This window comes from Clostridium sp. AF17-21AC, assembly GCF_003461365.1.
Classification (GTDB): Bacteria; Bacillota; Clostridia; order Lachnospirales; family Lachnospiraceae; genus Coprococcus; species Coprococcus ammoniilyticus.
Genome location: NZ_QTWY01000002.1, coordinates 57,672 through 115,342, shown reverse-complemented (window position 1 = coordinate 115,342; position 57,671 = coordinate 57,672). Strand labels below are relative to the sequence as shown.

Sequence of the window (57,671 nt, the reverse complement as noted above, 5' to 3'; positions counted from 1 at the left end):
CAGAATATGAACAAAATCGGCATCCTCATTAATATTATACCTATCAACAAGGCTCTGACAATAGTTTAATTGTAAAAATTTGATCAATTCATACGCAAGGTCGGTAATACTTAAAATCTCATCATTGATCGAACCGATAAAAGCAAGTCGTAATCCAACCTCTTTATCATCAAATTTGGGCCACAATATTCCTGGGGTATCCAATAATTCAATATCTTTTCCAAGACGTATCCATTGCTTTCCCTTTGTAACGCCCGGCTTATTTCCAACCTTTGTACATGCTTTTCTGGCATAAGAATTGATAAATGTAGATTTACCGACATTTGGAATACCAACAATCATCGCACGAAGCGGCCGGTTAATGATCCCACGCTTTCTGTCTCGCTCGATCTTTTCTTTACAAGCTTCCTTTACCACATTACTGATATTCTTCATGCCATCACCGGATCTTGCATTGATCTTTGCTACAAAAAATCCTTTTTCTTTATAATAATTTTCCCATTCTGCTGTTGCTGATGCATCTGCCAGATCTGTCTTATTCAACAGGATCAGGCGGTATTTGTGCGCTGCAAGTGCATCAATATCCGGATTCTTGCTGCTGTATGGCACTCTGGCATCGATCAGCTCGATCACAACATCGATCAGCTTGATGTCTTCCTGCATCATACGTTTTGCTTTTGTCATATGTCCGGGATACCATTGTATATTCATCGTGTCTTTATCCTTCCTAATATCTCTGCTTTTTTCACATTTCCCACTTTCAGGAATCTGGAATCTTCACTGTTATTGACATTATCACCAAGCAGGAAATACTCATCATCCCCCAGCTTTACTTCATTCTCTGCCAGTCCTGCTGTAAATATATAATCATCAAATGGCAGATCCGTCCGTTCACCGCCATCAATATATAATTTTCCATCTCTGATCTGAACGGTCTCTCCCGGCAATCCGATCACACGTTTAATATCATAATAAGCATCCGGCGTATCAACACTTCGGTATGCAACAATGTCATATCGATCCGGAGAGCTAAGAAGGTAACATAACTTATTTACTGTAACCTTCTCCTGATTAGTACACACCGGATTCATGGAATCACCAACGACATACACAGACTGAAAACAATAAGAAACCATTCCATATCCCAGCACAACTGCGATCAGAACGGACAACAGCCAGCCAAATATCGTTCTGACCGTACGCCTAAAGCTTCTTTCTTTTCTTCTCTGCCGACGTTTCTCCCGCCGTATTCTTTTTCTGCGTTCACTTTTATCGCTCATATCTCTACTCCGATAGATTCATATTACAAAAATGGCTGGAGCTATCAACCCCAGCCACTTTTTCATGTAACCTGTAAAAATTATTTAACAAGCTCTTTAACCTTTGCAGCTTTACCAACTCTTGAACGTAAGTAGTAAATCTTAGCTCGTCTTACTTTACCATGTCTAACTACTTCAATCTTCTCAACAAATGGTGAATGTACTGGCCATGTCTTTTCTACGCCAACACCGTTTGAAAACTTTCTAACTGTGAAAGTCTCTCTGTTGCTTCCACCCTGTCTCTTAATAACAGTTCCTTCGAAAATCTGGATTCTCTCTCTGTTACCTTCTTTGATCTTGTTGTGTACCTTAACAGTATCACCTACTGCAAAGTCAGCAACTTCTGCCTTCATCTGAGAAGCTTCAAGATTCTTAATGTAATCGCTATTCATTTGTGTGACCTCCTTGATATTTAGATGTTCTTACTACCACACCGGTACAGAGGACCATCGATTTTTTTCACAACTCGTTCAGTTTACCATACAAATAAAAAGAATGCAAGAAAAATCTACACCTTTTTTGGTGTACGACCTTGCATTCTTTTGCCATAGTTCATGCTATGGAGCTGGTGGGATTCGAACCCACGTCCAAAAGCTCATTCATCACGGCATCTCCCATCACATTCCGTATTTTAACATTTCCTCAATACCACGCCTACGGACAGGCTGGATACATCGGTAGCTTCATGAATTTTCCGATACCGCAAAGCTTAAGCACCGGAGTTTCCCGTTGGATGATACCAGGTCTAAAAGGTACGGGGGACCTTAAAGCTGGCAGTTGCCTTTAATTAGGCAGCGTAAGCTAAATTATCGTTAGCGTTTATATTTAGTCTAAGTTTTAACGTGGTCCTAGTCCACGGATGGCTTCCATGACTGCAAAACCCCTGTCGAAACCAGTCAACCCCTGGTTTATAATGGAAAGCTCTGTTGTCAGGTGCTTTCTTATATATTACTCAGCAGCTTCTGTAGTGTCAGTCTCTGCTGTAGTTGTCGTTTCAGATGAAGCATCTGCTTCAGAAGCTGTATCTTCAGAAGTATCACTGTCAGTATTCTCTGCATCGGATGCTGTAGCTGTACTGCTGTTCTCAAAATAGCTTCCATATCCCTGTTCTGCCCATGTCTGGCTGACATATGCGCCAAGCTTCTCAGCTTCTACATACTTTGGAATCGCTTTGTATATCTTTACACCCAGTGTAGCTGCAAGAATACATCCAACTAACACGCCAAATATGCACCATCCAAGGATTTTCTTTCTCTTTTCATGCTTCATGATCGCTGCGCGGTTCTTCTTCTCATATTTTCTTTTATCTACTTTACTCTGGCTCACTTACCTGACCTCCCAGTAAAAATCTTATTGGAGTATATCACATCTGTATGAAATATTCCAGTATTTCACAAAATCTTTAAAACTTCATATGAAATATCGGGAATTATCCAGTCCATCAGCCTCGGATATTCTGGAAATCCTGTATCAAATCTTACAAATTACGGATCTTGAACTCACGCTCATTCTCACGCTTGACATCCTTCTTCGCAATGTCCTGACGTTTGTCGTATAATTTCTTACCTTTTGCCAGTCCGATCTCCATCTTAACCAGACCGTCACGGATATAAACCTTTAAAGGAACGATCGTGTATCCCTTCACCTGCTGGGCTCCCATCAGCTTATTGATCTCGTATTTGTGAAGTAGCAGCTTTCTGGTACGAAGCGGGTCTTTATTAAATATATTACCCTTTTCATATGGGCTGATATTCATACGGTAAATGTAGATTTCTCCTTTATCGATACTGATAAAGGATTCTTTGATGCTACAATGTCCTTGTCTGACTGATTTTACTTCTGTTCCGGCCAGTGCGATCCCTGCCTCGTACTTTTCTTCTATGAAATAATCAAAATATGCCTTTTTGTTATTTGCGATGAGTTTGTTTCCTCTTTCCTTTGCCATGTCCTGCTTCATCTCCTTCTTTGGCATCTGACCGGATCACGAATTCGATCCGTCTGCTCTGTTTGTCTGCCAGCTTTACTTTTACCTTAACGGTATCACCGATCGAATATTTCTTTCCGGTTGATTCTCCGATCATAGCATATTCATCCTGCGAATACACATAAAAATCGTCATAAAGTGTCGACACATCTACAAATCCCTCAATAGTATTTGGAAGCTCTACAAAAATACCACGGTTGATGACTCCTGATATGATACCTTCAAATTCTTCTCCGATATGATGCTCCATGTATTCCACTTTCTTTAAACGCTCGACCTGACGTTCTGCTTCTTCTGCGCGGCGTTCTTTTCTGGAATTATCATCGCTAACCTTTGGAAGGATCGCATCATAATGCGAAAGTCTCCTGTCATCCAATCTTCCATGAATATTATCCTTGATGATCCTGTGGATCTGAAGATCCGGATATCTTCGGATCGGCGATGTAAAATGGCAGTAATATTTACAAGACAATCCAAAATGTCCTTCACATTCCGTCGAATATCTCGCCTGCCGCATCGTACGAAGTGTCATACGGCTGATCAGATTCTCACATGGCTCACCCTCGATCTTTGATAACAGCTTCTGGAACTCCTTCGGATGAATATTCTCTTTGGATGCCTTAAAGTAATATCCAAACTTGCTGATCAGAATGGATAACTGTTTTACACGCTCCGTATCCGGTGCTTCATGGATACGATATTCAAATGGAATCTGTTGCCAGAAATAGTCCTCAGCGATTGTCTCATTTGCAGCCAACATAAAGTCTTCAATGATCTGATTCGAACGTCTTCTCTCATACACTCCGATATAAGATACCTGACCGTCTTCATCAACTGTGATCTTAGACTCATCAAAATCAAAATCAATCGAACCTCGCTCATGTCGGATCGTTCTTAACAACTCTGACACATGAAGCATTAATTCAAACATCGGAACCAGTTCTTTATATTTTTCTGTTTCTGTCGGATCATGATCCTCTACGATCGCAGATACACTTGTATATGACATTCTGCGGTCAACATTGATCACCGATTCACAGATCTTATGATTGATGATCTTGCCGTTTGCATCTATATCCATCAGGCAGCTAAGCGTCAGACGGTCTTTTCCCTCATTCAGTGAACAGATACCGTTTGACAGCTTATGCGGCAGCATCGGTATGACCTTATCGATCAGATAACAGCTTGTTCCACGCTTCAACGCTTCTTTATCAAGTGGAGAATTCTCCCTTACATAATGTGTAACATCTGCAATATGAACGCCAAGCTTATATAACCCGTTTTCCTCATAGAGTGTGATCGCATCATCCAGATCCTTTGCATCCTCTCCATCGATTGTAACGGTCTGCAACTGTCTGAGATCGGTTCTTCCTGCCATCTCTTTCGTTGTTACCTCATCCGGTATATTCTTCACCTCTGCCATAACAACATCCGGAAAATCAACCGGAATATCAAGATCTCTTACAACCGATAATACATCCGTCTCCGGATCATTAATATGCCCAAGTATCTCAACGACACGTCCCTCTGCAGATTTAGACTTTTCTCCATAATTTGTGATCTCCACAACAACCTTATGTCCGGTTACTGCTCCCATGGATTTCTTCTCCGGTATAAAGATGTCACTGTCTAATTTACCGTTATCCGGAATCACAAAACCAAAGTTCCGGTTCTTCTGATAGGTTCCGACCAACTGTTTTAAACCTCGTTCCAGAATCCGTTCTACATGCACTTCTGTTGATCTGCCCCGGTTGCCGGATGCAACACGGATCAGCACTTTATCATTATGGAATGCTCCCATCGTATACTTCTGTGGGACAAAGAAATCTTCCTTATATCCTTCCACACGGACAAATCCAAATCCTCTCTGATTGCTGATGAATGTACCGACAAGGACACCCTTTCCAAGCTTCTGATACTTACCTTTGGAGGTTTTCTCGATTCTGCCCTCATCGACAAGCTCATTTAAGATTTCTAACAGATCATCCTTATCACGTCCTCCGATCTGAAGCAGATAACAAAGCTCTTTAAATTTCAACGGTCTGTAATCATCGTCATTGATCAGGGTATATATATTCTCTTTTCTTTCATTCTTTAATTCTTCTGTCATAAATACCTCTCCGTATATCTAAAAAGTGCTTACATATAGGATATATGTAAGCACTGATAAATTCTGTATATGAACTAGAACAGCTTAGAATCAAGAAGCAATGCAATTACTATAAAAAGAATACCAAGCACTGTTGTGATCTTTCTGAGAACCGCATCTTTTGAACTTCCTTTATTCTTGCCCCAGTATGAATTATCATAATTACCGCCGGTAATTGAACTTGTCAGACTGGCTGATTTACCTTCCTGTGACAGGACAATAATTGTTAATGCTATACATATAATTACATATACGACCATGATAATTGTCTTTACCATATTGCCACCTCCATTCCAAGTGTTCTGGTGTCAAATGCACTTATACACCAACTTTGTCCATAATAACATAGTCATTTGAGATTCGCAACCACTTTTTTCATGATTCTGCAAATCTGCTTTTCAGATCAAAGCCATGATTCATAGGTCCGCTTCCATGTCCCAGATCCATGCCATCCGCAAGCGCACCGGATATATAATCTTTTGCGTTTCTTATCGCCTCATCGATCTTATACCCTTTTGCAAGATTTGATGCGATTGCACTTGATAGTGTGCATCCGGTTCCATGAGTATTCGGATTATCGATTCGTTTTCCATAATACCAGTTGACTTTTCCGTCCGAATATAAGACATCATTTGCATCGTTGATACTGTGTCCTCCCTTGCAGAGAACCGCACAGCCATAGACTTTTGATATTTTTTCAGCTGCACGAACCATATCCTGTTCATCACGGATCGTCATTTCGGCCAATACCTCTGCTTCTGGAATATTCGGAGTAATGACCTCTGCGATCGGAAGCAGACATTCTTTTAAAGCACCGATCGCATCTTCGTCGATCAGCCGGTGTCCACTGGTTGATACCATAACAGTATCCACTACCACATGTTCTGCCTGATATTCCTTTATTTTATCTGCGATCACACGGATCAGTTTCTCAGAAGCGACCATGCCGATCTTAATCGCATCCGGCCGGATATCCGTAAATACAGCATCAAGCTGTAAGGCGAGCATCTCGGATGATGTTTCCTGAATTCCTGTTACACCCATCGTATTCTGGGCAGTTAATGCCGTGATCGCGCTCATGGCATAACAACCATTTGCCATAATGGTCTTTATATCTGCCTGGATTCCCGCACCGCCGCTGGAATCACTTCCGGCTATTGTAAGAACTGTCTTCAACCCTTTTGTCTCCTTTACTTTTACAAATACTTTCGTTACCGGTCTGTTCCTGTCTGCTGTACATTTTTATCAATTCTGTATCATACCGGTTTCTTTAAAGGAAGAAAATATTATATAATTCCTTTGTATTGTCAACATACAGCGTACTATATTTTTTCAACTCATTTATATGCTCCGCACTCGCAGCATCATAGATACCACATACTTTGAAGCCTGCGTCAAATGCTGTCCTTGCGCCATGATAAGCATCTTCAAACACCCATGTATCAGCAATGTTCGTCTGCATATACTTTGCTGCCTGAATATAGATGTCCGGATGTTCTTTTCCAATTCCTACCTCCGAGCAGGTAAGGATCTTTTTGAAAAAATGATCCATATGATTATGCTTCAGTACGGCTTCGATATGAACCCTGTCTGTCGCAGTCGCTACTGTCATTGGGATCTTCCGCTCCTGTAAGGCAGATAAGAACTCTATGATCCCCGGCTTTGGTTCTGCTTCATTTCTGTAAAATGCACCAATCGTTTCATTGATCCCATCTATGATCTCAAGAATCGTTTTTGATAAACTGTAATTCTTCTTAAGATATTCTGCCGATTCTGTAATCGTAAAGGTATACAGTTTTTTCTGGAGATGGGGTTCTGCTTCGATACCCATTCCTGCCAGATACCGTTCTGCCGCATGTTCCCACATTTCCATAGAATCGATCAGTGTTCCGTCTATATCAAAGATCGCACCTTTTATCATCCTTATTCTCCTAACATCTTCTTTGTCTGTTTTTTTAGATCTGCCGTGGCAGCCTCAATATCTGTCTGACCAAAGATCGCACTGATAACTGCGATACCACAAATTCCACTTTGATTTAATTTCACAACATTATCTCTGGTTATGCCGCCGATTGCAATAACCGGGATATGCACATGCTCACAGATTTCCTTTAACGTCTCAAAACTGACTTCTGTTGCATCATCCTTGGATCCGGTTGGAAATACCGCACCAACGCCCAGATAATCCGCTCCATGCTCTTCAGCCAGTTCTGCCTGTTCCACTGTCTGTGCGGATACTCCGATGATCTTATCGTCTCCCAGCACCTTTCTGACATCTAAGGCCTCCATATCAGACTGTCCGACATGAACACCATCCGCTCCGATCTTCTTTGCAAGCTCTACATTGTCATTGATCACAAAAGGAACCTTATAGTTTCTACATAATTTCTGGATCTCAAGCGCTTCTTTATAAAATGCTTCATCATCCAGATTTTTCTCACGAAGCTGGATAAAGGTCGCTCCGCCTTTTAATGCTGCCTCTACCTGACTGATCAGAGTTGCACCGTTCAACCAGTGTCTGTCTGTTACTGCATATAGCAGAAGCTCCTCCGGTTTTGTATTTGTCTGCTTACTCATAGCCTCATTCACTCCTTATCTGATCTCACACTTTGCCATACTGCAAAGCTTATCTGCATCCATATTATAGATTGCGTCAATAATGCGGTTTCTATAAGTTGAATTGCCATCTGTAGACTCCATATTCGCAAATCCGACTTCTCCGGCAACTCCCATCAGTATAACGGCAGTTGCAGCAGCTTCCAGTTTGTTATCCGGATTTGCTGTCAGATAAGCTGTCATAAGACCGGACAACTGGCATCCGGTTCCTGTGATCTTACCCATCTCCGGTCTTCCGTTCCGGATCACATAACAGGTATCTGCATCTGCTACCAGATCGATTGCACCTGTAACAGCGATGATACAGCCAAGTTTTCCCGCAAGTTTCTTCACAAAAGTAACTGCCGGATCGAGAGTATCTTCTGTGACTGCATCTGCCACATCTGCATCTACGCCTTTTGTACTGCCGGAACCAAATGCAAGTGTCTTGATCTCGGATATATTTCCACGAATCACATCAAATTTTATTTCATTTAAAAGCTTTATCGCTGTCTCCGTACGAAGTCTGCTGGCACCTGCGCCCACCGGATCAAGCAGCACGGCATGTCCCAGCTCATTTGCCTTTTTGCCGGCGGCAAGCATAGATGGGATCGTATTCTTATTTAAGGTTCCAATATTAATATTTAAGCCACCACAGATACTGGTGATATCTTCTACATCGTCAATATCATCTGCCATGATCGGACTTCCTCCACATGCCAGAAGCACATTTGCAACATCGTTTACTGTTACATAATTCGTGATATTATGCACCAGTGGAGTTTTCATCTTTACATTTTCAAAACATGTTTTTATCATTTTATCTACCTCCTGTAATAGCAGCTTAACTATACTCAGTTTTCTTCTCTTTTTCAACTATTTTTATTTGAAAAGATATTCTCTTATTTAAAATTCCTGCCACCAGCCTGCCCGGCTGATTTATATTAATTAATGTCTACTTCTTTCAATTTATAATTCATAGTAATCACGCTTTTTTCATAAAATACTGATGAACACATGAACTGGAGTTTTCCTTATGAAGCATCCTTCTGTCTTATCGGTCCGCTCATTCTTCTTATATCCGGCTTTCATCCTGCTTATTATCGTCCTTTGCCTGAATTCTTCCTTTGTTTCCAAAAGTTTCGCAGAGGGTCTTGTGTTGTGGTATAACAATCTGGTGCCCCTTCTGCTCCCATTTCTTCTAATCTCCGGCTTCTTTCTCTCGATGATCGACTGGAACCATCCAAACCGGGCAGGCTGTCTGATTCTGTTATTCTTATGCGGTCTGTTCTGCGGCTACCCGGTCGGCGCGATTGCTATAGGCAGGCTCTACAAAAATCAAGTCATATCAAAAAATTTCGCCCATGCCATTATGCCCCTCTGCAACAACATCAGTCCTATGTTTCTGATGGGATATGTCTGTAACCAATATCTGAACGGACAGATAAATACTATCACCGTACTGGCAATCATCTACCTGCCACAGATCTGCTATGCTGTTCTATATTATCTGATATCTAAAACTGCTTTGCACATTTCACCTTTTACTCTGTCCGAATACGCCGCAACACGGAATGAAAGCAATGCACCATCTGTTATCGAAAACAGTATAACAACCATCACCGTTATAGGAATCTATGTCGCTGTTTTCTCCGTTTTGTATAACCTTGCGATTGCATGTGGAGGAAATATACCAACTTTCCATATTCTGGCATGCTACCTGGAGATAACAAAAGGTCTGTCCGAATTATCCGTTTTTCCACTTTCTTCCATACAAAAAACAGCTCTGATCCTTTCTGTTACATCGTTCGGAGGAGTCTCATCCCTCTTCCAGTCCATGCACATTTTAAAAGATACAAAGCTGTCTTTTGTACGCTATACATTCGGTAAATGTATCTGCGCTGTATTCAGTTATCTAATGACGCTTTTATTCTTAAATTACAGGATATAAATTCCTAATCATCTAAAAAATCATCGTCAAAATCATCATCCTCGTCATCTTCGTCATCATTGGAGTATTCTGTCTTACCATATACGTTATAATCCTGCTCATTTTCTACAGTTGTATTATTCTCCTCTGATGCTGTCTGTGTAGCTTCTTCAGGAGCTACAGCCTGCTGTGCTGCTCCGGTCATATTTGCAATATCTCCATTAATCTCATTTGTATTATTCAATACAATATCCAGATTTGACTGTAAGGACTGAATCAGGTTATCGTAATTTGTCTTTTCAGCCTCTAATGTTGCATTAATATAATTGCTGACCTCTGTAAGCTTATCCTTCGTGTAATACATAGAACCCAGACGAATCTCGTTTGCATCTGCATTTGCTTCGTTTACAATCTGATCAGCCTGACTTCTTGCCATATCTAAAATCTCATTCGCACGGATATTTGCAAGTTCTACGATCTGACTCTGATCAACCAGCTTATTTGCCTCTGCAACAGATTCTGTAATAATGGAATCTGCCCTTGTTCTGGCATCTGCAAGTATGGCTTCCTTGTTACGCATGATCTTCTTGCAACGCTCAATTTCATTTGGAAGCTTTAATTTTAATTCATTCAGCATCTGTTCCAGATCATCCTTTGGAACAATAATCATACTGGATGACAATGGTTTATACTTACAATTATCTATAAAAATCTCAATCTCGGAAATCATTTCCTCAATGCCTTTTTTTGCCATGACTTATTTCCTCCTAATACTATCTGCTATATTTTTCTTTTATCCGATCGACAACTCCTGCTGGTACAAACTGTTCCACATCTACACCAAAGCTGGCATACTCTTTTACGATACTGGAACTCAGATATGCATAATCAATACTGGTTGTCAAAAATACGGTGTCTATCTCAGGAGCAACCTTGCGATTACTCTGCGCGATCTGTAATTCATATTCAAAATCGGTTACAGCCCTTAAGCCTCTGATGATCGTCTTCACCCCATTCTGTCTGGCAAAATCAATCAGCAGACCTCCAAAACTCTCAACACGAACATTCGGTATGTCTGACACCACTTCAGACAACATATTAACACGTTCTTCTACAGAAAACAATGGAGTTTTTGAAGTATTATTCAAAACACCGATTATAACTTCGTCAAACATCTCCGCAGAGCGTCTGATAATATCAAGATGTCCTAATGTTACGGGATCAAAGCTTCCCGGATATATTGCACTGCTCATTTTTATAGAATCTCCTGTATAAATGTATGCTTATTTGTCTTGTATTTCTTCACACGATCGATCTCATATCCTATATCGGTCAGATAATCGTATTCCGTATCCAGATCTGATTCTACAATGATCCAGGTATTCTTATCAACAATGCCGGATGATGCAAGACGGTTCAGCACCTGTTTTTCCAATAATTTTCCATATGGCGGATCCATAAATATAATATCAAACACAAGTCCTGACCGTTCCAGACTGTCGATCGCTGCAACACAGTCTCCTGTGATGACTCTTGCCTTATCTTTCAATTTCGTAAATTCCAGATTCCGGTTAATGCAGTCAACCGCTTTCCGGTTCTGTTCTACAAGGACTGCCTGTTTTGCTCCACGACTCAATGCTTCGATCGCAATCGCACCGCTTCCGCTGAACAGATCCAGGAATGTACAATCCGGCAATTCTCTCGATATGATATTAAATAAGGTCTCTTTGATCCGATCGGTTGTCGGTCTGGTATCCATCGTGTCGATCGTTTCCAGCCGAAGACTTCTGGCAGTTCCCGCTATTACTCTCATAAATCATGATCTCCCATAGGTTGTTAAAATCTTTTTTTATTGTATATATTTCATCCCTTTTGTCAATAGAAACTCTCAATTTTTTCCTTAATATACCTTCCGCTGTCTGACAGATCATCATCTGTAAAACCGCTTGTCTTTGTACAGGAGGAATCAAATAATGATGACGTTTCAGCTTTGTTTGAGATATTCCATGCCGCATAGCTTAAGTTCTTATCATTGATCAGATCAAACCATGCATCAGACTGATCATAATCAATCGAACCGTTTCCTGATGCATCACACAAGCCAAACTCTGATACAAAAATCGGGAGTCCGGAATCAAGTGCCGACTGAACCTTATTTCTCAGATCATCCTTATGGGTTGCGGCATAGAAATGAACCGCATACATCAGATTGGTCTGATCTGTGATCGGATCTGCAGCTGCCACATCCACATCCTGACTCCAGGTTGGTGTTCCGACAATGATAATGGCATCCGGTGCATTTTTTCGTATGATCGGGATGATCGTTTCCGCATAGCTCTTTACAGAATCCCAGGTTGTACCACCATTTGGTTCATTTGCGATCTCATAGATCACATTTCCGTAAGAAGCATATTTCTTTGATATCCGGTCAAAGAAATCCTTTGCATCATCTATATGCATATTTGGATCATTGTCATTTAAAATATGCCAGTCAATTATCACATACAATCCAAGATCCGTTGCTGCATCAACACCTTTTCCCAGAAGCTCCTCGATCTCTGATTTATTTCCGCCTGAACAATATCCATAGGAATCTCCTGTATCTGTATACATAGCAAAACGTACCAGATTGATACCAAAGGAATCTTTGAAATACTGATAAGTGTCCTTGCTTACAAAATCAGCAAACCAGGTAAGTCCGTGTGTACTGACACCTTTTAACTGGAATTTACTGCCTGATGCATCCACCAGATCCGTTCCTGATACCGCAAGCTTTCCATGTGCCTTATACGGATTATCTTCTTTTTTACCGTTTTTAGTATCTGTGACCTTATTACTTCCGGACTGATCTTTTTTATCACTGTCAACAGACTGCCCATCTGTCTGAGCTGCCTTCTCACCGGTATTTGTTTTCACTTCTGCGTTCTCATCATTTTTCTGCTGATCATCACCGGTGACAGTTGTTACTTCTTTTCCTGCGATCATCAATGTACAACGAACAGGCTTCACATCCGATGCTGATAAATTATATCCAAAATCAATGCTGCCACCAGCCGGTATCTCCTCATTATAACTTTCTGCGGTTACATGAACCACCGATTCATCTGCCGTATACTTTCCATTCCAGAGCTGGTCGATCGTTACTTTCCCGGAAAATTCCAGATCAACGCTCCAATCCGTTGCAGCTTTATCGGTCTTATTATAGATCGTGACCGTCTCTGTAGCGGCTGTCATTCCATTATTCTCCCATGTACTTCCAACCGTTACTTCTGCATATAAGGTCTTCTTGTCATCTGTCGACTTCTGAGTATCGGATGCACCCTTTTCCTTCTTTTGATCAGCGCCATCCTCAGCCTTTTGCTCCGCATCCTGCCCGGATCCCTCTATCACAGCTTCTGTTCCGGCATTCTTCTGTCCGTCCGGATCATTATTTTTCCGACTTTTTGTCACCAGTATAACTGACAGTGCCACAACAGCCGCTGCAAGTACTATGATGACTCCCCATAATACGATCGTCTTTTTCTTCTGGTTCATTTTTGCACTACTCCCTTTTTATTTTCTTTTTTATTCACCCTTTTATTCTGGACTGATGCTGCTTTCATTTCTCGTATAACATAGTTGTCCACTTCTCCTGCTCCATATCGGATCTGTTCATATATGGCAGAAATACCCTCTACATTTCCAACCTCCGTCTCTGTTATCTCCTGCCTGATATCTTCACAGGTCATCCGTTTGTTAAGTGTAATCACATCCTTATATCGCAGGATCGACTTCTTATAAATTTTTCTTGCCTGTTCTTCAGCTGTCAACCTGTGCATTATGCGTCTGTTTGTTATACGTTCTTTATATTGATTCGGTTCTTCGGCGATAAGCTCGATCACATCATCTGCATAACTTCTCGGTTTCAAAAGGAAACGGATCACCTGCAACAATATCCGTACCAGAAAGAATATCAGAAGAAGAACTACAAATACCTTTAATATCAAGGTAAATACATCATATCCCTTTACACTGTTCTGATAATATTCATTTAAGGTATCCTGATAATCGAGACTGGTTGCTGCCGGTCCTCCCTTCGTAAGCAGCGTCAGCACAAATACCCATATGACCATGATCGCACCAAATACTGTCTGAACTACCTTTGCAAATGCACGCGCAAGTACATTTACAAACCCGGACAGATCAAGGAAACGACAGGCTCCCATTAATAACAACACAAGCACTGCAAGGAATAATACAACCCTGCCATTTATAAATGCGATATCCCGAATGGATTGCTCCGATACTTCTGTTGTCTGTGAGATATAGCGTTTCAACCCCTGTATATACCGGATCATCATATATATAGCCATAAGTAATGCAACTGCAATATAAGACAGGTTCGACAAAACAGGAAGTTCCATGCCGATACTTGCAAAATAAACAAAAATCCCTGCTAAGATCGATGGCCATGGTTCGCTCATATCTGTAAGTCCGGAACCTCTCTTTGCATAAGCTACCGCACATGGCAGCAGATACCCGATATCATAAATCCCTGTAACCGTTCGGATCCATACTGTGCCCGGCAAGATAACTAAAAGTCCCGCAAGCACCAGATGTCCAACGGTAAGTAATATATGATTCGGTGCAAAATCTCTGATCAGATAGGACAACAGAAATATTCCTGCGATCCAAATGGCATCCACAAACCGCGGATCTTGTCTCATAAATATCATGCAGAATGTATACATGAACAATTCCGCCGTTACCACCTCATAAAGATAACGCAATCCTCGCTCTGCCCAATATATCTTATGTGTCATTTAACTCTACCTCCATTCCATGAAGATAAGGTCTGATATCATCGCACCTCTGTATATCCAGATATGGAACTATCATATAAATGTTTTTTCCTTTTTCAGCCATATGATCAAGCTCATCCAGCAAATCCTTTTTATGGTATGCAGATACGATGAGATATGTTGTATTGCTGTCTACATCTGTCACTTCCTGCTTCAAGACTTCAACAAATCTATCGATCCCGGCATTTTCCGTTATTCGTGCCAGATATTTATCAACCGTAAATCGATGTTCTCCGGAAGAACCAAAATCCACCCATTCCATCTCACCGGATAACAGATCATATCCATTTGCCCGTATCATGACAGGAATCCGGTTATCCAGAAAGTAAGATGCTGCCGTGGATGCTATACTGATACACATTTCCTGTATATAATGAACTCTTATCATGGTGTTCGGCTCCAGACAGACAAGTATCTTCACCCTCTGTTCTGCCGTGTGCTCATATACATTTACCATCAGGTCGTCGCATCTGGCTGTTGCTTTCCAGTTAATGCTCTTTCTCGGGTCTCCCACGCTGTAAGTCCGCAGGCCGGAAAAAGCAAACGGATCCGGAAAAAGACTTCTCCTTGATGTCAGATCACCCAACATACCATCCAAGACAGTATCAAGCTGTATATTAGAAAGTTTTTCAGGGAAAACATACAGAAATGCCTGATTTTCTACAGACAGCGCAAATGTCTTCGACATCAGAAAATCCTTTGCCATCAGCTTTACAGCACTGATAAAAAACAATCCTCGTTCTTTCGCCGTAAATGAAAGCTTTCTGACTACCTTCCGGTTTCCCATAATCGAAAACGGATCATTTCTATGATAAAAATCCGTAACAACCGCATTCTCATTTTCCTGAAACTGCAAGGATCTCGCTGTGGAAAACTTCACATGTAAAGTTGTAAGAGGCAGCATCTTTCGATTTGTAATTGTCTCTGTTATCCCTGATTTGTCGCCAATCTCCAGATACCTGTCATCAAAATCCAGATCAAGAGAAAGCCCCTGATCCCAGTATTTGCGGTAAACAACAGTCTGTCCGAGATAGATCACCAAAAAGCACAATACTGCTATCAGTATCTCCATATTAATTCTCCCAATCTTCAACCGGAACAGCGATCTGATCGACCAGTTCCCTGATCACTGTCTTTTCCTTTTTCTCATCCATGTGTCCTGCCATGATCACACGATGTGCAAGGACATATGGTGCCATATAACGGACATCATCCGGACGGACAAAGGTTCTGCCCTCCATAGCAGCATATGCCTGCGACAGACGAAGAAGTCCTATCGTGCCTCTGGAGCTTGCACCAACCTGTATCCGGCTGTTATTCCTGGTTGCAAGGATTATGTCTGCAATATATTCCTTTACGCAAGAATGAACAAAAACTTCTCTGACCGCTTCCTGCATCGTCTTTATATGATCTGTATCACAGACCGTCTGAAGTGTATCAAACGGATTCTCAGACATAAAACGATCCATGATCGAAACCTCTGTAGCCTTTGAATTATCTCCCATGGAGATCTTTATAAGAAAACGGTCAAGCTGGGCTTCCGGAAGCGGATATGTACCAGTCGTCTCGATTGGGTTCTCTGTCGCAATAACAAAAAACGGTGTATCAAGTGCATGACTTTCTCCATCAATCGTTACCTGTTGCTCTTCCATTGCCTCAAGCAAACTGGATTGTGTTCTCGGTGTTGCACGGTTGATCTCATCTGCAAGCAGGATATTTGTAAATACAGGTCCCTTCACCAATACAAAATCTTCTGATTTACGATTATAAATACTTAAGCCTGTAATGTCGGATGGCATAAGATCAGGTGTGAACTGAACTCTCTTAAACTGCCCTCCGATGCTTTTGGCAAATGTCTTTGCTAAAAGTGTCTTGCCGGTTCCCGGTCTGTCCTCCACCAGCACATGTCCTCCTGCATAAAGTGCCGCCAGTATCACCCGTATCTCTTTCTCTCTGCCGATCAACACCTTTGATATATTCTCACAGATCTTATCTGTCTGTTCTTTTACCTCTGTTATCTCCATCGTTCTAATCTCCTTATAATATCGGTTTTCCATACATCTCATTTCTTGCTGCGACACTTCGGTCAAATTCCGTCCGTATACGACTACCATATTTCTCATAGACATCCGATGCTGCCTTTAACATGTCGGCATGTTTATAGATATCTCCCATCTTAAACAGCACATCTCCGCTCTGTCTGATGCCAAAGAAATCTCCCGGTCCTCTTCGTTTCAGATCTTCTCCCGCAATATAAAAGCCATCGTTTGAATCTGCAAGAACATTTAACCGTTCCATCACTTCTTTATTTTTCTTTCCGCTGATAAAGATACAATAAGACTGCAGATTTCCACGTCCCACACGCCCACGGAGCTGATGCAGGGCTGCCAGTCCAAACCGTTCTGCATTTTCTACCATCATAACCGTGGCATTCGGATTATTGATCCCTACCTCGATAACCGTTGTAGATACCAGTACATCAACCTTTTTTTCATAAAAATCCGTCAGGATCCGGTTCTTCTCATCCCCTGTCATCTTGCCATGCAGATAGGCCACATGTATGCTGCTGTCAAGCTTCTGTGACAGTTCTTCCGAATACTCAACTACATTTGCCACATCATCTAAGGCTTCGCTTTCCTCCACCATCGGGCATACCACATAGACCTGATGTCCTTTCTTAACCTCTGCCCGGATAAACGCCTGTGCTTTCGGGCGGTAGCTCTCATCCACTACACAGTTTTTGATCGGAATCCGTCCTGCTGGCAGTTCATTAATTACCGAAATATCAAGATCTCCGTACATAATGATCGCAAGGGTTCTCGGAATCGGTGTCGCACTCATAACAAGAACATGTGGCGTTCCCCCTTTTAACGATAATTTCTCTCTCTGTCTTACGCCAAACCGATGCTGCTCATCCGTTACAACAAGCGCCAGATTATCATATTCCACCTTGTCCTGTATCAACGCATGCGTTCCGACGATCACATCCGCACGATGCTCTGCAATCTCCTGATACGCTTCCCGTTTCTCCTTTGCCGTCATCGAACCGGTCAACAGCGCAACATGGATTCCATATGGCTCAAATAAGCCGGTCAGTTCTTTAAAGTGCTGATTTGCAAGTACCTCGGTCGGTGCCATGATCACACCTTGATAACCCTGCGTCGCACAGGCAAATAACGCGATTGCGGCAACGATCGTTTTACCGGAACCAACATCCCCCTGCACAAGACGATTCATCACATGCTCTGAATCCATATCTGCCATGATATCCCGAACCGCATCCATCTGTGCCCCTGTCAGACGATACGGAAGACTCTCGATAAACCCTGTCACCTGCTCCGTAAATGGTATCTTCGCCTGATTGTATTTCACCGTATCATGTTCTTTCAGACTATGCATATTCTCTATAAATTCATAAAATTCATCAAAAGCAACCCGCTTGATCGCAGCTCTTAAGTGATCCTCCGTATCCGGGAAATGGATATGGGTTACAGCTTCATTTGCCCGCATCAGATCATATTCATCCCGAATGTCCTCTGGTATATAATCTGAAAGCGTCTGAATCAGAGGAAGCGTTCCCTTTACCGCTTTCTGGATTGTCTTGCTTGTAATACCCGCCGTACAACCATATACCGGCTGCCATTCTTTTAAAATTTCCTGATATTTGGGCACTGTATAGTACTCCGGCTGGCTCATCGTATACATGCCATTCTTATATTTCACTTCTCCGACAAAGATATAACGATCTCCAATATGAAAATAATTACGCAGAAAAGGACAATTAAACCATGTCAGTTTAATTGTCCCGGTATAATCTTTGGCATAGGCAGTCGCAATCGAGAATCCGCGAAGCTTCTTCACTTCCACCCGACTGTTGAGCATCACACTTACTGCCTGACGCTCATCTGCCTGTATATCCTGAATGTCAACAGGATCCATATATGTAATATAAGTTCTTGGATAATAATGGATAAGGTCACTCACTGTAGAGATACCAAGCTTTGCCAGATTACCGGCTGTTTTTTCTCCTATCCCTTTAATGCAAGTTACCTTATCCTTTAATTCCATGTAGTTTTTCTCCCTTTATTCTACAGAAACAATGTAATAATAGATTGGCTGACCACCATAGTAGTTCTGTACATCGCAGTCCGGGAAGCTTTCTTCCACTCTTGCCGCAAATGCCTCTGCATCCTCCTTCTTTACATCTGCTCCGTAATAAATACTGATCAGTTCGCTGTCTTCATCTACTGCATCTTTGATCAGATCAAATGTAACATCCGAAATGTCATTACCAACGGATACCAGTCCCTTATCACCGATACCCATGATATCACCCTCATGGATGGCCTTTCCATCGATGGAGGTATCTCTGACTGCATATGTTACCTGTCCGCTCTTTACATTTGATACAGCTTCTAACATATTGTTTTTGTTATCCTCTAATGTCATCGTACTGTCAAACGCTATCATTGCACTGATACCCTGTGGCGCATTTGCCGTTGCAAGGACGATGATATTCTTATCTTCACATAAGCCGGCTGCCTGATTGGCTGCAAGAACAACATTTTTATTATTTGGGAATATAAATATATTCTCGGCATGAACCTTCTCGATCGCATTCAGCATATCCTCAGTGCTTGGATTCATCGTCTGACCACCTTCGATCACATAATCAACTCCAAGCTCCGTAAAGAACTCCTTTAATCCATCACCCATGGATACTGCGATGAAACCATATTGTTTCTTTGGCTGCTGTTTTTCTTTCTCTGCCTGTCTTGCAGCTTCCTGTCTGGCTGCTTCTTCCCGTTCTGCCTGCTTGATGACCTTCTCATGATGCTCCAGTCTCATATTATCGACCTTCATATTTGACAGATAACCAAGGGTAAGACCTTTTTCAAATGCCTGGCCCGGATGGTTTGTGTGAACATGGATCTTAACGATCTCATCATCTGATACGCAGACAATGGAATCACCGATCGACTCTAAGAACTGTTTCAGATCGTCTTCTTCTTTTATGCCGTATGGTTTTTCCAGATTAATAATAAATTCTGTACAATATCCGAACTTGATATCGGCTGACAGATCTTCAGAATACTTTGAATTGTCAACACCTGATACTCCTGCTCCGGAAGGCTTTGTATCTGCAATTACGACACGTCCGAGAATACAGTCAACTGCACCTTTTAATACTTCCATCAGACCCTGTCCGCCGGAATCCACAACACCGGCTTCTTTTAATACCGGAAGCAACTCCGGTGTGGAAGCAAGCACTTCATCTCCATGCTTAATGATGGTTTCGCAGAATTCCTCCAATGTAATATCTGTACCTGCACATTCTCTGGCCTTAGTAGCAATACCTCTGGCAACTGTAAGGATCGTTCCTTCCTTTGGCTTCATAACAGCCTTATAAGCTGTCTCAACCGCCTTCTGGAATGCATCAGCAATCTCGATTACTCCGATCTCTGTTTTATCCCCGATCTTCTTGCTGAAACCACGAAGAAGCTGAGAAAGGATTACACCTGAATTACCTCTGGCTCCACGAAGGGAACCGGTTGACATTGCCTTTGCGATATCACTCATTGTCTCCTTACAGGATTCAACTTCCCTTTTTGCTGACATAATCGTCATTGTCATATTTGTACCGGTATCTCCATCCGGTACAGGGAACACATTCAGCTCATTAATATAATCTTTTTTATTATCAAGGTTATTCGCACCGGCTATAAATGCTTTCTTCAGTGCAAGTGCATCAATCGTATTTTTCACTTCTACAGTTCCTCCGTCTAATCCAGAATCTTTACATCTTCAACAAATACATTTACCTGACTGACCTTAAGAGATGTAAAATCTTCTACTTTATATTTTACAGACTGCATCAGATTATCTGTTACAGCCTTGATACTGACACCATATGCCACAACGATATGAAGTTCTACCACAATATCTCCATTCTCATCAAACGTAACATGAATTCCCTGCGTGATATTGTTTCCTTTTAACTGTTTTACGATTCCGTCTTTTACACTGACAATACCCATACCAACAATGCCAAAGCAATCGAGTGCTGTCATACCTGCTACCTGTGCAACCACATTCTCATCCAGACTGACGGTTCCATTATCATTATTTATATATTCGTTCATAGAAAACCTCCCATGCTTTTGTCCTGTTATATGATGTGCAGGAATCCCATCTCCTTGTCATTCTGAAAAGTGTATTTTAAAATAGGCAAACCTGTCTCACCATAATTATAAACATATAGTTCTATTATAACAGAGAATATGCAAATTTCAAGACAACCGTTTATTGTCTATTCTTTTTAAAAAAATTAAAAATATGCTTGCATATAACAAAATTATCTGATATAGTAACATTTGTTGTGAACTTATGAGAGGATAAGTTTAATAAAAATAAGGAGGTGCTATCATGGCAAAATGTTCAGTTTGTAATAAAGGTGCTCATTTCGGTATCAAAGTGAGCCATTCACATAGAAGAGCAAATAAGATGTGGAAATCAAATGTTAAGTCTGTTAAGGCTATCGTAGATGGTTCTCCAAAGAAGATTTATGTTTGTACTTCATGTTTAAAATCTGGAAAGGTTGAGCGTGCATAGTTCACCTCGTATTCTTTCTAAAAAAGACTGCCATAAAACAATGGCAGTCTTTTTTGTTTTCTTTTTTCAGACTGCCGGCCAAGCTTCTATCATTAATTCTCAAAATCTCTCCTGCCGTAACCCGGTCAGGTCATTGACTTTTAGCATCTGCAAAATAATATATATGCCATTAAAAAAAAGATTACAATAATCAAAAATTCCAGAAACCCTTCTACCAGATAGCTGAATATCATTCCGATTGCAACGAAAAAGAGGGCAAATCCAACTACACGCTTCAAACAACATCACCGCCAAAAAAAGACTTCACATACCACTATAAGATATGCAAAGTCTTTTTCTTTTATGTCTGTTTTATTCCTCTGCCGGTTTCGATGCTTCTTCTACCGCCTGTTCAATCTGCTCTTCTTCCTCTGTCTTTTCCTTCTTAAAGAAGCCGGTGATCCGGTCAACGATCTCAGGTGCCATATCAATGATCTTGCTGATGGCATCCTGATTCTTAATATTAACAAGTCTTGTCTTACCGTTTGAGATAACCAGAACCGCAGCCGGACTGAGCTTTGCTCCGATACCACCGGCCGCATTATTGCCGGTCTGTTTATTGAACGCACCGGCCGCCATACCGAAATTCACATCAAGCAGTGGAATAATGATCGTATCTCCTACCTTGATAGGATCTCCCACTACAGATTTGGATGAAACAAATCCATCCATTCCATGAAACAAAGTGCTGATCGTTCCGTCAATATTTGTATTTGCCATTACTTATTTCCTCCCGAAATCTTTTTTAAATATGCCATAGATCTTTTCACGTATTTATTAAAGTATACCTTGCAGCAATAATATAATATATTATAAACCCTGATTCTTCCTTTTATGAAAATATCCCCTTCCAATATCTTCTTGGAAAAATCCGGAGTTATATCTATTTTATTATAATATAACGGTAAAATCAAACTCAGATATCCAAGCTGTTTTCCGGTAGATGCCGGATCTCCTGAACCATATGTTACCTGCCCTTTGATCTTTGTCGGATTCAGATGCTTTAATAACAGGATCACGTTTCGCTTTAACACCTGAAATGCCTGCTTCGTTGTACCCGCCCGGACGAATTTCTTATACTGCTCCGCCTTATCTTTCATATGGCGCAGTTTTCTTACAACTGCTTCGATCTTATCCTTTACCGCAATAACAAATCGGTCGAACTTCTTACCGATATGGGTAAATATCGTCTCCGGACTTTTTTGAAATTCCGAATGATCTTCTGCAAATTCCCGGTTAGCATCTCTATCTTCTCTGTCGGGAGCTGCATCCTGCATCATCTGATCTGACAAACCATCCGGCTGATCGGATTCAGCATCTTCTGCTTCCTGCTTTTCCGTTTTTTTCGCTTTTTCGGCTTCTGCCTGTTCGCGTTTTTCCTGTTTCTTTGCTTTTCGAGTCTCTGCCTTTTCCTGTTTTTTCAGTTTTTTTGCTTCTCTGACTTCAGCTTTTTCCCGCATACGAATTTCTTTTTCACTTTCTGCGGCTTCTGTCTCCGTATCTGTTTCTTCCTGGCTTTCTTCCGAAAATCCATCTTCATTGGATACCAGCGTTCCGCCGAATGACCGCAGCCAATATACAAAGCCGTTTTCATCATAATTTGCTTTGAAGCAGAATACAAAACCCAACCATGAGGCTTTTAATTTGCATATAAAATTGTCATGTTTTTCTGCATAAAACCGATACCGGACAGGAACGAATAATAATAAAAGCAACAGTACAAGTACAAGCCCTATCAGGATCAATACTGTAATCAACAGAATCTTTAATATCAATAAGAAAATATGTAACATATGCTCCCCTTATATCAGCACACTGTCATGTCATATAGAAAATAGTCCTTACAATCAAACTTTCCGGTCGTACCATATACATCCCGGATAATATCCCGTATAAGAAAAAACGCTCCGGCCTTTGTCATCGACATTCCAACGATAACGATATCATCCGTTCGTTTCTTATAGTACGGCTGCAGGAATTCATTTGCCTCATAAACCTCTAACAGCCCGTCCTCAAACAATGGAAGTGTTATGACATAAACATCCGCACAGGGCTTCCGCTTTTTTATTCTTTTTATCAGTCGGGATGCCGTCTTATCCGGCATAACTCCGGTATAAAGCCGCTTTACTATTGTCATTTTTTCACTCCCCTGCTCTGTCAGACCTCTCTCTAATCTTCCATAATTCCCTGAATGATCACATAACATGCAAGAACCTCGCTGCGATTTGAACAGCGCACCAGTGCATTATCAATATAATCTTTGATCTCCTGCTGTGTATTAAAGAACACAGGAATTGTAGAAAGTATCTTCGCCATGACCGCACGATTAACTACCTGTGAGTTTCCGGTAAATACCTCTCCGAATTCTTCTATGAGTTTATCCTTTTTTGAAATAATATATTCAGAATCCGCAAGTGCGCCTGTCTCAATCTTCACATGATCGATATCTACAAACATACTGCCGGATAACAGTTTTTCCAGTGTATCAATACGATGATAAGCATCCTCCAGACCAAGGCGGATAATATCCGGCTGATTGGAAGATATGATATCATAGATCGGAGCTTCAAGCACCATCCGGTGTTCTCCCGCTTCCTCCTGTGCGCCTTCATTTGCAACCAGCATATCATATGCATCCGTTGGAAATTCATCTTCATTTTCCATGGATTCATAGATACGTCTGATAATAGATAATGCCCGCATACAGGATTCCGATACTCCTGACTTGCATTCAGCCGCAAGCATCATGCTGTACAGATCATTTACCAGCTCGATCAGCATCATATAATCAGATACAACATCATTGATAAAGCCTGCACTTTTATCCAGAACCGTTGACAGATTCCTGTATCCGTCAAAATCAAGATGTGCATAATCTCCCTCTTTAATAATCTCGTACGCTTCATGCAGAGAAGAATATTCTGTCTCGAATTTCTCCGGAAGCTGTAATAAGGCAGTTTCTTCTACTGTCTCTATAAAATCATCCAATGAACTGATCTCACAACCATTATAAATTGATAAAGTCTGTCCGATAATATCGTAAAATCTTGCCTTTGTCATACGAAGCGGAAGCTGACCTACGATCTGCTGGATCTTCGCATTTACCGCTACCTTATCCTTATCTGCAAAGATGAAGTTAAAGACCTCCGCGCTGAACTGCTCTGCATCAAATTCCTCAAACATCTTCTCAAGTTCTTCGTCCACATTTTCCTCGAATCCATATTCTTTTCGGTTCAGGATATATTCGTACAACTCAAACGCATCAGTATATGCAGTAAGTACCTTCATCTTCTCCGTGATCTTATTTCTCATTTCGGAGATAAGCGCCAGATCCTTGTCATCCAATTGATCCGCATCTCCTGCCAGATATGTTCCGACCAGCTTATTGATTCCCATAACACATTCATAAATATATGGATCCTCTGCAAAATCTTTGTCTGCCATCAGTTCACGGATCACGACATAGTTTAATGCAAATTTCTGACAGGCATATTCGAAATCAGCCGTCATGACTGCATCTGCAAATTTTGCAAGATTCTCATCCATATTGTTCTTACGGGTTATCTCTGTGATCAGTTTTTTATCTTCATTATACATAACTATCTATTATCCTCTCATCCTTAATTAAATCCATCTCTTATTTATGCTCATGCGTGAACAAGTGATCCTGGCAATATTCCTTGTTGCCTGTACATCTGGAACAATAACGGAACTGCATGTCCGGTGCTTCCTTATCTGTGATGCCGCATACATAACATTTATGTGTCACATTCTCTGAATTGTTGACACGCACCTGCTTCGCATAATTTCTCCTTCTCTTGATCTGCTTTGGAGAAAGCCGTCTGAAATCTTTTGTGCTGAAATAGAAAATTACAAAGTTTAAAAGCGACATTACGATATTTACACGTCCCATCAGGTTTGCGTTCATAAAATAATATCCTATAAACACCAGATACAAAACAGATAACCATTTCATCTTAACCGGAATGATCATTGCATACAGTACCTGCATATCCGGATAACAAGCTGCAACTGCCAAAAATAAAGACAGACAGATATAATAACTGGATACGATATAGATATGAGAATCCCATGACATCGGAATATGAAATACATACTGACAAAGTATATATGCGATCATCGTTCCTGCCATTGTTAGAAACATACCACCAAATATATACAGGTTGTACAAAAACGTACCGATTGAACGTTCTAACAGATTACCGATACTGTAATAAAAGAACAACATAATGATAGTAAAGATACTGACACTTAATTCCGGAGGAGTGATTACCCATGTAAGTAATCTCCAGACTTCACCCTGCATAACAAATGCAGGAACAAGAATCAGTTTTGATAAAACCTGTGGTGCAAACATCAGAAGCAGATAGCCAATGACATATCCAAGGATCAGATACAGGGACAGATTCTTGATCGCATACCGACCGAACTTCCTTTCAAGCTTGTTTATCATCTTCATGAATGGATCTCCTTTTAATTTCATTCATACTATTTGTTTTCGGTATATAAACAGATTTGCCAACATCTGTTATATCCACAAATCAGGAAACTGCCATATTCCCATCCAATGAGAATATGGCTGATAGTATCCCGACATTATCAAATTATATAATAGAACGAAAAACTTTACAACAGCACAATCATGAAGAATTTCTAACTTTTATATATCTTAATCCACAACCAGCTCCAATCCTTCCGGCAAAACGACCTGATACAAGTTCTTATTGTTCTCAAATAATTCCTGTGGACCGACACCAAAATACATGAATACAGATTCAAAGGTATCTCCTTTTTTCACTGTATAATGCATCTTTCCATCTCCGGAGCCTTCCTGTTCTATCGGAATACAGATTTCTTCCCCTTCCTGCATATTATAGACATTTACATACGGATTTGCAGTTATGATGTCACAGAGATTACATTTGTAGTGTTTTGAAAGCTTATATAATGTATCCCCTTTTTCTACTACATGGATCACTCCATTGCAATGATCATAATTTTCCATTTCATACCATCCGGCTTTTTTTATTATTATATTCGGAATCTGAAAAATGTTCCCTTTTCTTCTTATTAAAATATAAATCTTTCTCTACCTTTTTCTAAAATAAAAATTAAATAATAAAAAATCAAGGAAAATCAATCCTAAAATAAATATTAAGTTCGTCAGAAAAGGGAAAAAATCATTGTTTTTTGTAAAACGTTCCACTATAATAGATTCGGTTCAATAAAGAGAAAATTTTGCGAAAAGATTAGGATGGTTTTTATGTACAAGTTAGGAATTGACATCGGCTCAACAACCGTAAAAGTTGTTGTTCTTGATGATTCACACAAGATTTTATTTTCTGATTACAGAAGACACTACGCAAACATAAAGGAGACATTACAGGCTCTTATAAATGATGCAAAAGCCAGGCTTGGTGATGTAGAAGTTACTCCTGCAATCACCGGCTCCGGCGGTCTTGCACTTGCCGAAGTCATCGGTGTACCATTTACCCAGGAGGTAGTCTGCGTTTCTGAGGCATTGCAGGATTATGCACCTCAAACAGATGTTGCGATCGAGCTTGGCGGCGAAGATGCCAAGATCATATATTTTACAAATGGAATCGAACAGCGTATGAATGGTGTCTGTGCCGGTGGTACAGGGTCCTTCATCGACCAGATGGCTACTCTTCTCCAAACCGATGCCAGTGGTCTGAACGAATATGCAAAGGACTATGATACGATCTATCCGATTGCTGCCCGCTGTGGTGTATTTGCCAAGACAGATATCCAGCCTCTGATCAATGAAGGTGCAACTAAGCCAAATCTGGCTGCGTCTATCTTTCAGGCTGTTGTCAACCAGACAATTTCCGGTCTTGCATGTGGTAAGCCGATCAAAGGAAATGTTGCGTTCTTAGGCGGCCCGCTTCATTTCCTCCCAGAACTGAAAAATGCATTTATCCGTACTCTGAATCTGACCGGGGATGCGATCATCGATCCGGGTCATTCTCATCTTTTTGCTGCAACAGGTGCTGCCCTGAATTCCAAGCCGGAGGTATCCAGAACGCTCGGCGAACTCAGCCATTCCTTAGACGGCGAGTTACATATGGCTGAAAATGTACTCCGTCTCCCTCCATTATTCGAAGACGAAGCAGCCTATGAAACATTCAAGGAGGAGCACAATAAATATAAAGTAAAACGCGGTGACCTTGCTACATATAAAGGAAACTGCTTCATCGGTGTTGATGCCGGTTCTACAACCACCAAGGTAGCTCTTGTCGGTTCAAATGGTGAATTATTATACGACTTCTATAGCAGCAACAACGGAAGTCCGTTAAATACAACGATCAAAGCGATCAAAGATATCTATTCCAAGCTGCCGGAGGGTGCTGTCATCGCCGGTTCATGCTCTACCGGTTACGGCGAAGCCCTGATCAAGCAGGCACTTTCTCTTGATTTTGGCGAAGTAGAAACGATTGCCCACTATACAGCAGCAGCATTCTTTGATCCTGAGGTTGACTGTATCCTCGATATCGGTGGTCAGGATATGAAATGTATCAAGATCAAGAACAAAGTCGTAGATAATGTCATGTTAAATGAAGCATGTTCCTCCGGCTGTGGTTCTTTCATTGAAACATTTGCCAAATCCTTAAATTATGATATTGCTGATTTCGCAAAGATCGCTACAACCGCCAAGACTCCTATCGACTTAGGTTCCAGATGTACGGTATTCATGAATTCAAAAGTAAAACAGGCACAGAAGGAAGGTGCATCCGTAGCTGATATCTCAGCCGGTCTGGCATATTCCGTTATTAAGAATGCACTTTTAAAGGTTATCAAGCTGACGGATCCAAAGGATCTCGGTAAGAACATCGTCGTACAGGGTGGTACCTTCTACAACGATGCTGTCTTAAAGAGCTTCGAGGTGATCTCCGGCAGAACCGCTATCCGACCGGATATCTCCGGTATCATGGGTGCTTTCGGTGCTGCCCTTATTGCCATGAATAAATATAAAGAGGGCTTTAAGACTTCTATGCTGTCGATCGATGAGATCAGCCAGCTGACTTATACCACAAATATGACCAGATGTAAGGGCTGTACCAACAACTGTCTGCTGACGATCAACCGTTTCTCAAACGGTAAGAACTTCATTACCGGAAATCGTTGTGAAAAGGGTGTCGGTCTTAAGAAGAATGCTGATAACATCCCGAATCTGTTCGAATATAAATTAAACAGAATCTTCGACTATACCCCGCTTACACCTGATATGGCAAAACGTGGTGTGATCGGTATCCCTCGTGTCCTGAATATGTATGAAAATTATCCATTCTGGTTCACTTTCCTGACAAAGCTCGGATTCTCGGTAGTACTTTCTCCAAAGTCATCCAGAGATATCTACAGTCTTGGTATCGAATCGATTCCAAGTGAATCCGAATGTTATCCGGCTAAGATCTCACACGGACATGTTATGTGGCTGTTAAAGAATGGTATCACATCCATTTTCTATCCTTGTGTTCCATATGAAATGAACGAAACACCGGAAGCAAATAACCACTACAACTGCCCGATCGTTACATCCTATGCCGAAAATATCAAAAACAACATGGAAGAATTAAAGGATGACAAGATCACCTTTATCCGTCCGTTCGTCGCACTGGATAATGAACAGGCACTTGTCGAGCGTCTGCATCGTGAAATGAAAAAATACTACGATGTTACAACCGATGAGATCGCATCTGCTGTCCGTGCTGCATATGAAGAAGCAGAAAAAGTAAAGACCGATATCCGTGAAAAAGGCGAAGAAACTCTTCGATATATCGATGAACACGACATCCTTGGAATCGTCCTTGCCGGTCGTCCATACCATATCGATCCTGAGATCAACCACGGTCTTCCGGAACTGATCAACTCATATAAGATCGCTGTTCTGACAGAGGATTCCGTTGCTCATCTGGGACAGGTAGATCGTCCGCTTATCGTATCTGACCAGTGGATGTACCACTCCAGATTATATAAGGCAGCAAACTATGTTAAGACCTGTGACAATCTGGAACTGATCCAGTTGAACTCCTTCGGCTGTGGTCTGGATGCCGTAACAACCGACTGTGTAAATGATATCCTGACAAAATCAGGAAAGATCTATACCGTTTTGAAGATTGATGAAGTAAGTAACCTTGGTGCTGCCAGAATCCGTATCCGTTCACTGATCAGTGCAGTTAATTCCAGAAAGGAACAGAACTACAAGACCTGCCCATCAAGCAGTGCGATCAACCGAATCGAATTTACCAAGGATATGATGAAGGACTACACCGTTCTTGCTCCACAGATGTCACCAATCCATTTCAATCTGCTGGAATCTGCATTCAAGGTTATGGGCCTCAATATCGAGATCCTGCCGGATGCAACCAAGGAAACGATCGATGTCGGATTAAAATATGTAAATAACGATGCCTGTTATCCATCTCTGATCGTCGTTGGTCAGTTGATGAGTGCCATCACATCCGGTAAATATGATGTAAATAAACTTGCAGTTATCATGAGCCAGACCGGTGGTGGCTGCCGTGCAACCAACTATGTCGGATTTATCAGACGTGCGCTTGCAAAAGCAGGTTACGGCCAGATCCCTGTAATTGCATTATCGGCTCAGGGATTTGAGAAGAACTCCGGTTTCCCTATCACCTTAAAGCTTGCAAAGCGGGCAATTCAGGCACTTGTCTATGGTGATGTCTTCATGCGTTGTCTTTACCATACAAGACCATACGAGAAAGAACCGGGATCTGCAAATGCGATCCATGAGAAATGGGAAAAGATCTGTAAGAAGACACTGGAAGAAACAGGAAGCACAGCAAGATTTAAAAAGAATATCAGTGGAATCGTACATGACTTCGATACTCTCCCACTTCTTGACATCAAAAAGCCAAGAGTTGGTATCGTTGGAGAGATCCTTGTAAAGTTCCTTCCTTCTGCCAACAACCATCTGGTTGATCTGCTGGAATCAGAAGGTGCTGAAGCTGTTATGCCGGATCTGCTTGATTTCTTCATGTACTGCTTCTACAACAGTAATTATAAATATGAATATCTGGGCAAGACACACAAAGGCGCAATCATCGGAAATGCAGCCATCTCGCTCCTTGAGCATATGAGAAAGCCTGCAACTGATGCTTTAAAGGCAAGCAAACGTTTTGATCCACCTACGCCGATCACGCATCTTGCAGAATATGCCAGACCTTTTGTATCCATCGGTAACCAGACCGGTGAAGGCTGGTTCTTAACAGGTGAAATGATCGAGCTGATCAACAGCGGTGCTGCAAATATTGTCTGTGCACAGCCATTTGCCTGTCTGCCAAACCACATTGTCGGCAAGGGTGTTATCAAGCATCTTCGTGAGGCTTATCCGGATGCTAACATTGTGGCAGTCGACTACGATCCTGGGGCATCCGAGGTTAACCAGATCAACCGTATTAAGCTGATGCTGGCAGCGGCCAACAAGAAGCTCCGGTAACAAAATACATGCAGTTATAGCTTGTGATATAAAAAACAGCTACATATATCTTCTATTCCGCAGATCACTTGCGTTCTGTTTTTCACGTAACGGTACTAAATTCACCGCTCTTGCGGTTCATTAAGGACCGACGTGAAAAAAGGTCTGCTTCATAGAGATATTTGTAGCTGTTTTTATTTACCCTTTTTTCTGCATGTATTTTGTTCTTATAGTAAGATAATATCTTACATCATCCGCATAGGGATGCCACGTTCACTTAAATACTTCTTCAAATCTGATATTTCAAGCTCTTTGTAATGGAATAATGATGCCGCGAGTGCAGCTTCTGCTTTTCCTTCTGTCAGTGCGTCGTAGAAGTGTTCTTTGGTTCCTGCTCCACCGGAAGCAATAACCGGTACATTTACATTCTCTGCAATCGTTCTGGTAAGGTCGATATCGTATCCGGCTTTCGTACCATCACAGTCCATACTGGTAAGAAGAATTTCCCCTGCACCGAGTTCAACTGCTTTCATTGCCCATTCCACTGCATCGATACCGCAGTCGATCCTTCCGCCATGCTTGAAGATATTCCAACCGCCATCCGGTCGTTTCTTTGCATCAATGGCAAGAACTACGCATTGACTTCCGAACTTATCAGCTGCTTCTGCGATCAGATTCGGATTGTCGATCGCTGCTGAATTAACCGATACCTTATCTGCACCTTCGCGGAGAATGGCTTTGAAATCATCAACGGTACGGATACCACCGCCAACCGTAAATGGAATAAAGATCGTCTCAGCCACACGTCTGACCATATCTACTACGATATTTCTCTGATCGGAGGATGCAGTGATATCTAAGAATACAAGCTCGTCCGCACCGGCTTTATCATAAGCTGAAGCAACCTGAACCGGATCTCCGGCATCTACCAGATTTACAAAATTAATACCCTTTACAACACGTCCGTTTTTGACATCCAGACATGGAATAATTCTCTTTGTATGCATGATTACGCCTCCAATTCTATAAAATTCTTCAGGATCTGAAGTCCAACGGTTGAACTTTTCTCCGGATGGAACTGGCAGGCAAATACATTGCCATGTTCGATCGAAGCATGGATATTCGTTGAGTAAAATGTGGATGCAGCTACATCTTCCTCATGATCTGCCTTCAGATAATACGAATGAACGAAATATACATATGGATGTTCCGGAAGTCCTTTAAATAACCTTGCTTTCGGATTGATATCAAGTGAGTTCCATCCGATCTGTGGAATCTTAAGTCCCGGCGCATCCGGAATCCGGAGGATCTGTCCATCTACGATTCCCAATCCTGTTACTCCCGGTGTCTCCTCGCTTGTCTTAAATAATAACTGAAGTCCAAGACAGATACCCAGAAATGGTTTTCCCGAATCAACGACATCATAAATAACATTTTTCAATCCATATTCATTGATTTTTCCCATTGCATCGCCAAAACTTCCAACACCCGGAAGAATAACTCCAGAGCTGTCCATAATGACATCCCTGTCTCTTGTAATTATGGCTTCTTCGCCAAGAAATTGTACGGCTTTTTCGACGCTTTTGATGTTACCTGCATCGTAATCAATAATCGCTATCATTTGTTTTTCCGTTTTAACCTTTCTCTATGTTTTCTTCCCTACAACCGCAGCTTTGTTCCTTTACTGCCACGTTTACATGCTTTGATTCGTGTAAACAGGATCTCTGTGTTATCTACAAAGAAGCTGTCCTTTGTGCTGCCAACTGCTACTTCTTCGATCTCATCATCATCGGTGATATTCACCAGACGGATACAGCCGGCACCTTTTCCTTTGACTGGAATCTCGCTGATCTGGATTCTCGCGTAGTAGCCCAGCATACTCTTTACAACGATAAAATCCTCCATCTCTGCATCGTGGATAAAGATAATGTCTTCTTCCTGCTTGGATGCTGCGATCATCTTACGAAGTACATCGTAGTTATTTCCCGGAACCAGCTTTGCCTGACCATGCTTAGTCACAAATAACAGGTTCTTATCTATGATCTGCTCGATGCAGCACATATATAATATGTTTTCATTTCCATTCATATTGCAGAATTCAAAGATCTGAATACCCTTATCCGACAATCTGCCGATCAGACCGGAACCATTTCCCTTTTTACCGGTATTCTTCTTTGCCTGAAGCTTGATGATATCAGCAACCTTGATCATATACATCTGATTATTATCTGCAAATACACCGACACGTCCTGTGTTCTTACATTTGAATGAGAAACGGTAGTCTTTGTCGATCTGCGCTTTGTTTTTATCATAAAGATTGGCATCAACGACCTTGATATAGTAGAAACGATCGAGAAGTACAGCAACCTCTGTCTCGACTGCCTGTGCTTTCTTAACGACAACTTCGCCACAGTCTGCGATCACAGTCTTTCTTGGGATCGCATATTTCTCCTTGATCTCTAACATATCTGCGATCATCTGCTTCTTCATATTGCTCTTGCTTTCAAGCAGCTTTGAATACTTCTTGATCAGCTTCTCTGCATCTTCCAGTTCTTTCTTAAGGGCATTTACTTCCAGACCGATGAGCTTCTGTAAACGCATGGCAAGGATCGCATCTGCCTGTTTCTCGGTAAAGCATAAGAACTTTGCATCTGCCTCTGAACCTTTGAACCGGAATGTAATATTGGAGGTATCTCCATGCATCAGACATGCCTTTGCATCCGCTACCTTCTTACTTCCACGCAGGATCTCTATGATCAGGTCGATACAGTCAACCGCTGTAAGAAGACCGGTCTTGATCTCCCGTACTTCCATCTGATTTTCTAACAACTTCGTGTATTTGGTATTATATAGTCCGTATTTGAAATCTGTATAGATTGACAGGATCCGCTTCAGTCCCATGACCTCCGGCTTGCCGTCATAAATACAGTTGATATTTACACCAAAGGTATCCTCAAGTCCTGCCTTTTTATATAAAATATTAATGATATTCCGGATCTCTTCATCTGTTGTACCCTTCTTTACATCGATACACAAACATTCTCCGTTCTTATCTCCACGGTCAGCGATATCTACAACGGCCGGTAATTCACGGTTTCTGGTAAGCTCTGCAACCGTATCCAAGAACTTCGCTGTTCCACCGATCATCGTAAACGGGATCTCGGTTACACAGATACTTTTTCTTCCATGACCGATATCACGGATCTCCACCTTACCTCTGACCTTGATCCTGCCAAGTCCTGTTTCATAGACCTGCATCAGATCTTCCTTGGATGCATTGATGATGCCGCCGGTTGCGAAATCCGGTCCTTTCATGACCTCCAACAGATCCTCAAGCGGTACTTCCGGATCATTCAGATACATCACGGTTGCATCGATCACTTCTCCAAGATTGTGTGTCGGAATATTGGTTGCCATACCAACTGCAATTCCTGTCGAACCACTGACTAAGATATTCGGAACCTGAAACGGAAGAAATGTAGGCTCTGTCTCTGTTCCGTCGAAGTTTGGAATAAACTGATCCTTAAAGAAAGACAGATCCTTCATGCAGACATCCTCGGTATATTTGGATATTCTTGCCTCGGTATATCGCATTGCCGCTGCACCGGAGCCATCTACCGAACCAAAGTTACCATGCGGATCTACAAGCGGGATCGGAAGCTTCCAGTTCTGCGCCATATTTACAAGACCTTCATAGATTGAACTGTCTCCATGCGGGTGATATTTACCCATCGTATCACCGACAATTCTCGCACATTTACGATGTGGCTTATCTGAACCTGCCAGACCATTTAATGAATACAGGATACGACGCTGTACCGGCTTTAAACCGTCCCTGACATCAGGGAGCGCACGTTCTGTTATAACGCTCATGGAATAATCTACATAGGATTGTCCCATTTCACTTTCATAATCAACATTTAAGATTTTTTCAGACATAGATTTCCTCTTTCCTCTTAGATATCAAGCACTGCATCTGTACTGTGTGTCTCAATATATTCTCGTCTCGGTGCTACTTCTGTTCCCATCAACGTCTGTGTCAGCTTATTCGCTTCCACGATACTGTTGATCGATACCTGCTTTAACACACGGCTCTCCGGATTCATCGTTGTCTCATAGAGCTGGTCTGCATCCATTTCTCCAAGACCTTTGTAACGCTGGATCGTGAATTTACCGGTATGCTTCTTTCGATAACGGTTCAGTTCTTCATCTGAATACAGATACTGCATATGCTTGCCCTCGCCCACTCTGTAAAGCGGCGGGATCGCGATATAGATGTGCCCCTCATTGATCAGATCCGGATAAAACCGATAGAAAAATGTCAGAAGCAATGTAGCGATATGCGCGCCATCGACATCGGCATCAGTCATAATGATGATCTTGTCGTAATTTAATTTATTAATATCAAAATCGTTGCCATAGCCCTGCATAAAACCGCATCCAAATGCATTAATAAGTGCTTTGATCTCGGCATTCTCAAGAACCTTGGCTACTGTTTTCTTCTCTACGTTTAAGATCTTACCACGAAGTGGCAGGATCGCCTGATATTTACGGTTTCTGGCTGTTTTAGCAGAGCCGCCGGCAGAATCACCCTCGACTATGAAAATCTCGCATTTGGACGAATCATTGGATTCCTGCTTGGCAAGCTTTCCATTTCCTTCAAAGGAGAATTTATTCAGATTGATCTTGGATTTTTCCAGAGCCTTCTTCTTAGACAGGCTGACTGCCCGATCACAGATATCCTTTAAGACATCGTAATTACGGTCAAAATAAACGGTCAGCTGTTCTTTTACGATATCATCGACAGCCTTTGTTACATCGGTATTTGACAACTTTGTCTTCGTCTGGCCCTCAAACTGTGGATCTGGATGCTTTACAGAGATGATCGCCTGCATACCGGAACGGATGTCTGCGCCACTTAAGTTCGCATCCTTTTCCTTCAATAATCCAAGCTCATTTCTTGCATATGAGTTAATCAGCTTTGCAAATCCTGACTTAAAGCCTGTTACATGCGTTCCGCCTTCCGGATTCGTGATATTATTTGTAAAACCGATGATGTTTTCTTCCCCGTCCTCTGTCATGACAAATACGATATCAGCAGTTATATTCTCTTTCTCTCCACTGATCGCAATGATCGGTGAAGTATGTGTAAGTCCTTCCGATATATCCTCTACAAATGCGGACAGACCGCCCGGCTGATGGAATACGACCGGTTCCTTGCCGTCTCTCTTATTATGAAATGTGATCGTAAGCTCCGGATTCAGATATGCCGTTTCCTTGATTCTCTGCATGATCGCATCGGCTTTAAATTTTACTGTTTCAAAGATCGTATCATCCGGATATAGGGTTACCTTTGTTCCGGTTCGTTTCTCTTTTAACCGGGTACGCGGCAGATTCCCTTCCGGAGTCAGCTCCGTTACCGGAACGCCATACTCATAGCTGTCCGTGTAGAGATATCCGTCTCTTGCGACCTCAACCAGCAGCTTCTTTGATAATGCATTTACAACAGCAGAACCTACACCATGAAGACCACCACTGATCTTATATGTGGAGCTGTTGAACTTACCACCGGCATGCAGTACGGTATATACGACACGTTCCGCAGGTATTCCCTCTGTCTCATGTATATCAACAGGAACACCCCGTCCATCATCTGACACGGTCGCTGAACCGTCTTCATTGATACTGACATATATATTTTTACAATAACCTGCAAGGTGCTCGTCCACGGAGTTATCGATCAGCTCCTGAATCAGATGGTTCAGACCGCTTCTTCCGGTGTTACCGATATACATACCCGGTCTGAGTCTTACAGGCTCTAGTCCCTTCAGCACCTCTATATTTTTTGCACTATACGACATAACATTTCCTCTCTATCCACATAATCATTGATTAGTATATTCTGTATTCCATTTTTTTGCAAAGAAATTATTCTGTTTCTTTCTTTTCAATACCGATTTTTTCTTCGATATCGTCTGTCTCCCCGATAATATCCAGATCAAAATAGAATACAACTCCATCTTTTACATTATACACACCATAACACTTCTTATGTGCCTGCATGGTAGCCGCGACAATGGACAGACCGATGCCGCTTCCGCCATATTCTCTGGTTCTTGCCTTATCTACCTTGTAGAACTTGATGAACAGCTTCTCCAGTTCGCCCTCCGGTACATTTGGTCCCTGGTCATATACATAAACACGGAGATTTCCAAGGATCGATCCTTCTTCATATGTGGCTCCCGATTTTTCATACATATATTTTTCTGTCCAGACACGGACTTCTTTCTCTTTATAGCAGTAATGGATCGCATTTGTCAGATAATTACGGAAGACTTCTTCGATCATGAATTCGTCCGCATAGACATTGATCGGATCTACATCATCATAAACGATCGTAACCTGACTCTGCTCTGCAAGGATTGCAGACGAATCGATGGAATTATGGATCAGATCAACGATATTGAACATTTCCTTATTCACTCGGTTCTGCCCGAATTCTATCTCATTCAGATCAAGTAACTGCTTTACCAGCTTATTCATCTTGTTTGCTTCATCAACAATGACATCACAGTAAAAATTCTTACTTTCTTCATCATCATTGATATTATCCCGCAAGCCTTCTGCATAACCCTGTACCAGTGCGATTGGTGTCTTTAATTCATGTGATACATGTGACAGGAATTCCTTACGCATCTCGTCAATCTTGATCTTCTCATTAATTTCCACCTGAAGCTTCTGGTTTGTCTCCTTAAGCTCCGTCAGCGTCTTATTCAGCTTATACGACAGATCATTCATATAACAGGACAGCTCACCGATCTCATCATTGGACGGATGCTCGATCCTTGCATCAAAATCAAGAGTTGCCATTCGTTTTGCAACCCTGGTAAGCCGTTTGATCGGTCCGGCAAATATCTCACTGACAAAATACATCAGAATACAACTGATGATTGCTGTTGTAATCAGTACAGCCATAAAATATTTGATCGTTGTCTGGATCGTGGAATCCACTCTGGCAATTGTGGTACGCACGATAATAACAAATCCATTATCCAGAAATCCGAGCAGATCAAAATAACTCTGAGCTGTATCCTTATCCTTTGTGATCTGTATCTTATAATCCTTATGCTTCTCGACCTCTTCCCGTTCGATCTGGGAATTATTCGCATCTATACTGTCTGAGAACATCAGGAACTCACCGATACTTTTCAGATTGTTAAATACAGCCGTATCCTCATTTACCGTTGTATAGATCTTCATATGAACATCATCCACAATATAGATCATCGCATCGGATTTATTCTCGAGCAGGCTCTCCATGCTGTCAAGGTCATAGCTGCCATCTCTGTTCTTATTTGATGAATCTTTGAAAAAAGCATCGCATTCCTGATAGGTCTGGATCAGATTATTTTTCAGTTCATTGTAGTAATATTTTTTTATGAAGATAACGGACAAAATGCCTGACAGCAGGATCATTACAGTAATGATCGCCATCAGACAAAGTGTTATCTTACTCCTTATCGACCTTTTTCTCATCATCCACCTCGAACTTATATCCCATGCCCCAGATCGTCTTGATATAGTCACCTTTATCCTTCAACTTGCTTCTGAGCTTCTTTACATGGGTATCAATCGTTCTGGCATCTCCAAAATAATCATAATTCCATACATTATTCAGTATCTTCTCTCTGGATAATGCAACTCCTTTATTCACCATAAAATAATTCAACAGCTCAAATTCTTTATAACTGAGCTCGATCGGTTCTCCATCGATCGTTACGATATGGGCTGCAAGATCCATCGTGATACCGCCTGCTGAGATCACACTGTCAGCCGGTACATCACTGGTTCTTCTTAAGATTGCTTCTACTCTGGCAACCAGGATCTTCGGACTGAACGGCTTCGTGATATATTCATCAATACCAAGTTCAAATCCCAGAAGTTCATCTCTTTCATCTGACTTTGCAGTCAGCATGATGATCGGAACCTGTGAGAACTTCCGTATCTCCTTACAGGTCTCCCAGCCATCCATCTTCGGCATCATAACATCTAAAATGATCAGTCCGATGTCTTTATTATTCATAAAGATATCAACCGCTTCTTCACCGTCTCCTGCTTCCAGAACGATATATCCTTTCTTACTCAGGAAATCCTTGACCAACTTACGCATTCTGCTCTCATCGTCAACTACCAATATCTTTATACTATCCATATGCGACCTCCTGTTATTTCCATTTCTTGCTGTATTCTAACAAACATCTATGTCATAAATGTGAATTTCAATCGGGAAATTTACCTTTTTCTCTTTTTCTTCTCCACAACCGGGTGATTTGCTTCATATTTCGCATACAGATCCGGTCGCCGTTCTTTTGTCCGGCTGATCGACTGTTCCAGTCTCCATGCCTCTATATTCTTATGATGACCGGAAAGCAGCACATCCGGAACCTTCTTCCCCATGAATTCTACCGGTCTTGTATATTGTGGATATTCTAACAGATCGTCATGAAAGGATTCGATCTCCGCACTGTCATCATTGTTCAATACCCCAGGAACCAGTCTGGATACAGTATCAATGATCGCCATTGCCGGAAGCTCACCGCCGGTTAAGACAAAATCACCGATCGATACATAATCCGTTACGATCAGCTCCAGCACACGTTCATCGATACCCTCATAATGTCCGCATAAAAGCACCAGATCATCTTCAACGGCAAATTCTTCTGCCACCTTCTGTGTAAATGTCCGTCCCTGCGGTGTCATATATACAACCTTTAATTTCTTTCCTGTCTTTTCACACAAATACTGATAGGCATTATAAACCGGCTCCGCCTGCATCACCATTCCGGCTCCGCCGCCATACGGATAATCGTCTACATGCTTATGCTTATCCTTTGTAAAATCCCTGATATTCACTGCTTCAATATGGATCAGCCCTGCTTCCATCGCCCGGCCGGTAATACTGGTTCTAAGCCCGTCCATAATCATATCGGGGAATAATGTAAGAACATAAAAATTCATCATTCTCTCCATTCGTTCTAATCTTCTGCGATTTTCAGAAGATGTACCTTTACCGTTTTATTTACCGTATCAATATCTGTTACCCATTCCTTTACAACCGGAACGTAGATATCGTCCTGTCCTTTTTTCTTTATAACAAAGATATGATTCGCCAGCGTCTCCAGTACATCATCGATCACACCGATCTCTATGTCATTCTGATCGTATACCTTTGATCCGATCACATCACAGATAAAGAACTCACCATCCTCTAAGGCTACGGCATCCTCTCTGTTTACAAAAATATCATACTGTCTTAAAGCTTCTACATCATTTATACTATCATACCCTGCAAACTTCAAAACTACCATGTTTTTTAAAAATTTACAGGATGTACATTCAGTTTCAATCTCTTTGCTGCCTGATACCAGAAAACATTTTTTCAGGCTTTTAAATCGATTCAGGTCATCCGTTGTCGGATATACTTTTACCTCTCCCTTGATACCATGCGGTGCTGTGATCACACCCACTCTCAGTCTGTCTTCCAAAATTATATCTTTCCTCCACTATAACTAAAAATGGGGGAGTTATGATAACTCCCCCAAAAAGATCTTTGTACTACTTAATATCTACAATTACCTTTTTGTCACCCTTTGAAGCAGCTGCTTTTACAACTGTACGGATGGATTTGGCAATTCTGCCTTGTTTTCCGATAACCTTGCCCATATCCTCTGGTGCAACAGTCAGTTCAACTTTAATTATATCGTCTTTCTCTGTCTCAGTAACAGATATTTGCTCTGGATGATCTACTAGGGATTTTGCAATGATTTCAACTAAATCTTTCATTTAAACACCTCCCTGGTGATATTATTTTTCAATACCTGCCTGCTTGAATAACTTAGCAACAGTCTCAGTTGGCTGAGCACCTGTCTGAAGCCACTTCTTAGCTGCTTCTTCATCGATCTTTACTACGCTTGGCTCCTGGTTAGGATCATATGTTCCGATCTCCTCGATGAATCTACCATCTCTTGGGGATCTTGAATCTGCAACGATTACTCTGTAAAAAGGATGCTTCTTATAACCCATTCTTCTTAATCTGATTTTTACTGCCATTTTGTTTGTTCCTCCTGAAATAAAATATAAAATATAAAAATTTATTTAAATCCAAACGGAAGCTTGAATCCACCGTGGCGTTTCTTGCCACCCATCATACCGGACATCTGCTTCATCATTTTCTTGGATTGTTCAAACTGCTTTAAGAAACGATTGACTTCCGCGATCTGAACGCCCGCGCCGTCTGCAATACGTTTCTTTCTGGATGGTGAGATCGGATCCTTCAGACATCTCTCATTCGGTGTCATGGACTGAATGATCGCCTTCGGCTTCTTGCCTGCATCTTCATCGATCTGTACATTCTTCATCTGACTGGACATTCCGGGCATCATGGAGAGCAGATCTCCGATTCCACCCATCTTCTCAAGCTGATCCATCTGTTCCATAAAATCATTGAAATCAAAGGATGCTTTCCGGAACTTCTGTTCCATCTCTTTCGCTTTCTCATCATCGATCGCATTCTGTGCTTTCTCGATCAGCGATTCCACATCACCCATTCCCAGAATCCGACTCGCCATACGGCTCGGATAAAATGGTTCCAGATCTGTCAGCTTCTCACCCATTCCTGCATACAGGATCGGCTTTCCGGTAACAGCCTTAATGGAAAGTGCCGCACCGCCTCTGGTGTCACCATCTAACTTCGTTAGGATCACACCATCTATACCAATCTTATCGTTAAATGTCGTTGCAACATTGACAGCATCCTGTCCTGTCATCGCATCAACGGTAAGAACTGTATATGTAACATTAATATTTTCCTTGATCTCCGCAAGCTCATCCATCATATCTTCATCTACATGAAGTCGTCCGGCAGTATCGATAAATACCAGATTCATATGATTCTTTTCTGCATGCAGGATCGCAGCCTTGGCAATATCAAGCGGCTTATGATTATCTCCCATCGTAAAGACAGGCACGCCAACCTTTTCACCATTGATCTGCAGCTGCTTGATCGCAGCCGGTCTGTATACATCACAGGCAACTAACAATGGTTTCTTGCCTTTATTCTTAAACTGATATGCAAGTTTTGCAGCCGTTGTTGTCTTACCGGCACCCTGAAGACCGCACATCATAATGACTGTAATCTCATTTGACGGAAGTAATTTCAGTTCTGTTACATCAGAACCCATCAGCTTATCCATCTCTTCTTTTACAATCTTAATGACCATGTGTCCGGGATTCAAACCCTTAAGGACTTCTTCACCAACAGCTCTGTCACTTACAGCTTTGATAAATGATTTAACAACCTTGAAGTTTACATCGGCTTCCAGTAAAGCACGCTTTACTTCTTTCATTGCCTCTTTTACATCATCTTCTGTAAGAACACCCTTGCTTCTCAGTTTCTTGAAAACATTTTGAAGCTTGTCAGATAAACTGTCAAAAGCCATGAATATCTCCCTTCGTTCCTAACACTCATCTACTAAAACTCGTCCAGTATCCGATCCGATAACCGGTCGATTGCTTCTATCTTCAAATTCAGCCTGTCATCCTGATTCTCTTCCATCAGCTCCGAAATGCAGTCTTTCATCTTCTCGACCTGCTTTCTCGCTTTCATGAATTTGTCAACAAGCTGTAACTTATCTTCATATTCTTCCAAGATCTTATCGCAGCGCTTGATCATGTCATAGACACCCTGTCTGCTGATCTGATTCATTCTGGCAATCTCGGAATAGGACATATCATTATTGACCACATCTTCATAAATTGCTTTCTGATGCTCCGTCAAAAGCTCTCCATAAAAATCATATAATAAAGACTGTCTGACTATTTTCTCCATACGATCACCGCCTGTAAAGTATTTTCCCTTTACCATGGGTTATTCTATACCATGCCTGCATCGTTGTCAAGTAAAATGTCTTGACAAATTAATTTTTATCCGAATATCCTCTGTTTTGCCACTTCCATGTCTGCAAGCATCTGTGCTTTTAATTCTGAAACACCTGAAAATTTCTGCTCTCCGCGAATAAAGGATAACAATTCCACGACCAGCTTCTGTTCATAGATATCCTCATCAAAATCAAAGATATGCGTCTCGATCGTTACCCTGCGATCTGTATTCACCGTCGGATTGTCTCCGATATTCGTGATCCCATAACAGGCCCTGCCGTCCTCCAGATGTATCCTTGATGCATAAACACCCGTCACCGGATAGATTTTCCCATGCTTTGGAAGCAGATTTGCCGTTGGAACCTGGATCGTCCTGCCAAGCTCTCTGCCATGCACTACATGACCGGACAGAAAATAAGGTCTGCCAAGGAAGGTTTCTGCTTCTTCCATTTTCCCCTCACTGATCAACATTCTGATATAAGTGGAACTTACAATGACATCATGGATCTTTTTCTTTTCTATCACGATCACCTGATAGCCGTATTCGCCGGCCATCTTCCGCAGAAGCTCTACATTCCCGCGTTTCTTTTTTCCGAATCCGTAATCGGTTCCTACGACTACATATCCGGCATGTAACCTTTTTACAAGGATATCCGTTACGAAAGCTTCCGGTTCCATCGATGCAAATGCATCATCAAACGGATACTCCACCAGTACATCGATTCCCATCTGTTCTGCAAGCATACATTTTTCTTCCGAGGTTATGATGCTTTGAAGCTTATCTACATCAAAGATCGAATTTTTACGAATATCAAAGGTAAATACGACTCCGGTATATCCATCCTTCTGTAAACGAAGCACCTCGTCAAGCAGCAGCTTGTGTCCCTGATGAAAACCGTCAAACTTGCCAAGTGCAACGACGGAACCTTTTTCTGTATTGATCTGTATATCTTTCTGATTAAAATAATGCTGCATTGTCTTCTATCCTATCATCTATCTGTCTCTGCATTCTTCGGGAACATCTTGACCGGCTGGCAGATGCTCTTTTCCTTTTCATATCGGTATATCGCTGCAAAGCTGTCCGTTTCATCATAGACACGGATGCCCGGAACATCTGTAACCGTTTCAGGACTCACAGCTTCCGCAAACTGGGAAAGCTGAAGTTTATTTCCATTTCTTAACAGCTTTCTTGCATATTCATCTGTACCAATATGAAGCTCCGGATACTCCGGCAGCAATAGTTCTTTCTTCATTACATATGAAGCGATCGTTCCCTGATCTCTCGCCTGCTCGATCTCCGCAAGTGTCAGGCTGTCTTCAACCCTGAAGTTTTTCACTTCAGTACGGACCAACTTCTCCATGACTGCTCCGCAGCCAAGCTTTTCTCCGATATCCCGGCATAAGCTTCTGATATACGTTCCCTTGGAACAATGTACGGTAAATGTAACCCTTGGAAGCGACATATCTTCTATCTTTAATTCAAAGATCGTTACCTCTCTCGGGCTCCGCTCAATCTCAATTCCCTGTCTGGCATATTCATAGAGCTTTTTGCCGTTTACCTTGATAGCCGAATACATCGGCGGTATCTGGTCATAAGTACCGATAAAGCTGTTTACAGTTTCTATTACCGATGCTTCGTCCGGGATATCTGCTGTCTCTGTAAGGACTTTTCCTGTTACATCCTCTGTATCTGTTGTCTTTCCGAGCAACATGACACAACGGTATGTCTTCTCCTTATCGATCAGCATTTCGCTTAATTTTGTTGCCTGTCCAAGACACACCAAAAGCACACCTTCCGCCATCGGATCAAGTGTGCCTGTGTGACCGATCTTCTTCTGTTTTAAAATACCACGAAGCTTGGCTACTACATCAAATGATGTATAGCCCTGCTCCTTGTATACATTTAAAAAGCCGTCTAGCATAACTGTTCCTTAATCTCCTCTATCACACCGGCAAGGATCTCTTTGATATCTCCCTTCATGCTGAAACCTGCAGCACGAACATGACCACCGCCGCCATGATTGCAGGATATCCTGCTTACATCAACGATATTATTCGACCGAAGTGAAATCTTGTATTCATCTTCTCCCGTCTGATAGATAAATACCGCCGTTTCCGTTCCCTCTGTGATCCGAAGCTGATCGACAATACCATCCGTATCGATCTTGCCTGCACCACTTTTTCGGAAATCCTCTGTCTCAAGCACTGTGCTGATGATCCTGCCATCTGCATGCTGCTCTGCTTTTGTCAGAGCGATTCCAAGCAGCTTATTTGCGACAAATGTCTTCTTATAGAAGGTTTCATCTATAATAAATGACGGATTTGCACCCTTTTCGATCAGATCACCCGCTATACTCATCGCACTCTTTGTTGTATTGCTGTGTTTGAATACGCCTGTATCATGTACAATTCCCATATAGAGTGCTTCGGCAGCATTCTTATTAATCTTATCCTGTTCCATCAACTTATAAAGTGCTTCTGCCGCGGAACACGCTTCTGCATCCACATAGCATACCTCACCAAATCCCGGATTGGAGATATGATGATCCACACACATTGTGCTCTTCGCACGTTCAAAGATCGGAAGAAAATCTCCCTGTCTTTCCTTATCACCACAATCCACCGCAATACACAGATCATAGACCTGATCTGTAGGTGTATGACTGATCTTATCTGCATCATGTAAAAACAGAAAATCCTTGGAGAATTCCTCCAGATAGATCTGTACCTGCTTATCATAATTGCTGATGATATAATTATATAATCCAACCGTTGAGCCTACACAGTCGCCATCCGGACGTACATGTCCGGTTATAGCGATCGTGTCTGCCTGCTCGATCATGGTAAGAAAATCATTCTTCATTTTCTGTATCATCCTCATCATCTTCGATGTCTTTTACAACATCATCTATCTTTTTGGACATTGTTACACCGTATTCGATCGACTGATCCATGATAAATGTGATCTCAGGTGTATTTCTGAGATTAATGGAATGTGCAAGTTCTCTTCTGATAAATCCCATTGCACTGTTCAGTCCCTCCAGTGTGGAGTTTACGGAATCCTGATCTCCAAGGACACTGATGTATGCCTTGCAATATTTCAGATCCGGTGTTACAACCGCCTCTACTACGGATGTCATCGGATTAATACGGGGATCCTTGATCTCTCTGCTGATGATCCGTGAGAGTTCTCTCTGAACCTCTGCATTAATTCTTGTATTTTTTACACTGTTTTTTCTCATTATTTTCTTGGAACCTCTACCATCTGATATGCTTCAATCTGATCCTCTACCTGAATGTCATTAAAGTTCTCAAGAACAATACCACATTCAAATCCCGACTTAACTTCCTTCACATCATCCTTGAATCTCTTTAAAGAAGCCATCTTGCCTTCGTAGATCAGATTTCCTTCACGGGTTATTCTTACGCTGCAATTCCGGTTGATGATACCATCTAATACATAAGAACCTGCGATCATACCGACACCGGAAGCCTTGTAGGTCTGTCTGATCTCTGCATGACCAATTACCTGTTCTTCAAAGATAGGATCTAACATACCCTTCATTGCAGACTCAATATCTTCAATTGCATTGTAGATGACTCTGTATAAACGAACATCTACACCTTCTGTCTCTGCTGTCTCTTTTGCTCTTGCATCCGGCCGGATATTGAAACCGATTACGATCGCATTAGATGCGGATGCCAGAATGATATCTGACTCGTTGATCGCACCAACACCGGAATGGATACATTTTACTGCAACTTCATCATTTGAAAGCTTTAACAGACTCTGCTTAACAGCCTCTACAGAACCCTGTACATCAGCTTTGATAATGATGTTCAGTTCCTTGACATTACCTGCCTGGATCTGGCTGTACAGATCATCCAGTGACATTCTGGATTTCGTCTCAGCAAGCATCTTCACCCTGCTCTGCGAAATGTATGTCTCGGAAATCTGTCTTGCCTCCTTCTCATTATCAACCGCCATAAAGATCTCACCGGCTGACGGAACTGTATCCAGACCAAGGATCTGCACCGGAGTGGATGGAGTTGCTTCTGTTACACGGACACCCTTTGAATTGTGCATTGCACGAACCTTACCATGGGAAGATCCGACTGCAAGATAATCTCCTACATGAAGTGTACCCTTCTGCACTAACATAGTTGCAACAGGACCACGTCCCTTATCAAGCTCTGCTTCGATTACGATACCACGGGCATTTCTGTTTGGATTTGCCTTTAACTCAAGAACCTCTGCAGTTAACAGGATCATCTCAAGCAGATTATCCAGTCCTTCACCTGTATGTGCGGAAACCGGACAGAAGATCGTTGATCCGCCCCAGTCCTCAGGGATCAGTTCATATTCTGTAAGCTCCTGCTTTACACGCTCGATATTTGCACTTGGTTTATCGATCTTATTGATCGCAACGATGATCTCGATACCGGCTGCCTTTGCATGGTTAATAGCCTCTATCGTCTGTGGCATAACACCATCATCTGCTGCTACAACAAGGATAGCAATATCGGTAGACTGTGCGCCACGCATACGCATAGCTGTGAACGCCTCATGTCCAGGTGTATCTAAGAATGTGATCGTCTGTCCGTTGATCTCTACCACAGATGCACCAATCGCCTGTGTGATACCACCGGCCTCGGCTGATGTTACATTTGTCTTACGGATCGCATCAAGAAGGGATGTTTTACCATGGTCAACGTGACCCATAACGCAGACAACAGGTGGTCTGGAAACCATATCCTTCTCGTCTTCTTCATCCTCTTTTAAGAGCTCCTCGATCACATCAACTTTTTCTTCCTCTTCAGCAATACAATTATATTCCAACGCGATCTCTGCTGCTGCTTCAAAGTCTAACTCAGAGTTCACGTTATACATCTTACCTGCAAGGAAGAGCTTCTTGATCAACGCATTTACAGGCTCTTTGATAATGTCTGCAAGTTCTTTGATCGTTACAACCTCCGGAAGTGTGATCGTACGGATCGTTTCCTTATCCTCTGCCTGCTGCTGTGGCTGCTGTGGCTGATGATGCTTGTTTCTGACATTTTTAGCCAGTCTGCTGATATCTGCCTCAACCTCTTCCGGAGATCTTCTGTTGCCCTTACGAGGCTTATTCTTATCTCTGTTATAATTGTCTCTGTTCTGGCTCTTTAAATCTTTGCCCGGCATCTCTTTTGCTTCAAAATCCTTACGGGTATTTGCTTTTGGACTTCTTCTCTGATTGTTATTATTATCATCCTCGTCATCCTTGCCAAATCCCATCGGAGTATTGTTTCTGTTATTGTTGAACCGGTTGTTTCTGTTATCCGGTCTGTCACCGAACTTCGGCTTGTCAAAGCTGCCCTGACGATCTCCATTGCCGGAAAATCTGCCACGATCCTGACCACCACGGCCATTGTTTGAGAATCTTCCTCTGTCCTGACCATTTCTGTCATTGTTAAATCTCGGTCTGTCAGAATTATTTCTGTCACCGGAATTATTGTATCTTGGTCTGTCATTGTTATTTCTGTCAGTGTTATTTCTGTCAGTGTTGTATCTTGGTCTGTCGGAATTGTTTCTGTCATTACCGTTTCTGTCATTATTATATCTCGGTCTGTCAGAATTATTTCTATCACCATTTGTAAATCTTACACGGTCACCGTTATTTCTGTCGTTGTTATATCTTGGTCTGTCATTTCCCTGCTTGTCGCCAAATCTTGTCTTATCAGAATTCATACGCTCACTATTGTTAAATCTTACTCTCTCATTATTTTGTCTGTCGGAATTATTTCTGTTTCTGTCATCTCTGACAAATCTCGTATGTCCCTCATCTTTACCCTGTTTCGGCTTATTCGCTTCCCCTGTAGCCGGTCGATCATTTCTTACAGCCGTTTTCTTAGGCTCTTCTTTTACAGAAATCTCTTTCTGAACCTTTTCCGGTGCTGTCTTTGCCGCCTTTACGTCCTCCGACTTCTTTTCCGGTACAGGCTTTGCTGCCGGCGCATCTGCTTTCTTTGTACCGGTTCCGCATGCCTTCTTAACGATATTGATCATATTCTCATCAACAGCCGACATATGGCTCTTGATCTCGATACCATTTTTGCCAAGGATTGCTTTGATTTCATTGTTGCTTATATTCAGCTCTTTTGCCAATTCGTGTACTCTCAGTTTCGTCAAAAGTTACACCTCCATATTTTCACTCAAACTCATGTATTTTATGATCTGTTTCGCAAATCCTTCATCTAAGATCGCGATCGACGTCCGGAATTCTTTTCCAACGAATTTTCCCAGACTGTCTTTGTCTCCAAATTCAAAATATGGAATCTCATAAAAATTACATTTTTGATCAAATAGTTTCTTTGTATTATGGGCTGCATCACATGCCACGATCACAGCACATGCGCTTCCGTTTTTTACGGCCTTTTCTACTGAAAAGTTTCCGCTTACCAGCCTTCCGGCCTTTGCACATAAGGAAATCATGGAATAAATCTTCTTACTGTTCAATTGCCTCTAACTCCTTATCCAGTTTCTCATAAACCTCTTTTGGAATCTGCATCTTGAATGAGCGTTCCAGAGATTTACTCTTCATAGCTTTTTTCAGGCACTCTGCCTTACGGCATATATATGCCCCCCGTCCATTCATCTTGCCGGTCAGGTCGATCGCAAAATTATTCTCATTATCCTTCACGATACGGATGAGTTCTTTTTTCGGTATCATCTCATTACAACCAAGGCACTGTCTGAGCGGTATCTTCTTTGCCATAACATCACTTCCTATGCTTATATATTTATCTCCGTTCCAATCGGCATGGTACCCGGTCAGAACTTCATTTTATTCTTCGTCTTCTTTTACTTCTTCTGCATCCTGCTGCTCCAGAGATTCTTCATAAGAACCATCAACGATATCATCAATATTGTCAAATGCTTCTTCCTGCTCCGGCTCTTCGTAGTCATCATTTTCTTCTGAGAAATATCCCATCTCTTCTGCCTGTGACTCACTCTTAATGTCGATCTTATATCCTGTCAGCTTTGCAGCAAGTCTTGCATTCTGACCTTTCTTACCGATTGCAAGTGATAACTGATAATCCGGTACAACGACAAATGCGCTCTTTTCATTCAGATCTACATCAACTGCAATAACCTCTGATGGACTTAATGCATTCTTGATGAAGATTGCCGGATTCTCATCCCAACAAATAATATCGATCTTCTCACCGTTCAGATCTTCTACTACGTTGTTAACACGGCTTCCATTTACACCTACACATGCACCTACCGGATCTACATTCTCATCATGAGAATAAACAGCGATCTTGGAACGGGAACCGGCCTCACGGCAGGAGCTCTTGATCTCTACTGTACCGTCTGCGATCTCGGTTACTTCCTTTTCAAATAAACGCTTTACCAGATCAGGATGTGTTCTGGATACTGTGATCTTAGGTCCTCTGGAGCCTTTCTTTACTTCTGTTACATATAATTTGATACGGTCACCTCTGTTATATACTTCGCCGGGAACCATCTCAGACTCTTTTAATATTGCTTCTGTCTTATCATCCAGACTGACATTGATGTTGTTTCCAACATATCTCTGAACGATACCTGTGATGATATCCTTCTCTTTTGTATAGAAGTGATCGTAGATCGCATCTCTTTCGCTCTCATTAATTGCCTGAACGATTACATTTCTTGCTCTCTGTGCTGCGATTCTTCCGAAATCCTTTGTTGTGATCTCGATGTTGATGATATCTCCGAGATCATATTTGGAATTCATCATCTTAGCTTTTTCCAGAGAAATCTGTGTCGCAGGTCTTTCAACCTCTTCTACAACCTCTTTCTTCGCATATACATGAAACTCACCGGTCTCACGATCCATAACAACATCGATATTCTCATCGGTATCAAAGTCCTTCTTGCAGGCCGCCTTTAAGGATCTTTCGATCGCATCCAGCAGAATATCCTTGCTGATGTTTTTCTCCTTTTCTAATTGATTTAATGCTTCGATAATTTCTGACACTTTTTTATCCTCCCGCTTCTTTTATTAATATACAAATGCAAGTCTTATCATCGATATATCTTTTCTTGCAATCTTCAGTTCTTTCTCATCTTCTGTCAAAATGGTAACTGTTCCTTCATCGTACGCTGTAAGTTCACCTTCAAAATCTTTACAGTTATCGATCTTGGTATATGTCTTGATCTCTACGATCTTGCCAATACTCCGTTTAAAGTCATTTTCCTTCTTTAATGGTCTTGTAAGCCCCGGAGAGCTGACCTCAAGAATATAGGCATCCTTAATGAAGTCATCTGCATCCAGCAGATCACTCATGGCTCTGTTCACGATCTCACAATCTCCGATCGTTATTCCACCTTCTTTATCTGCATAGATCCGCAGATAATAATCACTGCCTTCTTTTACATATTCCACATCAACCAATTCAAGGTTATTTGCTTCAATGATCGGCAGAACCATCTCTGTTGCTTTTGCTTCAATATCTGTTTTCTTCGTAGCAATACCACCTTTCTACAAAAACTAAGAGTGGGTCAAAACCCACTCTTAATAGTTACCATAATCTTACTAAAACAAAATTATAACACGTTATAAGGAAAATGCAAGTATTTTTTATCGCATGCCCTTCGCTCTCAGCTCATCTTCCTTCGCATAACGATCCAGAATCTTATTTGCCTTTCGGTCATCGATCATATACTTATTGCTGATTGCCTGTTTGATGATCTCATCCAGTGCCAGTTCCCTTAAATAAGCATCCTTGATATTAATGGACGCAATCTCTCGGTATGCTCCCATCTTTCTGGTCAAGGTTCCATACTCATAAGGAATCAGCTTCTCGATCATATTACGGATCTCCTTTGCTACATTTGAACTGTAGCCTCCTGTTGTGACCCCTATCACCAGGTCTTCACGCATAACAATTCCGGGGAACAGGAAGCTGCTGACATCCTTGTTATCTGCTACATTGACCGGAATATTATGTTCGTTACAATACTTTCCGATCTTAGCATTTACATCATCCCTCTTAGTCGCTGCAATTACCATATCTGCCGTATCAAGCGCATCTAATGTCATATTCGACTCATGTACGCTGATTCCCGGTACTGCCTTGATCTCATCGCAGATCCTCGGTGCGATAACTGCGATCTTACAGTCAAACTTTATCAGAGAGTTAATCTTTCGAAGTGCGGTCTTTCCTCCGCCAAGTACAATTACTTTTTTGTTTTCCAGATTGATAAACATTGGAAAATATGCCATAGTGAAACCTCCTGTCGCTTCTTTCCTTTTATATTACTTTTTAAGAAATCTCTTTTCATATACTTCATCATTCTATACCATGCATAACACTTGTTTCTGTCGTTTAAATCTTCTAAACGATCATTACACCACGCAATAACATACATTCTTTCCTGCTTCTGCATTGATAAAGTATTATTGGCATGAAATATGATTTTGTCTCATATAATAAACAGATTATAATTCAGGATTACTAAAATGGCAAATGGAAACAATAACGGAACATTAAAAATCAGGATCATCTCGGAACAGACTGCATATCCGGTAACCGGTGCGGTCGTTTCTGTCGCATCTACCGGAACTCCGGATGAAGTTATAGAGGAACGGCAAACAGACAGCGACGGTATCATCGATGGCATCACCCTTGAAACTCCTCCACTGGAATACAGCATGGAACCATCTGACAACCAGCCATATTCCGAATACAATCTGAAAATCAATGCACCCGGATTTGAACCACGTATCATCTCCGGTGTACAGATGTTTACCGACGAAAAGGGCATTCAGTCAGTTAAGCTGCGTGTTTCTGATACTGACCAATCGAGCTATAACCCAACGGTGATCGGTGCTCATACCCTCTGGGAAGAATATCCGCCAAAGATTGCTGAGGATGAGATTAAAACAGTTGCAGAGACAGGCGAGATCGTCTTAAGCCGTGTCGTGATTCCGGAAACCATCGTGGTACATGATGGAGCTCCTTCCGACCCAACTGCAATCGACTACTATGTACCTTACAAAGACTACATAAAGAATGTTGCATCAAATGAAATCTACTCCACATGGCCGGATGCTTCCCTTCGAGCCAACATCCTTGCAATTATGTCCTTCACCTTAAACCGTGTCTATACAGAATGGTATCGTGGAAAGGGATACGATTTTACGATCACATCTTCAACCGCTTACGATCAGAAATGGATCTATAACAAGACAATATATAAAAATATCTCCCGTATCGTTGATGAACAATTTGCCAATTATCTATCAAGGCCGGGTGTCACCCAACCGATCTTTACACAATACTGTGACGGGAAACGGGTCACCTGTCCAAACTGGATGACCCAATGGGGTTCCAAGTATCTTGCCGATCAGGGACTGTCTGCGATAGAGATCTTACGCTACTACTATGGCGATTCCATTTATATCAACTCTGCCGAAACCATTGCCGGTATTCCATCCTCTTATCCGGGATATGATCTGTCAATTGGCGCAACCGGTGACAAGGTTCGTCAGCTTCAGGAGCAGTTAAATCGTATCGCACAGAATTATCCATCCATACCAACTGTTGCCGCCGATGGCATCTATGGACCTGCCACTGCCGATGCCGTCAGACGCTTTCAACAGATCTTCGACCTGCCCGTTACCGGCATCACCGACTACTCCACCTGGTACAAAGTCTCCCAAATCTACGTTGGCGTCACCAAGATAGCCGAGAATATCTGATTTCCTGACGACAGAGACCCCTGCCATACCCTTTATTACGCAGAACACTTGCGTTCTATTTTTCACGTAACGGTACTAACCTCCTCACCTTCGGTGACTCGTTAAGGACCGACGTGAAAAAAGGTCTGCTCCATAAAGGTATGCAGTGGACTCTGTCTGTCTATAATAAGATATATTCTTCTTCGATACTTGATTCCACAGACAGATCAAAAATGCGTTGTTGCTTTTATATCATGGTATCTTGCTTTCATATCGTAAAAGATCGTATCTGGTTGTTCAGCAATCACTTTACCTTATAATTTAAAATGAGAACTGATATTACTATTATGAAGCAAGCCTGCCTGAGCGTTGGTACTTAGGCTGCGTCTTTTGCAGCCTTATGTACCACTACGTCGAAGGTAGAGCGAAAGCGTCTTGCGGAATAATATGTAATATCAGCTCTCATTTAATCATCAAAGCATACCTCTTGCTGAACAACCAAATACGATCTTACATTACCGATCAAAGCAAACTACTATCGTATAAAGCAGCAACGTACTTTTGATCGTCCTCGTTAATATGTATCGTGGTCGTCGTAATCGTCGAATTCATCGCGTTCATGATCCATGAACTCACGGCTGGAAACCTTCTTTTTGGTACGTTCATCTTCTACCATATTTGATAACATTTCCTTGACCTCTCTGGACTTCTTGATGTTCTTGATCTCGAAATCTCCCATTGTCTTATCTGCGGAACAGCATTTGATCGTTCCAAGTCCGCACATTCTCTGCCATAATTTACGTTCCAATGAAACATCCATGATGCGATAAAGTCGTACTTCATCTTCTTTCACACTGAAGAACCCCGTACTGATAAATAACCGATCCTCTGATAAGCTGTACTTTGTAAATGTCCATGGTAACCCGAAAAATATACGTTTGCGATCCTTCCATATAATCTCTGCCATTTCAAAACCTCCCATATTTTTATAAATCTGTAAAAATACTAACACACCTCCCGCTAAAGTTCAACAAATGGATTTTCTCATCCGGCTGTTTTCAGATTTCCGATTGCAACCTTTCCTCTTTTCCTGTAAACTAGAGGCAAGAATTTTATCGCAATCCGTTGTTTATTGCAGGGAGGTAAAAGCTTTATATGCTTAATATAGAAATTACTGAAACAAAAAACTTCGTTAAAAAGCTTTTGATGGAACCGGTCTTTGACACATTTTTGCTAGTGGAAGCCTATGTCCTTTCTGACGTTTCTTATACGATCGACGGCAGACTGAATCCATCTTTTTTTGATACGGAAGAACTGGAAGAAATGACCTCAAAGACTTATACGACATGGGGGGCTGTCAGACATCATATCTTCAATGTCATCAAGGGCAATAAACTCCCATTAAACTTCAAGATCGTGCTGATCTTATCAGACGCGAACATTAACCGGATCATTGAACAGAACCATCTGAATCTCACGACATCCGACATTGCAAATCTGTCTTTAAACATCTACTTTGACGGAGAAAAGATCTCACTTACAACGATGGCATCCATGAACATTTTCTCCATGGATAAAACACTTGCAAACATCTGGGATGCAAATGTATCTGCTTTTTTTAAACAGAATCAGATCTTTTAACCACCTGCTACAGCACTCATTTCTAAATAAACCATAAAATATTTATGAATTATTAGCACTCGACATATTTGAGTGCTAATTTTGTCTTGACTTCTATTTTTTTCTGATTTATGATACCTGTTAGTGATAACACAGAACAGATAGGGCAGATATTTCTCGCATTACACATATATAGATATTTGCGTATTCCGATTTGTTCTGACAACTGGAATAATATAGAATTTATATAAGGAGATGCATTTTTATGAAAAAAGGAAGTTTATCAATTAACAGCGAAAACATTTTCCCTGTCATCAAGAAATGGCTGTATTCCGACCATGATATCTTTGTCCGGGAATTAATCTCAAACGGCTGTGATGCTGTAACAAAATTAAAGAAATTATCTCTGATGGGCGAATTTGACGAACCGGACGAACCTTATCGTATCGATGTGATCGCAAGCCCGGACAACAAGACCTTACAGTTTATTGATAATGGTATCGGTATGACTGCTGAAGAAGTCGAAAAGTATATTAATCAGATTGCATTTTCCGGTGCTGCTGCTTTCCTTGAGCAGTACAAGGACAAGGCAACAGAGGAACAGATCATCGGTCATTTCGGACTCGGTTTCTACTCCGCATTTATGGTTGCCGATAAGGTAACGATCGAATCCCTTTCCTACAAACAGGACGCAGAACCTGTATATTGGGAATGTGAGAACGGAACGGACTTCTCCATGGATAAAGGCGACAAAGAAACCAGAGGTACTGTTATCACCCTGTATCTGAATGAAGACAGCTATGAATTTGCAAATGAATACCGTATCAAAGAAGTAATCGACAAATACTGCTCTTTCATGCCTGTAGAGATCTACTTTACAAATGCAGATGCCCCTGCAAAAGATGAAGAAGAAAAGGCAACCAAAGCTGAAGCATCAGAAGAAGCTACTGCTGAAACCGATGAAACAAAGGATGCTGCCGAAAAGAAAGAAAAAGAAGCACCAAAGCCTTTAAATACTACAACACCTCTCTGGACCAAGCATCCAAATGACTGTACAGACGATGAATACAAAGACTTCTATCATAAAGTATTCCATGATTACAAAGATCCATTGTTCTGGATCCACCTGAACATGGACTATCCATTTAACCTGAAAGGCATTCTGTACTTCCCGAAGATCAATACCCAGTACGATAATCTGGAAGGAACGATCAAGCTGTATAACAACCAGGTATTCGTAGCTGATAACATCAAAGAAGTTATCCCTGAATTCCTGATGCTGTTAAAAGGTACTATCGACTGTCCGGATCTTCCGCTGAACGTATCCAGAAGTGCTCTGCAGAATGATGGATTTGTTAAGAAGATCTCCGATTACATCACAAAGAAGGTTGCCGATAAATTATCCGGTATGTATAAGGTTCACAGAGAAGATTATGAGAAATACTGGGATGATATCAACCCATTTATCAAATTCGGCTGCTTAAAAGATGAGAAATTCTTAGAGAAGATGAAAGATTTCTGTATCTATAAGAATCTGGAAGGCAAATACCTGACTCTGCCGGAATATCTGGAAGCCGGAAAAGAAAAATACGAAAACAAAGTCTTCTATGTTACGGATGAAGTTGCTCAGTCACAGTACATTAACATGTTCAAAGAGGAAGGCATGGATGCCCTGATCATGACACAGACGATTGACAGCCCATTTATCACGCTTCTGGAACAGAAAAATGAAAATGTACATTTCTACAGAATCGATGCAGATCTGTCCGATAATTTTGTAGATGAATCATTATCCGAAGAAACAGCAAAGGATTATACCGACAAGCTGACCGAACTCTTCAAGAAAGCACTGGATGTCGAAAATATCACGATCAAGGTAGAAGCATTAAAGAATAAAGACTTATCTTCTATGCTGACCTTATCTGAAGAATCCAGACGTATGCAGGAAATGATGAAAATGTATGGTATGGCCGGTATGGGCATGGATCCTGCCATGTTCGGCGGCAAGGGTGAAACACTGGTATTAAATGCCAACAATAATCTGGTCAAATATGTCCTTGACAACCCGGAGGGCGAGAACACTCCTACCATCTGCTGTCAGTTATATGACTTGGCAGTTCTTGCCAACAGACCATTATCTGCCGATGCCATGACCAAGTTCGTCGCAAGAAGCAACGAGATCTTAAGCATTCTGGCAAAATAATGCCATTCATTTAAAATATAAAACACAGGGATTGCCCCTATACAGACCATAAGCCCCATTATAATATGACATTTAGTGAAGGTTTCGTCGTGAAATGCATATTGCCAGTAAATACGAGCGCTTGTCTGAGCCAACATTTAGTTGGCGAGTTAGCGCAGGAGTATTTACGAATCAGGCATATGCATTGAACAGAAACCGTAACGAGTCATTTATAATGGGGCTTATGGTCTGTATAGGGGCAATCCCTGT

Annotated in this window: 56 protein-coding genes and 1 other RNA gene (1 of these 57 only partly in view); 6 read left to right on the top strand and 51 right to left on the bottom strand. The window is 41.6% G+C overall.

Translation table 11 applies throughout. From position 1 onward, the window contains the following. The 12 genes from ylqF to thiM all read right to left on the bottom strand — a co-directional run. A protein-coding gene (gene ylqF, locus DWW85_RS03410; protein WP_117807523.1) for a ribosome biogenesis GTPase YlqF crosses the window boundary here: on the bottom strand, positions 1–711 show its 5' portion. The gene continues 147 nt to the left of window position 1, outside the view; the window shows 711 of its 858 coding nt (coding positions 1–711); its start codon is at positions 709–711; the stop codon falls past the left edge of the window. After that, a complete protein-coding gene (gene lepB / locus DWW85_RS03405) occupies positions 708–1,280 on the bottom strand; it encodes a signal peptidase I (protein ID WP_117807522.1) in 573 nt (190 codons plus the stop codon). Before lepB ends, ylqF begins: the two co-directional genes overlap by 4 nt. An 80-nt stretch (positions 1,281–1,360) precedes the next feature. Then, on the bottom strand, positions 1,361–1,711 hold the full coding sequence (rplS, locus tag DWW85_RS03400) for a 50S ribosomal protein L19 (RefSeq protein ID WP_117807521.1): 351 nt from the start codon (positions 1,709–1,711) through the stop codon (positions 1,361–1,363). A gap of 165 nt (positions 1,712–1,876) precedes the next feature. Then, positions 1,877–2,223: a transfer-messenger RNA gene (gene ssrA / locus DWW85_RS03395) on the bottom strand. A gap of 44 nt (positions 2,224–2,267) precedes the next feature. Further along, positions 2,268–2,645 carry a hypothetical protein gene (locus DWW85_RS03390; protein ID WP_117807520.1) on the bottom strand — a complete coding sequence of 126 codons (378 nt, stop codon included), beginning with the start codon at positions 2,643–2,645 and terminating at the stop codon, positions 2,268–2,270. A 151-nt stretch (positions 2,646–2,796) separates the two neighbouring features. Continuing rightward, on the bottom strand, positions 2,797–3,264 hold the full coding sequence (gene smpB, locus DWW85_RS03385) for an SsrA-binding protein SmpB (protein WP_117784805.1): 468 nt from the start codon (positions 3,262–3,264) through the stop codon (positions 2,797–2,799). Further along, positions 3,227–5,413, bottom strand: a complete 2,187-nt coding sequence (rnr, locus tag DWW85_RS03380) for a ribonuclease R (protein WP_117807519.1) — start codon at positions 5,411–5,413, stop codon at positions 3,227–3,229. The genes smpB and rnr overlap by 38 nt, the downstream gene beginning before the upstream one ends. A 74-nt stretch (positions 5,414–5,487) precedes the next feature. Next, entirely contained in the window at positions 5,488–5,730 is a 243-nt protein-coding gene (gene secG, locus DWW85_RS03375; protein WP_117807518.1) for a preprotein translocase subunit SecG, read from the bottom strand. 97 nt (positions 5,731–5,827) lie between these two features. Continuing rightward, positions 5,828–6,628: a bifunctional hydroxymethylpyrimidine kinase/phosphomethylpyrimidine kinase gene (thiD, locus tag DWW85_RS03370; RefSeq protein WP_117807517.1), complete on the bottom strand. Its 801-nt coding sequence runs from the start codon at positions 6,626–6,628 to the stop codon at positions 5,828–5,830. A 94-nt stretch (positions 6,629–6,722) separates the two neighbouring features. Continuing rightward, on the bottom strand, positions 6,723–7,373 hold the full coding sequence (locus tag DWW85_RS03365; RefSeq protein WP_021943947.1) for an HAD family phosphatase: 651 nt from the start codon (positions 7,371–7,373) through the stop codon (positions 6,723–6,725). Between the two features lie 2 nt (positions 7,374–7,375). Then, the gene (thiE, locus tag DWW85_RS03360; RefSeq protein WP_117807516.1) at positions 7,376–8,029 is read right to left on the bottom strand and encodes a thiamine phosphate synthase; all 654 of its coding nucleotides are present in this window, start codon (positions 8,027–8,029) and stop codon (positions 7,376–7,378) included. 15 nt (positions 8,030–8,044) lie between these two features. Next, positions 8,045–8,866 carry a hydroxyethylthiazole kinase gene (gene thiM, locus DWW85_RS03355; RefSeq protein WP_117807515.1) on the bottom strand — a complete coding sequence of 274 codons (822 nt, stop codon included), beginning with the start codon at positions 8,864–8,866 and terminating at the stop codon, positions 8,045–8,047. A gap of 406 nt (positions 8,867–9,272) precedes the next feature. Between thiM and DWW85_RS03350 the strand changes: the two genes are divergently transcribed. Then, positions 9,273–9,998: a hypothetical protein gene (locus DWW85_RS03350; protein WP_181986491.1), complete on the top strand. Its 726-nt coding sequence runs from the start codon at positions 9,273–9,275 to the stop codon at positions 9,996–9,998. Between the two features lie 4 nt (positions 9,999–10,002). On the opposite strand, the gene DWW85_RS03345 is transcribed toward DWW85_RS03350, so the two are convergent. The 10 genes from DWW85_RS03345 to DWW85_RS03300 all read right to left on the bottom strand — a co-directional run bounded on the left by DWW85_RS03345 (position 10,003) and on the right by DWW85_RS03300 (position 20,961). After that, positions 10,003–10,731 (bottom strand): hypothetical protein, encoded by a 729-nt coding sequence (locus DWW85_RS03345; RefSeq protein WP_117807513.1) that lies wholly within the window; start codon positions 10,729–10,731, stop codon positions 10,003–10,005. A 19-nt stretch (positions 10,732–10,750) separates the two neighbouring features. Continuing rightward, on the bottom strand, positions 10,751–11,230 hold the full coding sequence (coaD, locus tag DWW85_RS03340) for a pantetheine-phosphate adenylyltransferase (RefSeq protein WP_117807512.1): 480 nt from the start codon (positions 11,228–11,230) through the stop codon (positions 10,751–10,753). A gap of 2 nt (positions 11,231–11,232) precedes the next feature. Then, positions 11,233–11,790, bottom strand: a complete 558-nt coding sequence (gene rsmD, locus DWW85_RS03335; RefSeq protein WP_021943953.1) for a 16S rRNA (guanine(966)-N(2))-methyltransferase RsmD — start codon at positions 11,788–11,790, stop codon at positions 11,233–11,235. Between the two features lie 62 nt (positions 11,791–11,852). Beyond that, a complete protein-coding gene (locus DWW85_RS03330) occupies positions 11,853–13,511 on the bottom strand; it encodes a cellulase family glycosylhydrolase (RefSeq protein WP_117807511.1) in 1,659 nt (552 codons plus the stop codon). Continuing rightward, positions 13,508–14,779, bottom strand: coding sequence for a hypothetical protein (locus tag DWW85_RS03325; protein WP_117807510.1), 1,272 nt, complete (start codon positions 14,777–14,779; stop codon positions 13,508–13,510). Before DWW85_RS03325 ends, DWW85_RS03330 begins: the two co-directional genes overlap by 4 nt. Further along, positions 14,769–15,890, bottom strand: a complete 1,122-nt coding sequence (locus DWW85_RS03320; RefSeq protein ID WP_117807509.1) for a DUF58 domain-containing protein — start codon at positions 15,888–15,890, stop codon at positions 14,769–14,771. The genes DWW85_RS03325 and DWW85_RS03320 overlap by 11 nt, the downstream gene beginning before the upstream one ends. 1 nt (position 15,891) lies before the next feature. Beyond that, positions 15,892–16,842, bottom strand: a complete 951-nt coding sequence (locus tag DWW85_RS03315) for a MoxR family ATPase (protein WP_117807508.1) — start codon at positions 16,840–16,842, stop codon at positions 15,892–15,894. Positions 16,843–16,855: 13 nt separating this feature from the next. Beyond that, complete coding sequence (gene recG / locus DWW85_RS03310) at positions 16,856–18,886, bottom strand: ATP-dependent DNA helicase RecG (protein WP_117807507.1); 2,031 nt, start codon at positions 18,884–18,886, stop codon at positions 16,856–16,858. A gap of 15 nt (positions 18,887–18,901) precedes the next feature. Further along, positions 18,902–20,584, bottom strand: coding sequence for a DAK2 domain-containing protein (locus DWW85_RS03305; RefSeq protein WP_117807506.1), 1,683 nt, complete (start codon positions 20,582–20,584; stop codon positions 18,902–18,904). Positions 20,585–20,601: 17 nt separating this feature from the next. Next, positions 20,602–20,961: an Asp23/Gls24 family envelope stress response protein gene (locus DWW85_RS03300; protein ID WP_008400960.1), complete on the bottom strand. Its 360-nt coding sequence runs from the start codon at positions 20,959–20,961 to the stop codon at positions 20,602–20,604. Between the two features lie 283 nt (positions 20,962–21,244). Between DWW85_RS03300 and rpmB the strand changes: the two genes are divergently transcribed. Then, positions 21,245–21,430, top strand: coding sequence for a 50S ribosomal protein L28 (gene rpmB, locus DWW85_RS03295; RefSeq protein ID WP_008400961.1), 186 nt, complete (start codon positions 21,245–21,247; stop codon positions 21,428–21,430). Positions 21,431–21,781: 351 nt separating this feature from the next. Here rpmB and DWW85_RS03290 read toward each other — a convergent pair whose 3' ends face one another. From DWW85_RS03290 to DWW85_RS03265, 6 genes are all read right to left on the bottom strand, one after another. Continuing rightward, positions 21,782–22,189 carry a spore germination protein GerW family protein gene (locus DWW85_RS03290; RefSeq protein ID WP_117784793.1) on the bottom strand — a complete coding sequence of 136 codons (408 nt, stop codon included), beginning with the start codon at positions 22,187–22,189 and terminating at the stop codon, positions 21,782–21,784. Then, positions 22,189–23,262 (bottom strand): DUF2953 domain-containing protein, encoded by a 1,074-nt coding sequence (locus tag DWW85_RS03285; protein WP_242996012.1) that lies wholly within the window; start codon positions 23,260–23,262, stop codon positions 22,189–22,191. The genes DWW85_RS03290 and DWW85_RS03285 overlap by 1 nt, the downstream gene beginning before the upstream one ends. Positions 23,263–23,276: 14 nt before the next feature. Continuing rightward, the gene (locus DWW85_RS03280; RefSeq protein ID WP_117807505.1) at positions 23,277–23,606 is read right to left on the bottom strand and encodes a hypothetical protein; all 330 of its coding nucleotides are present in this window, start codon (positions 23,604–23,606) and stop codon (positions 23,277–23,279) included. Positions 23,607–23,638: 32 nt separating this feature from the next. Continuing rightward, positions 23,639–25,066, bottom strand: a complete 1,428-nt coding sequence (locus DWW85_RS03275; protein ID WP_117807504.1) for a hypothetical protein — start codon at positions 25,064–25,066, stop codon at positions 23,639–23,641. A gap of 40 nt (positions 25,067–25,106) precedes the next feature. Beyond that, positions 25,107–25,949 carry a hypothetical protein gene (locus DWW85_RS03270; RefSeq protein WP_226801013.1) on the bottom strand — a complete coding sequence of 281 codons (843 nt, stop codon included), beginning with the start codon at positions 25,947–25,949 and terminating at the stop codon, positions 25,107–25,109. A 210-nt stretch (positions 25,950–26,159) separates the two neighbouring features. Then, on the bottom strand, positions 26,160–26,495 hold the full coding sequence (locus tag DWW85_RS03265; RefSeq protein WP_008400969.1) for a LysM domain-containing protein: 336 nt from the start codon (positions 26,493–26,495) through the stop codon (positions 26,160–26,162). A 249-nt stretch (positions 26,496–26,744) separates the two neighbouring features. Here DWW85_RS03265 and DWW85_RS03260 point away from each other — a divergent pair, with 249 nt between their 5' ends. Then, on the top strand, positions 26,745–30,971 hold the full coding sequence (locus tag DWW85_RS03260; protein WP_347470665.1) for an acyl-CoA dehydratase activase-related protein: 4,227 nt from the start codon (positions 26,745–26,747) through the stop codon (positions 30,969–30,971). A gap of 224 nt (positions 30,972–31,195) precedes the next feature. Here DWW85_RS03260 and hisF read toward each other — a convergent pair whose 3' ends face one another. The 22 genes from hisF to DWW85_RS03150 all read right to left on the bottom strand — a co-directional run bounded on the left by hisF (position 31,196) and on the right by DWW85_RS03150 (position 52,141). Further along, complete coding sequence (gene hisF, locus DWW85_RS03255) at positions 31,196–31,957, bottom strand: imidazole glycerol phosphate synthase subunit HisF (RefSeq protein WP_117784789.1); 762 nt, start codon at positions 31,955–31,957, stop codon at positions 31,196–31,198. Positions 31,958–31,959: 2 nt separating this feature from the next. Further along, positions 31,960–32,571 carry an imidazole glycerol phosphate synthase subunit HisH gene (gene hisH / locus DWW85_RS03250; protein WP_021943968.1) on the bottom strand — a complete coding sequence of 204 codons (612 nt, stop codon included), beginning with the start codon at positions 32,569–32,571 and terminating at the stop codon, positions 31,960–31,962. Positions 32,572–32,609: 38 nt separating this feature from the next. Next, entirely contained in the window at positions 32,610–34,889 is a 2,280-nt protein-coding gene (locus DWW85_RS03245) for a DNA topoisomerase (ATP-hydrolyzing) subunit A (RefSeq protein ID WP_117807502.1), read from the bottom strand. A 17-nt stretch (positions 34,890–34,906) separates the two neighbouring features. Beyond that, the gene (locus tag DWW85_RS03240; protein ID WP_008401000.1) at positions 34,907–36,811 is read right to left on the bottom strand and encodes a DNA gyrase subunit B; all 1,905 of its coding nucleotides are present in this window, start codon (positions 36,809–36,811) and stop codon (positions 34,907–34,909) included. A 67-nt stretch (positions 36,812–36,878) separates the two neighbouring features. Continuing rightward, positions 36,879–38,489, bottom strand: a complete 1,611-nt coding sequence (locus DWW85_RS03235; RefSeq protein WP_242996011.1) for a HAMP domain-containing sensor histidine kinase — start codon at positions 38,487–38,489, stop codon at positions 36,879–36,881. Further along, positions 38,461–39,162: a response regulator transcription factor gene (locus DWW85_RS03230; protein ID WP_117807500.1), complete on the bottom strand. Its 702-nt coding sequence runs from the start codon at positions 39,160–39,162 to the stop codon at positions 38,461–38,463. The genes DWW85_RS03235 and DWW85_RS03230 overlap by 29 nt, the downstream gene beginning before the upstream one ends. A gap of 80 nt (positions 39,163–39,242) precedes the next feature. Next, positions 39,243–39,968, bottom strand: coding sequence for a tRNA (guanosine(37)-N1)-methyltransferase TrmD (gene trmD, locus DWW85_RS03225; RefSeq protein ID WP_021943971.1), 726 nt, complete (start codon positions 39,966–39,968; stop codon positions 39,243–39,245). Positions 39,969–39,985: 17 nt separating this feature from the next. Next, positions 39,986–40,495 carry a ribosome maturation factor RimM gene (gene rimM, locus DWW85_RS03220; RefSeq protein ID WP_117807499.1) on the bottom strand — a complete coding sequence of 170 codons (510 nt, stop codon included), beginning with the start codon at positions 40,493–40,495 and terminating at the stop codon, positions 39,986–39,988. 70 nt (positions 40,496–40,565) lie between these two features. Further along, entirely contained in the window at positions 40,566–40,793 is a 228-nt protein-coding gene (locus tag DWW85_RS03215) for a KH domain-containing protein (RefSeq protein ID WP_008401006.1), read from the bottom strand. A gap of 21 nt (positions 40,794–40,814) precedes the next feature. Continuing rightward, the gene (gene rpsP / locus DWW85_RS03210; protein WP_021943973.1) at positions 40,815–41,060 is read right to left on the bottom strand and encodes a 30S ribosomal protein S16; all 246 of its coding nucleotides are present in this window, start codon (positions 41,058–41,060) and stop codon (positions 40,815–40,817) included. 41 nt (positions 41,061–41,101) lie between these two features. Continuing rightward, on the bottom strand, positions 41,102–42,448 hold the full coding sequence (gene ffh / locus DWW85_RS03205; protein ID WP_008401009.1) for a signal recognition particle protein: 1,347 nt from the start codon (positions 42,446–42,448) through the stop codon (positions 41,102–41,104). Positions 42,449–42,480: 32 nt separating this feature from the next. Then, on the bottom strand, positions 42,481–42,837 hold the full coding sequence (ylxM, locus tag DWW85_RS03200) for a YlxM family DNA-binding protein (RefSeq protein ID WP_165853025.1): 357 nt from the start codon (positions 42,835–42,837) through the stop codon (positions 42,481–42,483). 95 nt (positions 42,838–42,932) lie between these two features. Next, positions 42,933–43,862 (bottom strand): bifunctional riboflavin kinase/FAD synthetase, encoded by a 930-nt coding sequence (locus DWW85_RS03195; RefSeq protein WP_117807497.1) that lies wholly within the window; start codon positions 43,860–43,862, stop codon positions 42,933–42,935. 14 nt (positions 43,863–43,876) lie between these two features. Then, entirely contained in the window at positions 43,877–44,809 is a 933-nt protein-coding gene (gene truB / locus DWW85_RS03190) for a tRNA pseudouridine(55) synthase TruB (protein WP_117807496.1), read from the bottom strand. Beyond that, positions 44,803–45,750 (bottom strand): bifunctional oligoribonuclease/PAP phosphatase NrnA, encoded by a 948-nt coding sequence (locus DWW85_RS03185; RefSeq protein ID WP_165853024.1) that lies wholly within the window; start codon positions 45,748–45,750, stop codon positions 44,803–44,805. Before DWW85_RS03185 ends, truB begins: the two co-directional genes overlap by 7 nt. After that, positions 45,740–46,129 (bottom strand): 30S ribosome-binding factor RbfA, encoded by a 390-nt coding sequence (gene rbfA, locus DWW85_RS03180; protein ID WP_008401014.1) that lies wholly within the window; start codon positions 46,127–46,129, stop codon positions 45,740–45,742. Before rbfA ends, DWW85_RS03185 begins: the two co-directional genes overlap by 11 nt. Then, positions 46,129–49,056, bottom strand: coding sequence for a translation initiation factor IF-2 (gene infB / locus DWW85_RS03175; protein WP_117807494.1), 2,928 nt, complete (start codon positions 49,054–49,056; stop codon positions 46,129–46,131). The genes rbfA and infB overlap by 1 nt, the downstream gene beginning before the upstream one ends. A 3-nt stretch (positions 49,057–49,059) precedes the next feature. Continuing rightward, on the bottom strand, positions 49,060–49,383 hold the full coding sequence (locus DWW85_RS03170) for a ribosomal L7Ae/L30e/S12e/Gadd45 family protein (protein WP_021943979.1): 324 nt from the start codon (positions 49,381–49,383) through the stop codon (positions 49,060–49,062). After that, complete coding sequence (locus DWW85_RS03165) at positions 49,373–49,642, bottom strand: YlxR family protein (RefSeq protein WP_008401017.1); 270 nt, start codon at positions 49,640–49,642, stop codon at positions 49,373–49,375. The genes DWW85_RS03170 and DWW85_RS03165 overlap by 11 nt, the downstream gene beginning before the upstream one ends. Positions 49,643–49,711: 69 nt before the next feature. Further along, on the bottom strand, positions 49,712–50,893 hold the full coding sequence (nusA, locus tag DWW85_RS03160; protein WP_021943980.1) for a transcription termination factor NusA: 1,182 nt from the start codon (positions 50,891–50,893) through the stop codon (positions 49,712–49,714). 24 nt (positions 50,894–50,917) lie between these two features. Next, entirely contained in the window at positions 50,918–51,388 is a 471-nt protein-coding gene (gene rimP / locus DWW85_RS03155; protein ID WP_117807493.1) for a ribosome maturation factor RimP, read from the bottom strand. A gap of 108 nt (positions 51,389–51,496) precedes the next feature. Beyond that, on the bottom strand, positions 51,497–52,141 hold the full coding sequence (locus DWW85_RS03150; protein WP_021943981.1) for a bifunctional precorrin-2 dehydrogenase/sirohydrochlorin ferrochelatase: 645 nt from the start codon (positions 52,139–52,141) through the stop codon (positions 51,497–51,499). Between the two features lie 237 nt (positions 52,142–52,378). Here DWW85_RS03150 and DWW85_RS03145 point away from each other — a divergent pair, with 237 nt between their 5' ends. Then, entirely contained in the window at positions 52,379–53,620 is a 1,242-nt protein-coding gene (locus DWW85_RS03145) for a peptidoglycan-binding domain-containing protein (RefSeq protein WP_117807492.1), read from the top strand. Positions 53,621–54,173: 553 nt separating this feature from the next. On the opposite strand, the gene DWW85_RS03140 is transcribed toward DWW85_RS03145, so the two are convergent. Continuing rightward, a complete protein-coding gene (locus DWW85_RS03140; RefSeq protein ID WP_226801015.1) occupies positions 54,174–54,566 on the bottom strand; it encodes a PH domain-containing protein in 393 nt (130 codons plus the stop codon). Between the two features lie 188 nt (positions 54,567–54,754). On the opposite strand from DWW85_RS03140, the gene DWW85_RS03135 reads away from it, so the two are divergent. Both DWW85_RS03135 and htpG read left to right on the top strand, forming a co-directional pair. Further along, the gene (locus DWW85_RS03135; protein ID WP_117807490.1) at positions 54,755–55,240 is read left to right on the top strand and encodes a DUF5721 family protein; all 486 of its coding nucleotides are present in this window, start codon (positions 54,755–54,757) and stop codon (positions 55,238–55,240) included. Between the two features lie 244 nt (positions 55,241–55,484). Beyond that, on the top strand, positions 55,485–57,422 hold the full coding sequence (gene htpG / locus DWW85_RS03130; RefSeq protein ID WP_117807489.1) for a molecular chaperone HtpG: 1,938 nt from the start codon (positions 55,485–55,487) through the stop codon (positions 57,420–57,422). Positions 57,423–57,671: the final 249 nt, after the last annotated feature.

Coding starts and splice junctions, on each gene's coding strand:
- DWW85_RS03325 (WP_117807510.1), bottom strand. CDS start 14,779: ATGACACATAAGATATATTGGGCAGAGCGAGGATTGCGTTATCTTTAT.
- DWW85_RS03365 (WP_021943947.1), bottom strand. CDS start 7,373: ATGATAAAAGGTGCGATCTTTGATATAGACGGAACACTGATCGATTCT.
- DWW85_RS03145 (WP_117807492.1), top strand. CDS start 52,379: ATGGCAAATGGAAACAATAACGGAACATTAAAAATCAGGATCATCTCG.
- htpG (WP_117807489.1), top strand. CDS start 55,485: ATGAAAAAAGGAAGTTTATCAATTAACAGCGAAAACATTTTCCCTGTC.
- rpsP (WP_021943973.1), bottom strand. CDS start 41,060: ATGGCAGTAAAAATCAGATTAAGAAGAATGGGTTATAAGAAGCATCCT.
- DWW85_RS03275 (WP_117807504.1), bottom strand. CDS start 25,066: ATGTATAATGAAGATAAAAAACTGATCACAGAGATAACCCGTAAGAAC.
- DWW85_RS03260 (WP_347470665.1), top strand. CDS start 26,745: ATGGTTTTTATGTACAAGTTAGGAATTGACATCGGCTCAACAACCGTA.
- DWW85_RS03300 (WP_008400960.1), bottom strand. CDS start 20,961: ATGAACGAATATATAAATAATGATAATGGAACCGTCAGTCTGGATGAG.
- trmD (WP_021943971.1), bottom strand. CDS start 39,968: ATGAATTTTTATGTTCTTACATTATTCCCCGATATGATTATGGACGGG.
- DWW85_RS03245 (WP_117807502.1), bottom strand. CDS start 34,889: ATGTCTGAAAAAATCTTAAATGTTGATTATGAAAGTGAAATGGGACAA.
- DWW85_RS03315 (WP_117807508.1), bottom strand. CDS start 16,842: ATGGAGATAACAGAGGTAAAAGAACAGACAGATAAGATCTGTGAGAAT.
- DWW85_RS03320 (WP_117807509.1), bottom strand. CDS start 15,890: ATGGAGATACTGATAGCAGTATTGTGCTTTTTGGTGATCTATCTCGGA.
- lepB (WP_117807522.1), bottom strand. CDS start 1,280: ATGAGCGATAAAAGTGAACGCAGAAAAAGAATACGGCGGGAGAAACGT.
- DWW85_RS03150 (WP_021943981.1), bottom strand. CDS start 52,141: ATGGCATATTTTCCAATGTTTATCAATCTGGAAAACAAAAAAGTAATT.
- hisF (WP_117784789.1), bottom strand. CDS start 31,957: ATGCATACAAAGAGAATTATTCCATGTCTGGATGTCAAAAACGGACGT.
- DWW85_RS03290 (WP_117784793.1), bottom strand. CDS start 22,189: ATGGCAAATACAAATATTGACGGAACGATCAGCACTTTGTTTCATGGA.
- rsmD (WP_021943953.1), bottom strand. CDS start 11,790: ATGAGAGTAATAGCGGGAACTGCCAGAAGTCTTCGGCTGGAAACGATC.
- recG (WP_117807507.1), bottom strand. CDS start 18,886: ATGGAATTAAAGGATAAGGTAACTTGCATTAAAGGGATAGGAGAAAAA.
- DWW85_RS03230 (WP_117807500.1), bottom strand. CDS start 39,162: ATGGATAGTATAAAGATATTGGTAGTTGACGATGAGAGCAGAATGCGT.
- coaD (WP_117807512.1), bottom strand. CDS start 11,230: ATGAGCAGTGCAATATATCCGGGAAGCTTTGATCCCGTAACATTAGGA.
- DWW85_RS03240 (WP_008401000.1), bottom strand. CDS start 36,811: ATGTCGTATAGTGCAAAAAATATAGAGGTGCTGAAGGGACTAGAGCCT.
- DWW85_RS03185 (WP_165853024.1), bottom strand. CDS start 45,750: ATGAAGAATGATTTTCTTACCATGATCGAGCAGGCAGACACGATCGCT.
- hisH (WP_021943968.1), bottom strand. CDS start 32,571: ATGATAGCGATTATTGATTACGATGCAGGTAACATCAAAAGCGTCGAA.
- ffh (WP_008401009.1), bottom strand. CDS start 42,448: ATGGCTTTTGACAGTTTATCTGACAAGCTTCAAAATGTTTTCAAGAAA.
- smpB (WP_117784805.1), bottom strand. CDS start 3,264: ATGGCAAAGGAAAGAGGAAACAAACTCATCGCAAATAACAAAAAGGCA.
- DWW85_RS03265 (WP_008400969.1), bottom strand. CDS start 26,495: ATGGAAAATTATGATCATTGCAATGGAGTGATCCATGTAGTAGAAAAA.
- DWW85_RS03165 (WP_008401017.1), bottom strand. CDS start 49,642: ATGGCAAAGAAGATACCGCTCAGACAGTGCCTTGGTTGTAATGAGATG.
- DWW85_RS03195 (WP_117807497.1), bottom strand. CDS start 43,862: ATGCAGCATTATTTTAATCAGAAAGATATACAGATCAATACAGAAAAA.
- secG (WP_117807518.1), bottom strand. CDS start 5,730: ATGGTAAAGACAATTATCATGGTCGTATATGTAATTATATGTATAGCA.
- rnr (WP_117807519.1), bottom strand. CDS start 5,413: ATGACAGAAGAATTAAAGAATGAAAGAAAAGAGAATATATATACCCTG.
- DWW85_RS03140 (WP_226801015.1), bottom strand. CDS start 54,566: ATGGCAGAGATTATATGGAAGGATCGCAAACGTATATTTTTCGGGTTA.
- thiE (WP_117807516.1), bottom strand. CDS start 8,029: ATGAGTAAGCAGACAAATACAAAACCGGAGGAGCTTCTGCTATATGCA.
- DWW85_RS03280 (WP_117807505.1), bottom strand. CDS start 23,606: ATGACAATAGTAAAGCGGCTTTATACCGGAGTTATGCCGGATAAGACG.
- rbfA (WP_008401014.1), bottom strand. CDS start 46,129: ATGAGAAAAAACAGTGTAAAAAATACAAGAATTAATGCAGAGGTTCAG.
- DWW85_RS03235 (WP_242996011.1), bottom strand. CDS start 38,489: ATGATGAGAAAAAGGTCGATAAGGAGTAAGATAACACTTTGTCTGATG.
- rpmB (WP_008400961.1), top strand. CDS start 21,245: ATGGCAAAATGTTCAGTTTGTAATAAAGGTGCTCATTTCGGTATCAAA.
- DWW85_RS03215 (WP_008401006.1), bottom strand. CDS start 40,793: ATGAAAGATTTAGTTGAAATCATTGCAAAATCCCTAGTAGATCATCCA.
- DWW85_RS03270 (WP_226801013.1), bottom strand. CDS start 25,949: ATGAAGATGATAAACAAGCTTGAAAGGAAGTTCGGTCGGTATGCGATC.
- DWW85_RS03345 (WP_117807513.1), bottom strand. CDS start 10,731: ATGGCAAAAAAAGGCATTGAGGAAATGATTTCCGAGATTGAGATTTTT.
- DWW85_RS03135 (WP_117807490.1), top strand. CDS start 54,755: ATGCTTAATATAGAAATTACTGAAACAAAAAACTTCGTTAAAAAGCTT.
- thiM (WP_117807515.1), bottom strand. CDS start 8,866: ATGATAAAAACATGTTTTGAAAATGTAAAGATGAAAACTCCACTGGTG.
- DWW85_RS03350 (WP_181986491.1), top strand. CDS start 9,273: ATGATCGACTGGAACCATCCAAACCGGGCAGGCTGTCTGATTCTGTTA.
- DWW85_RS03285 (WP_242996012.1), bottom strand. CDS start 23,262: ATGTTACATATTTTCTTATTGATATTAAAGATTCTGTTGATTACAGTA.
- rplS (WP_117807521.1), bottom strand. CDS start 1,711: ATGAATAGCGATTACATTAAGAATCTTGAAGCTTCTCAGATGAAGGCA.
- truB (WP_117807496.1), bottom strand. CDS start 44,809: ATGCTAGACGGCTTTTTAAATGTATACAAGGAGCAGGGCTATACATCA.
- DWW85_RS03330 (WP_117807511.1), bottom strand. CDS start 13,511: ATGAACCAGAAGAAAAAGACGATCGTATTATGGGGAGTCATCATAGTA.
- ylxM (WP_165853025.1), bottom strand. CDS start 42,837: ATGGAGAAAATAGTCAGACAGTCTTTATTATATGATTTTTATGGAGAG.